This is a genomic window from Pontibacter virosus (assembly GCF_003096355.1).
Taxonomy (GTDB): Bacteria; Bacteroidota; Bacteroidia; order Cytophagales; family Hymenobacteraceae; genus Pontibacter; species Pontibacter virosus.
The window spans coordinates 1-57,671 of sequence record NZ_QEKI01000012.1 but is presented as its reverse complement, the minus strand read 5'-3'; the positions used below and the strand labels follow the sequence as shown (position 1 = coordinate 57,671).

Genomic DNA, 57,671 nt, shown 5'->3' with positions numbered 1-57,671 from the left:
GGTCTTGCCCGAGCCTACATCGCCCTGCAGCAGGCGGTTCATTTGCTTGCCGGCCGTCAGGTCCTTGTGTATTTCCTTGATAACCCGCTTCTGCGCATTGGTCAGGTCGAAGGTCATGTGATTTTTGTAGAACTCCGTGACGGTCGGCACTTGCCTGAATATCTGTCCGGCCAGGTCGGCACGGCGAACCGTTTTCTGACGCAGCAAACGCAGCTGTATGTAAAAGAGCTCTTCGAACTTCAGTCGAAACTTGGCGGCATTGTATTTCTCAACCGACTGCGGAAAGTGGATATTGATGAGTGCATCCCGCTTGCTCATCAGTCGGTAGTGGTCAATCAGTTCCGGCGAAAGCGTTTCGTGTATGTTTGGTTCCGCTACTTTCAGCAACAGCTCCATCATGCGGGCAATCACTTTGCTTTCGACCCGGAAGGCTTTCAGCTTCTCAGTGGTGTGGTATACGGGTTGCAGAAAAGAGGCCGTCTGTTTCTCCTCACCCAGTTCCTCCAGCTCCGGATGCGCCATGCTCCACTTGCCGTTGAACTGCGTCGGTTTGCCAAACACAATGTAGTCGGTGTGGTTTTTCAGTGTCTTCTGCATCCATTTTACCCCTTTGAACCAGACCAGTTCCATTTCGCTGCCATCCTCGTCCACGAGTGTAGCGGCCAGGCGCTGCTTTCGGCCTTCTCCCAACACTTCCTTGCCCCGCACGCGACCACGCACCTGCACATAAGGCATGCTCTCGTCCAGTTCGGCCACCTTATAGAATTGGGTTCGGTCGAGGTACCGGAAGGGGTAGTGTTGGATGAGATCACCGTAGGTATAGATGTTGAGCTCCTTCTGCAGCAGCTCGGCCCGCTGCGGCCCCACGCCTTTCAGAAATTCGATCTTGGTATGGAAGAAGTTGTTCAAGGGTGTACGCTCAGGTTAGGTAAATAAGGTATACCTGACAAAAATAAGCAAAAGCCCCGACAGGTTTAAGTGCTGGCAGGGTTAATGAAGGATATTGGGATGTTATAAATTAATTAGTTAACCGACGGTGAATAATTTCATATATTAACTTAACCAATTGATAGAATCAGAATGGATAAGATTAAAATGTTTAACCGCTATGCCAGAAACTTAAAAATAGTAAGGAGTAAGTTAGAATTTGAGATAAGTGGCAATAGTGAAGACTCAGGTGTTTTTATTTGTCCATTATCACTTAAAGTTTTTACTGAAGATGGCCTTGATTCAAAATATGCGGATCAGCTAACAGTTGAGCATGTTCTTCCAAGATCTCTCGGCGGTCGGGGAATTACTTTGACTAATAAAATATCTAACAGTCAAGCCGGACATACTCTTGATGCTAATCTATTAGCATATTTATTACATCATGATTTTAATTCTGGTAATGGCAGCATACCCGTAAGGTATAAATTTGATGATAAGATTACTATAAATGGCGAAATCAAAAGAGGTAGAAATTTAAGTCTCAACTTTAGGCCAAAGGAAATGCATCAAGGTGCGTTGAGGGTGATAGATTTATTAAAATCTCCAAAAGAGCTTTCAATTAGTTTTAGCTTTGTCAAGCCTAAAGACCCTTCTGTTGCTTTGCTTCGAATAGCCTATTTGCTTGCTTTCAGTACTTTGGGCTATTCATTTTTATTTGGAGCAACTAAATATCTGAACCCAAATAATTGACAAGATTAGGAAACAGATAGATTCACCTGATGAACAAATCTTAACAGAAATGCCTGTTTTAAAATGGCATCTAGCGGATGATTTCTTAGGCGTAAATATCATTTATGAACCGAAAGAAGTAAGGTCGCTACTAGTAGTTTTTGACCTTAAGACAGAGTTCGCTAAACATAGGTTTTGTGTTATTCTACCTGGGCCGGGCGATTTTGGTTTTTCTGCTTTTATTAACTTCAAAGAATTGCTGATTAAGAATAAAACTGTCGATTTTAAAGCTTTTACATTTCCTAAGAAACTAATGTTAGAAAACCCGTTAGACAGCATTGAATATTGGTTTGAATGGGAAAAGTTAAATGGTTTCACTCGTATTGATACATAACATAATAATACAAAAGGCCAAAAAAGCATGGATCGCTTTAATGGCCTTTTATTTTATTGGAATAAAATATCTTATTCCTACTTCTTATCCCTAAACTCCAGTGTGTTTAGCATGTGCACAATATCCTTTTTCACATACTCGATCACAGGAGCCAGCGAGTCGTTTTGGGTGGCGGTTCTGAAGTAGAGAGCTCCCCGGAAAAAATGCGTGGTCGTATCCGTCACATAGAACTGGAACTGGCTTGGGATCTCACCTTCCAGCTCAAATACCGAAGCGATATCTCCCTGTGGAGTCCGAACCTCTGTTTCCTCAATCGAATAAGCCTTTATCTGGTGTTTGCCGGTTAGTTTGCGAGCATCCTCTATCAGGTTGTTCAACATTTTCGGATCGTTGTTGATAGCCTTGTAAGTCAGCTGCACGTTGGCTCCCAGGCTTGGGTAGATGATGTTGATCCAGTGCGGCTGAGCGATCATAGAAGAATCTGGGCGGATCTTGGCATGCTTCGAGTACTCAAAGGTATAAGGGTGCTCGTCCTGCAGTTGCTGGTAGGCGACGGTTGGCAGATCGATGCGATTGTATCCTTTTGGCTTAGGGGTATACTCGGCGTTACAGCTAGCAATGGCCAGGGCCATACCTACCCACAGGGCCATTTGCAGTTTAGCTGACTTTATGATAGTGCTCTTTTTTGCTTGCGACATTAATCTTAACTCGTTTTACACGCTTATTGTCCGCCGACTCCACCGTAAAGTAGTAGCGCCCATACGACACTTCCTCGCCCATGAAAGGAATGCGGCCAAAGAGAGCCAGCATCAGGCCAGCCACTGTTTCATGCTCGCTTTTTACCTCGTTAAAGGCATCAAACGGAATTTCCGTGATCTTGCAAAAGTCGTGCAGTGATGTTTTGCCGTCAAAGATAAAGGTATTTTCGTCGAGTTGTGAGTAAATGATCTCGTCCTCGTCGTCAAACTCATCGTTGATCTCGCCTACAATCTCTTCAATCACATCCTCCATAGTCAGCAGGCCAACCGTCGTGCCATACTCGTTCACCACAATGGCCATGTGCACGTGCTTCTCCCGGAAGTCCTGCAGCAGGTTAGAGATGTGTTTGGTCTCTGGCACAAAAAAGGGCGCTCTGATCAGATTCTGCCATTTAAAGTCAGCTCCTTTATCCAGGTGCGGCAACAGGTCCTTTACATACAGAATACCGTCGATGCTGTCGGTGTTTTCGGTATAAACCGGCACCCGCGAATAGCCCCATTGGATGATCTGCGGGAGAAGTTCCGGCAGTGTGGCGCTCTGCGGAAATGCCACGATATCCATACGCGGGCGCATGATCTGCTTGACCGTAATCGAACCGAAGTTCACGATACCCCGCAATATCTTACGCTCTTCTGGTGAGGTTTCTTCATTGGACATGGCTACATCCAGGCTGTTGTGCAGTTCCTCCAGCGTTTGACTGTAAGAACGGACACGGTAGCGCTTGTCAATATAGGAGCTGATGCCGGTTAGCATCCACGCTAGTGGCTTCAGTACAGGAGCTAAACCGGAAAGCATAGGGGCCATGCGCTGTGCAATGGCGGGTCCGTGCTTGCGAGCATATACCTTGGGCAGCACCTCGCCAAAAAACACGATCAGGAAAGTAACTACCAGTACGCTTATGAGTAGCGTAGAGGCTGTTAAGGATGCAGTACCGGTTACCTGCCACGCAATATAAGCGCAAAGCGTAATGATGCTGACATTGATCGCGTTGTTGATGATCAGAAGTGAGGCCAATAGCTGGCGTGGGGACTGAAGCAGGTGATGCACCAGCTGGAGCTTTTTGTATTTGCTCGTTCTGGCTTTCTCGATCTCCTGGGGAGTGAGAGAGAAAAAAGCTGCCTCCGCCCCCGAAGTGAGGGCAGAGAGCAGCAATAAGATAAAGCAGGCCGAAATGGCTGCGATATATTCAATTTTAAGTAAAGCCGTTGCGCTTTGTAAAAGTTGCAGTAAGCTATAACTTAGGGGGTCTCCGGAATCTAAACTGTCCAAAATCAGATAGTTAGGTTAAACATGGGTTAGAACGGCAGGTCGTCTGGCTCGTCGTTCTGGAAGGCAGATGCATTGCCTTTGCCTGATGCGGCAGAAGTGCCCTGACCTGATGATGATTGCCCCGCGGACTGCGAAGAGGCACCGCCCTGGAAGCTACCTGAGCCACCATTGCCGCCTTCACGCGCGCTCAGCATCGTCATGTTGTCGGCTACGATCTCGGTGCTATAGCGCTGCACGCCTTCTTTGTCCTGGTAGCTGTTGGTGCGGATCTTGCCTTCAATGAAGACTGACTGCCCTTTGCGCAGGTACTTTTCGGCTACTTCAGCCAGACCACGCCACAGCACGATGTTGTGCCACTCGGTGCGTTCCTGCTTTTCGCCGTTTTTGTCTTTGAATGATTCGGAAGTAGCGATCGGGAAACGTGCTACAGCTACGCCGCCTTCGAGGTGGCGAACTTCCGGGTCCTTACCAAGATTTCCGATAAGGATGACTTTGTTTACACTTGCCATGTCTTTTTTTGTTTAATATTAAATTGATTTGGGCTACTCCGACAACCTAGCCGGAGGCAATTATGGCTACTGAACCTCTAGAATGCATTTGCAAACAGAAAAGTTTCAGTTTATAAATTTAGTAAAATCTTCTCATCTTTCAAATAGCTGTCGATAAGAATTGGCTTGGGTAATGCTTCTATTTTTTCAGATGAATAGGGTGCCAGTCGTGCCTCCTGCAAAACTTCCTCTTTTAAACGAAAATCAAGCTGAATCAGATAGAAACGGGCTGTAATTTTCTGATGGCTAAGCACATGCTTATACTCTTTGCGGGGTGGCAGGAGATGCGTTTCACGCACAGGTATACCTGCGCCATTCAGTTCTTTCAATAGCGTGACAGTGTCGAGCACCTTAGAGTCGCTCTCGTGCAGGTAGAAGTCGTACAGCCCTTCCCATATATCACCACCCAGACGCTTGCGCATGTAATACTCCCCCTCGTGCACAAATACGATGTAGTGGAAGAAGCGCGGCCGAGCTGCTTTTGCCTTCGATTTTACCGGCAACTCCTGCACCATACCGTGCATGAAGGCAAAGCAGGACTGTTGGAGCGGGCAAAAAAGGCAGTCGGGCATCACAGGGGTGCATTGTATGGCGCCAAACTCCATAATGGCCTGGTTGAATATGTCTGGCGCGTCGGCAGGTATAAGCTCGTTGGCCAGTTGCTGAAACACCTTGCGCGAGGCTGGAGCGGCAATGTCATCTGACAGACCGAATACCCGGGCCAGTACCCGAAACACATTCCCATCCAGCACGGCTACCTTTTCCCGGAAAGCGAAAGAGGCAATGGCCGCCGCCGTATAGCAGCCCACTCCGCGTAGTTTCAGCAGCTCCTCATACCTATCAGGGAACTCTCCGCCGTACTCCTGCACGATCTGCTGGGCTGTGTGATGCATGTTGCGGGCCCTGGAGTAGTAGCCGAGCCCCTGCCAAAGGCGCAGCACCTCGTCCTGAGGGGCGGTAGCCAGGTGCTGCACGGTAGGATAGGTTTCGGCAAAGCGCTGAAAATAGGGCAATCCCTGGGCCACACGCGTCTGTTGCAGAATCACTTCGGAAAGCCAGATCAGGTATGGATCGGTGGTGTCACGCCAGGGCAGGGCCCTTTTGTGGCGCTGGTACCACTCAATAATTATCTGGGCAAACAAAGGGCTGGGCTTATTTTCCATAGCTGATTTAAGGCAATTGATGTAGGGAATGGAAACAGACAAAGATAAAGCTTTGTTCTGGAAAGGAGTTGAGGTGAATTTGTAAGATAATGGTATGTGCCTAAAATATAAGCACATAGGCCGCGTTAGGGTGTTGACAAGCTGGCACGGGTATTGTAGCAGCGTGTCCGGCGAAGAGGGGCTGAGCCCGACAGGTTTAGGCAGGGCACAATCTGTAATAATTTAATGCTAAAGCTTTTACTTGTCGAAAAGTAGGTATACCTTTGTGCCCCGAAAAATGGAGAACGACAGCGCTGTGGTTCCTCCTGAAAAATAGAAAGTTAACTTATTTCTAATTTATAAAAATCTAAGAAAGTGACTAAAGCAGAAGTAATATCAGAAATTGCTGATAAAACAGGGATTGATAAGGCTGATGTGCAATCTACCATCGAGGCGTTTTTCAAAGTGGTGAAAGACTCAATGGCTGACGGCAACAACATCTACGTGAGAGGTTTTGGAAGCTTTGTAAACAAGAAGCGCGCTAAGAAAGTGGCTCGTAACATTTCGAAGAACACTTCCATCATTATTGATGAGCACTTTATTCCAAGCTTCAAGCCATCGAAGACCTTCATTGCTAAGATTAAGAACAGCAAAAAGATCAAAGAACTGGCTCATTCTTAATTCTTTCGTATATTTGCCGGTTGCTTAAAAGTTTATCATTTAAAACACAGTCACTTAAATAAACAGAAACTCATGTCACGCGCTCAAATACTGATACTGGTTGCGGCTATCGCATTGGCAGCGGCAATGTTTTTTCTGCCTAAGGTGGTTGTAACAAAGGATGATAGCACAGTAGCTGCCGAAACAACCACTGCACTGCCCGAAGGCCATTCTGAAGACGATGGCCATGACCATGGTGCTGCTCCATCCGCTGCGGCAGATGGGGTACACACAATGGCTACGCCCGAGCAAATGATGGAGCTTGCCACCGTGCGAGCACGCTACAACAAAGCATCTGATACCAAAACACGTGGTCTGTTGGCCAATGAATTGGCAGCCGCCTATGCCTCAGCAAGTAAGTTTGACAGTGCCGGTTACTATTACGAGTTGGCCGCCGAAGCCCGTCCGGGTGAAAAGACCTACCGTAAAGCAGGCGACCAGTACTTCGAGGCCTTTACTTACGCGGCAACACAGCAGCGCGCCAGCGAAATGGGCGGCAAGGCCCGTAAAATGTACGAGCAGGTGCTGAAGAATAATCCTTCGGACATGGATGCTAAAACAAACGTAGCCATGACTTACATCGCCAGCGACAACCCCATGCAGGGTATAACGCTGCTGCGAGAAGTAATTTCAACAGATCCGAAAAACCAGAAGGCGCTGTTCAACCTGGGCATCCTGTCAGTTCAGTCAGGGCAGTGGGACAAAGCCGCGGAGCGTTTTGAGGAGCTAGTAGCAGTGAACCCGGAGCACGTAGAAGGTACCTTCTACCTGGCAGTATCACTGGCTGAGACCGGCAAGAAAGAAGAAGCGATCAGGACTTTCAACAAAGTGAAGACGATGAGCAGCGACCCTGCCCTGACAGCCTCTGTTGACGAGTACCTGGCTAAAATGTAATAAAAGAAATAATCATTTAATAAAAATTTCAAGACTATGCCTTGCGGAAAGAAAAGAAAAAGACATAAGATTGCTACTCACAAGAGAAAGAAGCGTCTAAGAAAAAACAGACATAAGAAGAAGTAATTTCTTCTGCGTTTATTGAGGCCCACATTGCTTCTGCAATTGTGGGCTTTGGTCTATACATCCAACTAATCTTTGAGAGAAATTGAGTAACGAGCTTATAATCAATTCTACTCAGGATGGAGAGCGCATCGCCCTATTACAGGACAAGAGACTTGTAGAGTTTCACCACGAGAAGAAAGACACCAACTACATTGTAGGCGACATCTTTCTGGGAACTGTAAAAAAGGTAATGCCAGGCCTAAACGCCGCTTTTATTGACATTGGCTACCACAAGGATGCATTTCTGCATTACCATGACCTGGGAGCCAATGTCAAAACGCTGAACAAGTATGTGAAAGCGGCACAGACACAGAAGAACGCTTCTGCAAAGCTTAACCAGACTAAATTCGAGCCAGAAATTGACAAGCTTGGCAAGATCGCTGATGTTCTCAAAAAGGGGCAGCAACTCTTGGTGCAGATTGTCAAAGAGCCGATTTCCACCAAAGGACCGCGTCTTTCTTGCGAGCTTTCGCTCGCCGGTCGTTACCTGGTGCTCGTGCCGTTTTCCAACACGGTAAGCGTATCCAAAAAGATCGTTAGCAAAGAAGAACGCACGCGGCTCAAACGCCTGATCACGTCGATCAAGCCTGAGAACTTTGGTGTGATTATCCGGACAGTGGCAGAAGGCCGTGAAGTGGCAGAACTCGACAGAGACCTGCGCAACATGGTGGAAAGCTGGGAAGAAGGCTTTAAATCGCTGAAGATAGCCAAACCCAATGACAAGATCATCGGGGAATTGGGACGTTCTTCGTCCATACTGAGAGACTTAATGAACGAGAGCTTTGACAACATAGTAGTGGACGACGAGTCACTCTATGACGAGATCAAAGCATACATCGGTAGCATTGCGCCAGACAAAGTAAAAATTCTGAAGCACTATACCGGTAAGACAAAAACCTTCGAACACTTTAACATTGAGCGGCAACTAAAGGCTGCTTTCGGTAAAACAGTGACTATACCAGGCGGCGGATACCTGGTGATAGAACACACCGAGGCCCTGCACGTAGTCGATGTAAACAGTGGGAACAAATCTAATACCGAAACCGATCAGGAGGCTACCGCGCTGAACGTGAATATGATGGCTGCCAAAGAAGTGGCCCGTCAGCTGCGACTCCGGGATATAGGTGGTATCATTGTAATTGACTTCATCGATATGAAGTCGCCGGAAAACCGCCAGAAAGTATACGAGGTAGTTAAAGAGGAACTGAAGCGGGACCGCTCCAAGTCGACAGTTCTGCCTATCTCGAAGTTCGGCCTGATGCAGATCACGCGTCAGCGTGTAAGGCCAGAGCAGAATATTGTGACCGGCGAGGTATGCCCCACATGCAACGGCACCGGTAAGATAACTGCCAGCATTCTGATTACTGATGAAATAGACGTAGCGGTAGACGACCTGCTCACGCGACACAACCATAAGAGTCTGACATTGTACGTACACCCCTTTCTGTATTCTTATTATACATCAGGGGTGATCTCAAAGCAGATGAAATGGTTCTTCCACTACTTTAAGTGGGTGAAATTTGTAAAAGACACTTCGCTAGGCATTACTGACTTTAAGGTGATGGATGATAAAGGCGAAGAAATAGAGCTGCGCACCGCCCTGACGGAGGTGAACGGGGTGCAGGAACAAGAAAATTTTAATCAGATCTAAAGGCAACAAAAAAGCCGCTCTGTACATTCAGAGCGGCTTTTTTGATTTAAAGGCCAGCGTAGCAGCTGTGCCTTAGAACTTAATGCCCACATCAATAGACACGCCGTTGTTCTTGATGGCTAGATTCTTGTCATTCAACTGCTTTTTGTAATAATTGTCGATATTGCTCAATCCACGCAGGTAAGTAATGCCTCCGAACAGTTTTGTGCTTTGGCCAAGTTGCATTTCTGCACCGGTGCCTAGTACGGCACTAGTCTCAAATACATTAAAACGTTTGGCCGTCTTTTCACCATTGATCACTTTTTTCTGATCTACCTGTCCGGAAACTTTGGTGCCAAGTGCACCGCCTACCTGAAAGTATAACACTATGTCTGGAGCTACTTCGTTCGTGAAAAGCTTGAGCGTGAGCGGTATTTCAAGATACTGAACAGTTAATTCATCAGTTTCTTTAGCAGGTGTTACTACTCCATCTCCACTTTCAACCATATAGGTATAGCTAATCTTGGAACCTTTGCTGCGGTACATCAGCCCTGAGCTAAACGCGTAGTTGTTAGAAAAGAAATAGTCACCTACCACGCCTACACCTAAGCGCAGAGCGCTGTTAGACTGCTCAAAATTGTGCCGATCCTCAGCTATGAAGCGGTTACCTGAAATAGTAGGAGAAAACTGAATGCCGATTTCCATTTGGGCCATGGCAGTAGAAGTAAAGCCCAAAAAGAGCAGCAGGAATGCTAGTTTTTTGAATTGCATATTAATTTGTCGCGTTTATTTCTTCTAATACGGGATAACCCTGTATTTTTGTATTAAATATTCGGCAATGTATCACAGATTATTATTACTCGCAACCATCCTATTGCTTTTTAGCTGTAAGAAGAAGACCGGCTGCGATATACCTGAAGAAATTGAACGCATACCAGTATCGGTAGAGATAGAGCGACTCGAGAAGCCTTTTTTTGCGGCAGACTCCAAGCAGGATATCGCCTCTTTCCTGGACAGCAACCCTGTTTTCGCACAACGGTTCCTGCAGCGTAAAAATTACCCTTCTGACTCAGCCATCGTCAATGCGCTTTATAACCTGGCTACTAACCCGGAGTTGCAAAAGCTGGCACAGGAGGCGGACACAACCTTCGGTGACATGGCCACGGAAAAGCAGCAGCTCGAAACCGCCTTTAAGCATATCAAATATTACTATCCTGAATTCAAAGAGCCGCAGGTAAAAACGTATGTGTCTGGCCTTAACCAGGATCTTTTTGTGTCAGACAGTCTACTGGTTTTCGGCATTGACTTCTTCATCGGCAAAGACGCCAGCTACCGCCCGGATACCTACGATTATATTCTAAAGCGTTATGAGCGCCCGAACATGGTGCCGGCTGCCATGCTACTGCTGTCTAACCGTTACAATAAAACCAAGTTCCTGGAACGTAGTCTCCTTGCCGAGATGGTAAATACTGGTAAGGCCTACTATTTTGTGAAGTCCATCATGCCCTGTGCACCAGACTCTACCATCATCGGATATAGCGGGCAGCAGCTGGCTGATGTGCGTCATAACGAAGGCCGTATCTGGGCACACTTTGTTGAGCAAAAGCTGCTTTATGAGAAGAGCCCGTTCGTAGTGAACAAATACATTGGCGAGCGGCCGAACACGCCAGAAATTGATGCCACATCCCCTGGTCGCCTTGGTACTTGGGTGGGTTGGCAGATCGTGCGCAGGTATATGGAGCGTAATCCGAAGGTAACGTTGCAGGAACTGATGGCCGATGACGATCATCAGAAAATATTTAACGAATCAAAATACAAGCCTGAGAAGCGGTAGTTCCATACTTCGCCTCTATACCTGCGCGCATGCACATAGCTATTTTCAACCAGCACCATCACAATCCGGACTGTCCTGCTACCTGCAGGCACTATACCTTTCTGGAGTACCTGGCCAAACGGCATAAAGTGAGCCTGATAACAAGTAGTGCCTGGAAGCAGCTTCGCATTACGGACAGGTATAAGTGGGCGCCGGAGGGGGTGGAGGTGTACGAGCAGGAGGTACCTTACAGCAACAAGATGGGCGTGCGCAGACGCCTGGTATCTTATGGAGGTTTTGCTGCTTACAGTCTTGCAAAAGGTCTCTCTATACCTAAGCCGGATGTGGTTTGGGGCGTATCTACGCCGCTTACAACGCCTTGGATGGCGGCCCGTGTCGCAAAGATGCGAGGTGTTCCGTGGGTGTTTGAAGTACAGGATTTGTGGCCCAGCTTCCCCATTGAGATGGGCGCCGTAAAACGAGAGTGGTTGAAACGCCGCTTGTTCAGACTGGAAAAGAGCCTTTATCAGAGTGCCAGCCACATCATCACGCTCTCACCAGACATGGAAGACTATGTAGTCGGTTTAGGTATAGCGCGTGAAAAAGTAACCACCATTCTCAACGGCACAGACCTTGACATGGCCGATGCAGCCACTCCTGAGAAGGTAGCAGCGCTGCGCCGGCAATACCAGTTAGAGGGCAAGCAAGTGGTCCTGTATGCAGGTACCTTCGGTCGCGCCAACGATATTCCCACCATCATGCAGGCGGCTGAGGCGATGGCCAATGAGCAGGATATTGTGTTTGTATTGGCTGGAGGAGGTTATTATGATGATGAGCTTCGGAAGCTGTCGTTGCGCCTGCCTAACCTGGTGCTAATGCCACCGCAGCCACGACCAGATGTGTTTACGCTTTTCAAGCTGGCAGACCTGGCGCTCATTACCTTCAACGATCTGCCTGTGCTAGCCTCAAATTCACCGGCCAAGCTTTATGATAGTCTGGCATGTGGTGTGCCCGTACTGGTGACTAACCCAGGGTGGACAAAGACATTTGTGGAGCAGCACGACTGCGGTTGGTATTGCCCGGCTGGTCAGCACAAGTTGCTGGCCCAGACTATAAAAGAAATTCTATCAGATGATGATAAGCGGCAACAGGCCGGGCAAAGGGGGCAGTCCATTGCCCGGCAGCTGTTCGATCGCCAGCAACTTGCCGCTCAGGTAGAGCAGATCTTGTTGCAGGTAGCAGGCAAGGTATAGCTCTTAGTCTTTGATACTCGCCGAAAGGTGCTTGAAGTCCTCTTTTAACTGTGGAGCGTTTGAGGCAAGTGTCCAGCAGATAACTTTGTAAAAGTGTGTTTTTGTCTCGACAGCTGTGATCAGCATAAAAAATTCGCCATCTTCATCTATCCATTTCAGTTCGTTTTGCGCAATCTGATTTCCGTTCGATTCGAAGGCTTTTGTCTTGCTCAGCTTGCGTCTTTTCTCCTCCTTCTTGTAGTCCGCGGCAAAATTGTCCAGGAATTCAACCGCATTCTCAAATCTCATACCTCTTACTTCAAGCTCATCTTTAGAATCCTCGATCACGATAGCATAGGCCTCTTTGTTTTTGTTAAAGTACTGCGAGCTCGCGACATCATTCAGTTCATAGGTTTTGACCATGTAACTCGGTATTTCCATAGAATACGAATGACCTCCTTTGCGCTCAGTGAATTGAGTCTGAGCCTGTACGGCCGAAAGGCTGCCTAAAAGCAGCAGGAAGGATAGAACTAATTTGAAGGGGTAGAAGTTTGCATAAGCTTAAAGTGTATAATTATGAATAGTTAAATATAGGGATAAGCATTTATTTTAGTCCAATAATTTTTCTGATCTAAGGGTATTACGATAGGTATGGCGTTAGCTCAGGTATAGCCTGGTGTTAAGAGTTACTGATGGTGAGTATGTTTATGGCACAGCCTTTGATTAAGTAGGTATAGCGGAGCACATACATTAAGCATGAGCTTTGCTACTGATCAAACCAACCATAAGAATAGAAGGAGAGAAAGATGAAGAAGCTAATTGCAGTCCTTTCGCTAGGTATGTTAGTTGCAGGCAGCAGCGTATACGCCCAGACTACTACTAAGCCCCAAGACCAAAAGCCGCGCAACGAAATGCGGGGAGCCATGAAAAACCGAGTGCAAAAAAGCCCTGAGGCAATAGCTCAGATGAAAACGGATAGATTGGCACAGAAACTAGAGCTGAGTGCGGCACAAAAGAACCAACTTCAGGAACTGAATATGCGTCAGGCGCAGGAAATGAAAGCCATGCGCGAAAGCCACAAAGCGACTGGAGAAAAAACACCGGAGTTGCGAGCACAGATGCAGGAGGCTAGAAAAGCGAACCACGAGAAGTGGCAAACTGAGCTAAAGAGCATTTTGTCTGCAGAGCAGTATGCAAAGTACGAAGCTAACCGTGAGGAGATGAAGCAGAAGCGTGCAGATCGCAAGAAAGGCTTGAAATCAGGTGAACACAAGCAATCCGGAGAACGCCAAAAAAGAGGCGAGTACAAAAAGCAAGAGCAGGGAAAGTAATCCCTTTTCTAAGAAACCCATAGTTGAAGCGGGGGCAGGCCACTTAGTGTCTGCCTCCGCTTTTTTTATTAGGCTATACCTCCGACCTTGTTTTCCGGGTCGTCAGGTATGTTGGGGTAGTATTTCTGAAAGAAAGCGCAGAAATGCGTGAGTGGACATTCCTCACATTTTGGCCTTCGGGCGAGGCAAATGTAGCGCCCGTGCAGAATAAGCCAGTGATGTGCTTTGGCGATCAGCTCCTGCGGCAGGTTGGCTACCAGCTCTTTTTCTACCTCCAGCGGTGTCTTTGCTTTTTTATCAACCAGCCCCAGTCGCTTGCTTACCCGAAATACATGGGTATCCACGGCCATGGCCGGTTGGTTCCAAATTACCGACACGATCACGTTGGCTGTCTTGCGGCCTACACCCGGCAGTTTCACCAGTTCCTCTACTGTGCTGGGCACTTCTGCGTGAAACTGCTCCACCAACATTCTGCCCAGGCCAGCCAGGTGTTTGGCCTTGTTGTTCGGGTATGATATGCTTCTAATAATCGGGAAGATCTCTTCTGGATTGGCCGCAGCCAGGTGCTCAGGGGTAGGGAATGCTTCGAACAGGGCAGGCGTTACCATGTTCACACGCTTATCGGTACACTGGGCGCTGAGTACGACAGCCAGTATCAGTTCGTAGGGATTGGAGTAGGCCAGCTCGGTCTCCGGGTCCGGAAAGTTCTGGGTAAAGTGCTCGATCAGCAGCTTGTAGCGTTCTCGTTTGCGCATAAAAAAAGTTTGCAGTCGGTTAAGACTGCAAACTTAAGCTTTTTGAGTAATTTAAAATGTTGTCGATAGACCGCTTGCTAGGGCTTTTGGCCGCACCGTTTAGCAGTCGCTGGATGAGCATGAGATCAGAGCAGCTTTCGGCTAACTCGTTGTCGTGCATCAATGCTGTTTCCAGTTGCTCGCGGGCAGGGTCTGCCAACTCGTTGTATACATACTGGATCAGCTCATTCTGAGTAGAGGTTTTTATCATAAGCAATGGTGCTGTTTAGCATCTTTTTTCTTAGGTTGATCAATGCGTAGCGCATACGACCTAAAGCTGTGTTGATGCTCACACCGGTTGCTTCAGCTATCTCCTGGAAGCTCATGTCAGCGTAGTGACGCATCATGAGTACTTCCCGCTGCGCTTGTGGCAGCGTCTGGATCAGCTCGCGTAGTCGGGCATGGGTGTCCTCCTTTATTTGCTGCGACTCAGCAGAGTCTTCTGCAAAAGACAAGGCATTGAACACATTACTACCGTCCTCCAGGGTGATCATCGGGCTTCTTTTCTCTTTACGGAAAAAGTCGATTGCCAGGTTATGGGCAATGCGGCATATCCATGAAGAGAACTTACCTTCCTCGTTATACCTGCCGCCTTTCATGGTATGGATCGCCTTTATAAAAGCATCCTGCATGAGGTCCTCAGCGGTATACGTGTCTTTAACAATCAGTAAGATCGTAGTGAATACTTTGTTCTTGTGTCTGTTTACTAGCTGTTCAAACGCATTTTCGTTACCTGCGATGTAGAGCGAGACCAAAGCAGAGTCGCTCAGCTGGGTAGTTGTATTCATCGTAAAGCTACATTAGTTTAACGTAGAGCTTTATATCATATTGTTGCGTTAAGCTGTTAGAACAAATAAATTTTGAAGTGCAGAATCAAATATAGAGAAAGCATTCTGACTGTGCAAACCTAGCCGGGTGTCCTTAATAAAAAATATTAAAGATGCTATATGCCAGTTAAGAATTACTGTTCCCTAATATACGGCAAGATAATGTAAACGTATATGCTTTTAGTTAAATTTATTTTTCAGCATATAGCATTTTAGTATATAGTATTGAAAAGTAGTGAGTTAATGCAATGCAGATGGGAGCAAACAAGGCATTTATTAAAGCAAAACGGCAGTTTCACCGGGTGCTATCCCTGATAAAACTGCCGCTCCAATTTTTTGTAAATCCCTCTAAAAGCTCACTTCTTTACCTATAATGCCTAGTAGGCCCATTTTCATTTGAAATACCTGCGCAATGCTGGTTGCCTTCTGTTTCAATTCCTTTGTCTTATCACCCTCAAACAGCTCATCTGCAGTTTCATTAAACAGCATCACCCAGCGAGCGAAATGCTGTCTGTCTATGGGCAGGCGCATATGCTTGGGGAAGGGCTGCCCTTTGTAAGCCATGGTGCCAAACAGCACTGAGCTCCAGAAACTGTACATGATGGGGAGGTGGTGTTCCCAGTTCACGTTCGCAAAGCCATTGAAAATAGGTCCCAACAGGTCGTCTTCGTTTACTTTGGCGTAAAACGAGTCAACCAGCAGTTTTATATCCTGTTCGTCTTTAATATCTTCCTTCATTTGCTGCAAATCGAAACCTTATAGGTTTACAAAATTACCAGCACTGAAGCACGGGAAAAATGACATTGGTCACTATAGTTATTTATAATGCATAAAAAATCCTTCGTAAGAGCGACTGGTCTGTACGAAGGATGGGTTTTATAATGTTAGCAATGCTGACTACTCGCGGTTGTATCGCTTCAGTCGGTTCAGGATCAGAAGCAGACGGCGGTTTATCTCGCGCTCCTCTACAGGCTTGCACTGTGCGGTGATGTCGGCAGGGCGTTTCAGCTTGGCCTCCACGGCTTTGAGGTGCTCCAGATAGCACTCAATGGTGGTGCAGGATATATTCTGAAACTGCAGGCTATTTCCGTCAGCTACTTTGCTGTTCAGGTTAATGGCCTTTGCTATTTCGGTGTTAATCAGTTGATTAACATCAGAGCTAGAAGTGATTTCCTGCTGGTACACCTTCTTCTCGATGTTCTCCAATAATTTGCGGATGTCCAGTTGTTCCATGATGTTGATATTTTTAAATATTAATAATCGATAAAGTCGGCAGTTCCTTTGCCCAGGATACGGTCCTGAGTTGGCTGCGTTAACCCATAAAAGGATTGTTAATAAAAGAATAATATGGCGTTGTTAGCACCGGAAGCATGCGTGGGCACAGGTCGGATAGGGCTGGCATGCAGGAGGCGGCTGCTAATTGAGGGGGTGGCCGCTCCTTAAAAAATTATACTTCTATATAGGAGTGAGTGTTACAGTTTTAGACCTAAAATTCTAAAAAATTTTATATGGTATAAATACTCAGTCTTTTGCGGTATATCCAGAAGCTGTACACATTCAACTTCTTAGGTGGATTGAGGATAAAGAATCGCCTCTCACAGGATGATCCGAAGATTCCGGCAGGCAAAGCTACCGCCAATTAACGCACAACGGAAAACAGCGGTTTATTTAATAAAGCGTTCTACAGGTATGCGCACTAAGGTGTAGCTTTGTGGTTATGAATACCTATTCGTGGAGGAGAAAGGGAAATGGACGCTAAGTCAGCACGCAGGCATGACCCCTATGCTGTACTTCGACTGCCGGAGTTCAGGCTGTACATATCAGCGCGACTGTGCATCACGCTGGCCATGCAAATCCAGGCCGTCGTCGTGGGTTGGCAAATCTATGCTATCACCGACGACGTCTTCTCTTTGGGCCTGATTGGGCTGGCGGAGGCCATACCTTCTATATTCGTGTCGCTGTACGCCGGCTACCTGGCAGACACGGTGCCACGCAAGCGGATTATTGTGACAGTAGTGGCTGTGCTCCTGCTTTGTTCGCTGGCACTTCTGTATTTTACCTTGGATATGAGTCGTGTGCTGCCCCTGTATGGCGTATTGCCTATTTACGCGGTCATTTTCATCAGTGGCATAGCCCGCGGCTTCATGGGGCCGGCCGTATTTTCGTTTATGCCTCAACTGGTGGCCGACAAACAACTCTACGCCAATGCCATTACCTGGAGCAGTACCACCTGGCAGGCCGCCTCGCTGGTGGGCCCGGCTTTGGGTGGGCTGGTATATGGCTTTTACGGGATCACAGCGGCTTACGCCCTGGATGCCCTGCTGGTGCTGCTGTCGTTCACCGCTTTCGTGCTGATCGGCGGGAAGGCGCTTCCTGAGAATATTAATCCGCAGAATATGATGGAGAGTCTGCGCTCAGGTATACGGTTCGTGTTCGGCAACCAGGTTATCCTGAACGCCATCTCCCTGGACATGTTCGCGGTGCTGTTTGGGGGAGCAGTGGCGCTGTTGCCTGTATTTGCCTCTGACATTCTGTTAGTGGGGCCACAGGGACTCGGCTTCCTGCGGGCGGCGCCTGCCGTTGGCTCGGTGGCGATGGCCGTCTGGATGGCTTACTATCCCATTACCCTGAAAGCCGGGAAAATCATGCTCTGGTGCGTGGCGGGCTTCGGATTAAGTTTGATTTTCTTTGGGCTCTCCACCAGCTTCTGGCTCTCACTGGTGTTGCTGGTGCTGAGCGGTGCCTTCGACAGTATTAGTGTGATTATCCGTTCCACATTGCTTCATACCCTCACGCCGGAGTACATGAAAGGCCGTGTTTCCTCGGTGAACAGCATTTTCATCGGTTCGTCAAATGAGATAGGTGCCTTCCGGGCGGGAACGATGGCCAAGGTGATGGGCGCGGTACCCTCTGTAGTGCTGGGCGGTGTCGTGACGCTACTGGTCGTAGGAGTGACGGCCCTGAAAGCAGACAAGCTGCGCAAGCTGGACCTGACGCCTGAGATGGAGGCCGTCTGAAAAAGGCAGTCCCATGCTCCGCTAGACGAAACATGGGACTGCTGATGTGGTAGGGTGACGAGGCTACTTGGCAGCAGCCTCTTTCTTCTCGGCGACTTTTCTTTTGGTCGCCTGTCTTGGGCGGCTGTTGCCATAAGTGCCTTTCACGATTTTGCCTTTCTTCGATTTTTTATCTCCTTTTCCCATGTTGCGTTAGTTTATTGGTTGTAGATCGTAACCCATACATACGTAAGTAGGGGGCTGCAGTTTAGATCTGGTTTGAAGTTTACGTCTGGTTAGGTTTTGCTATACCTGACTATGTTGCGAATGTGGAGTTAGGGGGGCTTATACCTGTCAATGATCTATACTTGTAAATAGTAAGAGGGAGCTAAACCTTTTTATGGCCGCGGGTGTTTCAAAAGGATGCCGTGTTGTATGCTTTGGCCAATTGCCAGGTATAGCGCCAAGGGGTAAAAAGCCTTCTGAATGCGACAGGGTATTTGTATCTTTACATCTTATTAAAATAAGTTCGTCATGCGTGGGCTTTAACCTGCCTGCGCTATACTCTATGGCTAACACGTCCGAAAATAACCTCGATACACTCGATCCGCGCCAGCACATCATCATCAAAGGCGCTCGCGTGCACAATCTCAAAAATCTCAGTGTGGCTTTGCCGCGCAACAAGTTCATCGTCGTTACCGGCCTTTCCGGCTCCGGTAAGTCATCCTTGGCTTTCGACACCTTGTATGCCGAGGGGCAGCGCATGTATGTGGAGAGCCTGAGCTCCTATGCCCGCCAGTTTCTGGGCCGTATGGACAAGCCTGACGTGGACTACATCAAAGGCATTAGCCCGGCCATTGCCATCGAGCAGAAGGTGAGCATCAAGAACAACCGCTCGACGGTGGGCACTAGCACTGAAATCTACGATTACCTGAAGCTGCTCTACGCGCGCATCGGCAAAACGTACTCACCTGTTTCAGGGGAGGTGGTGCAGAAAGATAGTGTGGCCGATGTGGTGGATTTCATCTTCTCGATGGAGGACGAAGCCCGTGTGATGATCCTGGCGCCGCTGCAACTGCACAAAGATCGCACGCTGGCCAAAGAACTGGACCTATTGCTGCAGAAAGGCTACTCGCGCATCTACGCCGACGGGCAGGTATACTTTATCGAGGAGTTGCTCGAAGAGAAAAAGCCCAAGCTGGGCAAGGAAGTATACATCCTTGTGGACCGCGCCATCATCTATAAATCAGACGAAGACCTGGCTTTCCGGATTGCCGACTCGGTGCAAACCGCATTTTTCGAAGGCCATGGGGAGTGCCGCGTGAAATATGGCGATGGCGAGGAGCGCGTGTTCTCCGACCGTTTTGAGCTGGATGGGATGGTGTTCGAGGAGCCGTCGGTTAACTTCTTCAGCTTCAACAACCCTTACGGCGCCTGCCAGACCTGCGAGGGCTTTGGCAGCGTGCTAGGTATAGATCCCGATCTGGTTATACCTGACAAGAGCCTGACGGTATACGAAGGAGCTGTCGCTCCTTGGCGATCAGAGAAAATGAACGATTGGCTGAAACCGCTTGTGAAGAACGGCATCCGCTTCGACTTCCCGATTCACCGCCCTTACAACGAGCTTTCTGAGAAAGAGCAGGAATTGCTGTGGACTGGCAACAAGTACTTCGAAGGCCTGAACGACTTCTTTAAGCACCTCCAATCGCAGACGCACAAAATCCAGTACCGCGTAATGCTGTCGCGCTACCGTGGCCGCACCACCTGCCCCGACTGCAAAGGCTCCCGACTGCGTAAGGATGCCAGCTACGTGAAGATCAATGACAAAAGCATCACCGATCTGGTGCTGATGCCGATCACTCAGTCGCTTGCATTTTTTGAACAGATGCAACTGACTGAGCACGAGCGCAATGTAGCTGAGCGACTAGTGACCGAAGTGACAAACCGCCTGGGCTACCTGGTGCGGGTGGGCCTGGGTTACCTGACGCTCAACCGACTTTCCAATACTTTGTCAGGTGGTGAAAGCCAGCGTATCAACTTGGCGACTTCGCTGGGGAGTGCCCTGGTAGGCTCCATGTACATCCTGGATGAACCGAGCATCGGTTTGCACCCGAAGGACTCCGAGCAGCTGATCGGTGTGTTACGCACTTTACAAAAAATGGGCAACACCGTGATTGTGGTGGAGCACGAAGAAGAAATGATGCGTGCCGCTGACCAACTAATCGACATTGGTCCGGAAGCTGGCTCGGGTGGAGGCAACCTGATGTTCCAGGGTACGCTTGAAGAAATGACCCAAACAGCTGATACCTATACTGCCAAATACCTGAGCGGCGAGATGGAGGTATCGGTGCCGGCGCAGCGTCGCAAGTGGCGCAATGCCATCGAGATACAGGGCGCCCGCGAGAACAACCTCAAAAACCTGAGCGTGAAAGTTCCGTTGGGCGTGATGACCGTTGTAACAGGCGTGAGCGGCTCCGGCAAGTCTACCCTGATCAAAAAGATACTGGCTCCGGCCATGATGAAGCTGCACGGCAATACAGCCGAAGCCACAGGTAAATTCGACAAACTGGCCGGTGACTACAACAAAATCCGGCACGTGGAGTTTGTGGACCAGAACCCGATCGGTAAGTCGTCGCGCTCCAACCCGGTAACCTATGTGAAGGCCTACGATGCCATCCGTTCGCTTTACGCTGACCAGCCGCTGGCCAAGTCGCGCGGGTTTAAGCCCTCGCATTTCTCCTTCAACATCGAGGGTGGTCGCTGCGAGGTGTGCCAGGGCGAAGGCCAGGTAAAGATCGAGATGCAGTTCATGGCCGACATTTACCTGACTTGCGAGAGCTGCAACGGACATCGCTTTAAGCAGGACGTGCTCGATATCAAGTATAAGGAGAAGAGCATTTCGGAAGTACTAGATATGACCATCGCCGATAGCATCGAGTTCTTTGCCGATCAGTCAAAGATTATAGAGAAACTGAGGCCGCTGAACGATGTGGGCTTGGGCTACATCCGCCTGGGTCAGTCAAGCAACACCTTGTCGGGTGGGGAGGCGCAGCGCGTGAAACTGGCGTCGTTCCTGACTAAGGGCGTGCAGGCACACCAGGAGGACATTCTGTTCATCTTTGATGAGCCGAGTACGGGCCTGCACTTCCACGACATCAACAAACTGCTGCAGTCCATCAACGCGCTGATCGAGAACGGAAACACGGTGGTCATCATAGAGCACAACATGGACATCATCAAATCCGCCGACTGGATCATCGATCTGGGTCCGGAGGGAGGCACCAACGGAGGCTACCTGCTCTTTGAAGGTACGCCGGAGGAGATGGCAAAGCTAGAAGATAACCATACCGCCCGATTCCTGAAGGAAAGGCTTTAAGTGTGAGGCGTGAGAGCCGCAGCAATCGGATTTGCTGCGGCTCTTGTTTTTAAGGTATAGCAAGGCAGGTATACCTTATTTTACTAACTTGCCGTACGGGTATGAATCAACTATAAATCAACAGCTACTATAAAACATGAGAAAACGAATTGTTGCCGGCAACTGGAAAATGAACAAGACCTACGAGGAAGCGCTTACGCTGGTATCGGAGATCGACAACATGGTGAAAGACGAAGTGAACGGTGATGTGACCGTGATCGTGGCACCTCCTTTCCCGTTCCTGCAGAGCGTGGGTAAACTAACGCAGGGCAACGACCGGATGCATCTGGCTGCCCAGAACGTGAGCGAGCACGAAAGCGGCGCCTATACCGGTGAAGTGTCGGCTGCCATGCTGAAGTCGGTAGGCGTGCAGTACGTGATCATTGGCCACAGTGAGCGCCGCATGTACCACCACGAAGATGCCCAGTCACTTTACAAGAAACTGAAAACTGCCATTGCGCAAGGTATAACACCGATCTTCTGCTGCGGCGAGCCGCTCGAGGAGCGCGACGCCGACCGCCACTTCGACTACGTGGACAAGCAACTGCACGACAGCCTTTCCTACCTAAGCAACGAGGAATTTGACAACGTGGTAGTAGCTTACGAGCCGATCTGGGCCATTGGCACAGGTCGAACTGCCAGCAGCCAGCAGGCCCAGGAAATGCACGCTTATATCCGGGAACAGCTTTCGCGCATGTTTGATGCGGAGGCGGCCTTCAAGTGCTCGATCCTGTACGGCGGCAGCTGCAACCCGGGCAACGCAAAAGAGCTGTTCTCTCAACCAGATGTGGACGGTGGCCTAATCGGAGGGGCTTCGCTTAAATCCCGCGACTTTACCGACATAATTAAATCGTTCTAAGAATCAGGTAACACAGGAAAAAGGCTGCTAACTAAAAAAGTTGGCAGCCTTTTTTATTGTAGATATAGTTATATTTGGCTAAATTATCTCCTATGATTCTGATAATATCCTTTTGGTTTTCGCTGCTCCCATACCTGGCAGCGCCTCAGCCAGCAGCCCCCTCGCCTGTAACGGTAGCCAGCAAAGACATTTGCCGCGTTTACGGTACGGTATACCTGGAGCGCGACCCCAGGTATAAGAACACCGCCTCCTACACAGTATACCTGGGCGATGAAGAAGCCTTTGCCTCCATGGTGGTATACCGCGAGAGCAACAAGCTCTTTGCCGATGGCACGGCCATCTGGCACATCACCAACAAGAAAGCCTTTGCCGACCACGTGCTCTACGTGACCGATAACCGGAATTTTGCTGATTTTACTGTACACTTTACCAACGTGCGCTCCTACGCAGCGTGCCGCCCTTAATACAATTACATGGATTTTATAGAAGTAGCCCTGAAAGTAAGTCCCGATTTTGCCGACATCTTCACTGCCGAAATGGGAGAGTTGGGATTCGATGCCTTTGTAGAAACTGAGGAGGGTTTTAACGCTTACATCGACGAGGACAAGTTCGACCAACACGAGCTGAACAACATGATTGCTCGCTACGCCGGGTATACGACCGTGGAGTACCAAGTACAGAAGATCGAGCGCCAGAACTGGAACACCGAATGGGAGCGCAACTTCGAACCGCTTTTCATCGGAGGGCAGGTGTCTGTGAGGGCGTCGTTCCACGAGAAACCGGCCGAAGCAAAGTATGATATCGTGATCAATCCGAAAATGTCATTCGGCACGGGTCATCACGAGACCACCACGCTCATGATCGAAAACCAGCTGACACTGAACCACCAGAGCAAGCGCGTGCTGGACATGGGCTGTGGCACAGGTATACTGGCTATTATGGCGGGCGAGTTAGGCGCAACTGAGATCGTTGCCGTAGAAATAGAAGACTGGACGGTAGAAAATGCCCGTGAAAACGCGGAACTGAATGGCTACGCAGGTATAGACGTGCGACTGGGCGGTGCCGAGACAATTGAGGGAGACCAGCCCTACGACATTATCCTGGCTAACATCAACCGTAACGTGCTGCTCGATGATATGCCCGCCTATGTGGCGGTACTGAAGCCCGAGGCTACGCTGTTGCTGAGCGGTTTCTATACCGAAGACCTGACGGCACTGCAGCAACGTGCCACTGAACTGAGCCTGACCTACGTGTCGCACCGCACCAAAAACAACTGGGTGTCGGCTATTTTTAAGAACAGCTAATGCTAATCCTTCCGACCTATGAAATATAAACTTCTACTCTTTTTATTTTTTCTGGCTGTTTTCGCAGCACAGGCCCAAACCAAGCTAGCGACTGACCCGGCTCAGTACATCATAGATGCCAAAGCTATGCTGGTAACAGGCAAGGCCAAAAATGCCGAGTCACTCGGAGCCGCATTGGAAAGCGTATGGGGCAACCAGCGACTCTCCGAGAAGCAGAAACAGCAGGTGATCGACATTTCGCAACAGATGTACCGCAAGAAGCTGCGCGTCAATCCGCATTACGAGAACTTCTACGAGATGCTGGTGGGTGCTGTGAACCATCAGAACATGCGCGGCGCTCAGATCGACAACATGCTGGAAGTAGTGGCCAAGGCTGTGCAGCAGGATGAAGGCGCAGCCCTCGACCGTTTCTTTAAGACCAGCAGCAGCTACCTGACCACAGGTATACTCTACCAGAACAAGCAGTATACCCTACGCACTGCCGGGGGCGCCGTGAGCTTTGCCTATGAGGGCAAAGCAGCCCCGAAAGACAAGGAAAAGTCAGAGGAGGTAAGCGACTGGGAGAGCTTCTCTTGGGACGATGAGGTAGCGGGCGAAAGTACCGAGGCCACTGCTGACGATTGGGGCGATGCCTGGGACACGCCTAAGCCCGCCGCAAAAAAAGTTGATCCGAAAGTAGCTGAAAAGAAGCGCCGCGACGACTTCAAAAAGATGTTTATACCTGCCCAGCCGAAAGTGAGCGGTCCGGTGCTGAAACTTGATAATGTCAACCTGAGCTTCGCCACCATACACGACTCCACCGCTATCATGAAAACAAGCGGACAGCTGATGCTGGCGAGCAACCTGTTCGTTGGCGAGGGCGGATCGTTTGCATGGGAAGTAGACGGCAAACCGGTTTCAGCAGCTTTCAAGGCTTTCAATTTTGACATCACAGCGGCGGCCTTCAAAGTGCCCGAAGCCACTATTACTTATAATGCTGTGCTTGATGCCCCGATTGAGGGTATTTTTGAGTTCAGAAGCACCAAAGCAGGCACCAATGGCGAGAAATCCTACCCGCGTTTTGCCTCCTATACCAACGATGCGAAGGTGAAAAGCCTGGGCAAGGACATTGTCTACTCTGGTGGCTTTACGCTGGCCGGCAACCTGATTGGCAGTAAGCCGCTCGACGGCAGTATTTCTGCGCTGGCAGTATTGGAAGACGGAAAGAAGAAGTTCCGCTCTATGGCGCACAACTACAACCTGAACGACTCTATCATATTTGCCAACAGAGCCTACGTCGCCGTTTACCAGAACCAGCGCCGGGACTCGCTTACGCATCCGGCCATGCAGTTGCGCTACTCCAAGCCAACCCGCGAACTGGTGCTAACCCGCGACAAAGGCGTGTACAGCAAAACCCCGTTCTACGACAGCTACCACAAATTCGAGATCACGGCCGAGCGCCTTGCCTGGAACCTGGGTACGCCATATGTCAATTTCTCGATCCTGAATACCAAGACCCTTATACCTGTGCAGCTGGAGTCAGCACAGTACTTCTCTAACATGCGTTTTCAGCAGTTAGTCGGTGTGGCTAGTTTCCACCCGCTGCAGGTGCTGGTGTCGTATGCAGCCAAAGCCAAAACCAACGACTTCTACGCATTCGATGTGGCAAAGGCATCCAAGCTGAACGAGAAAGCGGTGCGGGAAGCAGCCATCAGCCTGGCCCGCGAAGGCTACCTGACTTACGACGGACAATCCAATTTTATTTCCCTGAAGCCAAAAGCCTGGCACTATGTAGGCTCAGCGCAAAACCTGAGTGACTACGACCACCTGGTGATCAAATCAGTAGTGCCTTCTGGCCGCAATGCGACGCTTAACCTGAACAGCAACCGCCTGACCGTACGTGGGGTAGAGAAAATGGCATTCAATAACGACTCCTCTACCGTATATGCCGTGCCTGACAGCAACATTGTGCACCTGCTCGACAACCGCAACATGGAATTTGGTGGCAGGCTGTACGCCGGTCGCCTGAACTTCAGAGGCTCTCAGTTTAAATTCGATTATAGTGAGTTCATGATCGACATGCAAAAACTGGACACAGTGGCTTTTGTAACAAAGAAGCGCCATGCAGTAGGCAGAAAGAAAGAACTGGAGCAGGTAATGACCAGCCGATCAGGCAAGATGTCCGGTAAGCTTTATATCAACAAGCCGAACAACAAGTCGGGTCGCAAGCACTACCCGGAATACCCGAAATTTGACTCGCCGATGGGTGGACAGGTGGCCTTTGCCAGACCCGATGTATTGGCTGGCGCCTACGACAGCACCGTCTACTTCGACATTCCTTCCTACAAACTCGACAGCTTGAGCAAAGGCAAAAGCATGATTGGCTTCAGTGGCACTTTCCACTCAGGCAACATCTTCCCCCCAATTAAGACTAAGCTGACCATGATGCCGGACGAAACGCTCGGTTTCTATTACCAGCCGGGTCCCAACGGTCTGCCGGCATTCGGCGGCAAAGGGATAGCCTACGACACCATCATGATGAGCTCGGAAGGCATACAAAGCCGTGGCAAGCTCAAGTACCTGACCTCAACCTTTGAGGCGCCGGAATATACCTACTATCTCGATAAAGTGGTGACCCAAAAGGGTGCCAGCGCGAAGATGGAAGCAGGGGGTGGCGAAGCCAACTTCCCGATGGCAAGCTTAGGCCACTATGAGATGATCTGGGTGCCGAAGCAGGACACTATGTACCTGATGGCAGCTGCCGAAGATCCGATGAAGATTTACAAAGAGGAGTTCAAGTTTACGGGTACAGCCAAACTGTCACCTGGCGGCTTGTATGGCGATGGCGAACTCGACAATGCGGATGCGAACATCGTGTCACAGAAGCTTTCGTTTAAAGGGCGTAACCTATCAGGCAACAATGCGCAGATGATCGTGAAGTCGGATGTGGAGGGTAAGCCAGCCATGAAAGCGACGGACATGGCCATTAGCTATGATCTGGATAAGCGTTTTGTGGAGTTTGGCAGTGAGCAAAAAGGTATAGCGAGTATTGAGTTCCCGAAAGCGCAGTACAAGACGTCGATGAGCCGCGCCACTTGGGACATGAAGCAGCAAAAGGTAAGCCTGGCAGCCGATGACGCAAGCGGTAAAAACTATTTCTACTCACAGCACCCGCAGCAGGATGGCCTGTACTTTAGCGCTGTTACGGGAGAGTATGACCTGAAAGTAAATTCTATTCTGGCAGGTGGCGTGCCTTACATACCTGTAGGCGACGTGCACATTGTGCCGGACAGCGGCAAAGTAGCCGTGGCGGCAGGTGCCACTATCACCACCTTGCGCAATGCACGTGTTATGGCTGACTCCTTGCAGCAGTTCCACAAACTGTATTCGGGCAACATTAATGTGCTATCACGCAACGCTTTCAGTGGTACGGCAATGCACGATTATCAGAATGCCGCTTCCGATTCGTTTAAGCTACAGTTTACGGACTTCATGTTTAAGCAGCATCAACTGAAGAAGAAGTCAAACATCAACACCACGTATGCGCAGTCACTGGTGCGTGAGACAGACAACTTCTACATTTTCCCGCACATCCGCTACAGAGGTAACGTGACGATGTACTCATACCGTCCGCACATGGACTTTGATGGCGACCTGAAGTTGAATTTCACCGGAAACGAAGAAGACTCCGACTGGTTCCCGTTCAAGCGTGACTCCCTGAATCCGGACAACGTGCGCATTCCGATCATGAAGCAGAAGGCCCCAGACGGTAACCAACTGTACACGGGTCTGCACCTGTCACGTGGAACATTTAAGCCATACAACACTTTCGTTTCGAAGAAGCAGTACGAAGATGACCTGGACATCTTTACCGTAAGCGGCGACTTGTCTTACGATAAGGAGAATAGCGAATTTAAAATTACGGATGCTGCCCGTTCAGTAGCCGGATCTTACGAGGGCAACGAGCTGCGTTATAATGAGGGCTCTAAAACGGTATCTTTTGAGGGCAAGCTGAATCTGGTTAACTCTTTGAAAGACTTCGGGATAGAGTCGGCCGGTACAGGTATAGCCAAAACCGACAGTGGCTACTACGCGATCGATGCACTGATGGCCTTTGACATGAACCTGAACTCCCAAGTAATTGGAGCATTAGGCAAAAAGCTGAACGAAACAGCTATACGTGGCGGCGGCGATCAGGGCGATGTGGAAACGATGCTTTACAAACTGGGCAACATCATTGGCAACCGCGATGCGCAGCGCTACCGTGAGCAAGGCAGTGCGATCACCTTGCCGAAATTGTCAAGTAAGTTGGTGCGCAGCATGGTGTTCCATAACGTGGACCTGCGCTGGTCCAACAAAACCAATGCCTGGTACAGCGTAGGCAAACTGGGGCTGTCTAATGTGCTGAAGGAGGAGATAAATGCGAACATGGATGGCTTTATGGAAATAAAGCAGGACCTGAACGGCGAACCGGTGGTGAACCTGTACCTGCAGGCAGACCCTTATACCTGGGTATTCCTGAGTTATCTGGAAAACGGGCTGGTAATCGTGTCGTCTGATGCTGACCTCAACAAAACCATTCGCTCCAAGGCCAGTGGAGGCCGCTCCCGTAAATATGGAATGTATATGGGAGAGAACATTGACAAAAACCGCTTCGTGGACCAGTTCAAGCACGACTACCTGAACGGTAAGGATCCCTTTAAAATGGCGACACAGGCTCCTATAGCGGAGCAGGGGGGCTTTAATGTTGCGGAAGACGAAGTAGAGGACACGAAGAAGAAAAAGAAGAAGAAAAAAGGAAATGCGGAAGAGGAAGAAGGTTGGCAATAACCGATAACTGCATGACGGACGTATAGGGAAAGATATCTCATTTTTGGATATTAAATTAACAAGTCCCTATATTTGGGTTCTTTTCAAATAAAAATACACGAGCAAACTGCACTTAATTCTGTTAAGTGCAGTTAATGCAAACAAAAGCTGACACACGCGTCATGAACATACTTTTAATTGCCGCTTTATTTATAATAGCGTACCTGATTGGATCTATTTCTACTGCCGTCTGGATTGGCAAGGCTTACTACGGGGTTGATATTCGCCAGCACGGAAGTGGAAACTCCGGCGCAACCAATACCTTTCGCGTACTGGGCAAAAAACCCGGTACCATCGTAATGCTGATCGACATTTTTAAGGGCTGGGTGGCTACATCCCTGGCAGCCTTGTTGGTGATATTTAACGCAGTACCTGCCGATGATCTGATTTTCTATCAGTTAGCAATGGGTGCACTGGCAGTAGTAGGACATATCTTTCCGGTATACGAGCGCTTTAAGGGCGGAAAAGGAGTGGCAACGTTGCTAGGCATGATGCTGGCCATACACCTGGAAGTAGCCCTGATGTGCATGATCATTTTCGTGATCGTACTCTTTACCTCCAGGTATGTGTCGCTTGGATCCATGATCGCAGCACTGGCGTTCCCGATACTCTTGTTACTGCCGCGTTTCCACCCGGACAACCCGATCCTGATCATCTTCGGATTTGTGGTGTTTGCCGTGGTGGTGTTAACGCACCGTAAGAATATCAACCGCCTGATAAACGGCGAAGAAAGTAAAGCAAACATCAAACTGGGGCTCCGCAAGTAGGTATAGCTGCCAGTAGGTATAAGCAATCTAAGAGCCACTCTTTTCGAAGGGTGGCTTTTTTCGTACCTTTAGGGCAGGACATTTATCTAGACTATGAATCAATATATCGCTGACAACAAAGACCGATTTATAAACGAACTGCTGGACATGCTGCGCATACCTTCTGTAAGCGCCGACCCGAAGTTTAAGCAGGACGTGATGCGCACAGCCGATTTTGTGGCCCAGAAACTGCGTGAAGCTGGCGCCGATAACGTGGAGCTTTGCGAAACCGCAGGCTATCCGATCGTATATGGCGAGAAAGTAGTAGACCCAAGCCTGCCAACGGTGCTGGTGTACGGCCACTACGATGTGCAGCCTGCCGACCCTTACGAACTGTGGCACTCGCCTCCTTTTGAGCCCGTAATTAAAGATGGCAAGATCTACGCCCGCGGTGCCTGCGACGACAAGGGCCAGATGTACATGCACGTAAAGGCCTTTGAAGTAATGATGCAGAACAACGCATTAACTTGTAATGTGAAGTTCATGATAGAGGGCGAAGAGGAAGTGGGTTCTGCTAACTTGGCTACCTTCGTCAAAAACAACAAAGAGAAATTAAATGCCGATGTAATCCTGATCTCAGACACGGGTATGCTGGGCAACGACACGCCGTCCATCACCACCGGCTTGCGTGGTATGAGCTACGTGGAGGTAGAGGTAACTGGCCCGAACCGTGACCTGCACTCTGGTCTGTACGGTGGCGCTGTGGCGAACCCGATCAACATCCTGTGCCAGATGATTGCCTCGATGCACGACGAGAACAACCACATCACCATACCTGGCTTCTACGACAATGTGCAGGAACTAAGCCAGGAGGAGCGCGCTGAGATGGCCCGTGCCCCATTCAGCCTGGACAAGTACAAGCAGGCGCTCGACTTGCCAGATGTGCATGGCGAGGAAGGCTACGTAACCATGGAGCGCAACTCCATACGCCCAACACTGGATGTGAACGGCATCTGGGGCGGCTACACCGGAGAAGGAGCCAAAACGGTTATACCTTCTCAGGCTTTCGCTAAGATCTCGATGCGCCTGGTGCCGAATCAGACTTCTGAGGAGATCACCGAGAAATTCAAGAAGCACTTTGAGAGCATCGCGCCAAAAAGCGTGAAAGTAGTAGTAAAGCCACACCACGGTGGTGAGCCTGTTGTGACGCCAACCGATTCTATCGCTTACCAGGCAGCTGCCAAAGCCTACGAAGAAACGTTTGGCGTGAAGCCGGTGCCGGTGCGTAGTGGTGGTTCTATTCCGATCGTAGCTATGTTCAAGTCAGAGCTCGGCCTGGACTCGGTGCTCATGGGCTTCGGTCTGGATACGGATGCGATCCACTCACCTAACGAGCACTTCGGTGTGTTTAACTTCATGAAAGGTATAGAGACGATCCCACAATTCTATAAGTACTATGCGGAGATGAGCAAATAAGCATCTTCTTTAAAACAAAACAGCCCCGTTACTTTTGTAGAGTAGCGGGGCTGTTCTGTTTTAGGTATAGAAATAAGCTTTTACCAGTTGCCGGGCCGACGTGCAGGCAGCATATAGCCTATGGAAAGTTGCCAGACAAGGTTGCGCTGGCTCAAGTCTTGTTTCGGAAAAGGACGAAGGCTGCCCGTATGGCGCACATTCAGAAAGAAACCGCTTTCTAGCATTAGCCCACCCCCTACAGCATAGCCGGCGTCAAAGCTGTTGAAGTTATCCCGACTAAAATCTTCACGGCCGATAACGATTGGAGGATCCGGAGTAGGGTCGGTACTCACAATATTGACTTCATTGCCGACATTGAGCAGGTAGCCCATATAAGGTCCCGCCTCTACAAACAAGGCGGCTTTTTGCAGTTTGATCATCAGAGGCAGCTCGATATAATCGAGGCGCAGGTCACCGGTGAGAGCAGTTCCGTCAGTTCTGTCTAAGGTATAGTTGTCGTAGGTAAAGCCCTTGCGGCTGAAGTGTAGCTCAGGCTGCACCGACAAACGGGAGGCGAACTCATAGGCAAATACGAATGCGCCGTGTATACCTGCCAAGTGGTTAATTTGGTCGGAGGGAGCATCGGAGCCAACTGCTTTGGAGAAGCCTCCACCGGCTTTTACACCGTAGCGGTAATACTGGGCGTCAGCTCTAAAAGAGATGACGAATAACAGTCCCATCAACAGGATGATCTTTTTCATAGTTTCGGGCTTTAGTACATGGTTGGGCGCCTGCCTCTCCTTTATTGTACTCTTGGGAGTAGGTTTTAGTTAGACACTGGCTAGTAGGTATAGCCACAAATAAGAAAGCCGCCGGATGCTGGGCACCCGGCGGCTTTCTTATTTGTACGTGTAATTAGCGGTTCGTTGGCAGTGCAAAACCTACCGTTACCATAAAGGTAGAGTGGCGGGCATTAGTCAGGTCGCCGTCGAAATTCACGTCTTCTTTCACGAAGTCGCTGAAGGCGCCATTGTAGCGCACGCCGAAGCTGATCGCATTGTTAGCCGACGTGAAGCCAATACCAGCCACATAGCCTACTTCGAACTCAGCAAGTCCTGCTTTGCTCTTTTCGTCGGTGTTAGTAGACTGAAGGCTGCCATTAATGTAGGTCTTTGTCTCATTGTTCACGCTCAACAGGTATGAGGCCTGCGGACCAGCTTCGAAGTACAGCGGCCCGGCTTTGATTCTGGCGAGTACCGGCAAATCAAGATAATTGTAGTTTACCTTGCCTTCACGACGTCTGTTGTACAGAGGAAGTGACACTTCAGAGTCTTCGTTCTTGAAACCCTTTACAGAGTAAAGCAATTCCGGCTGTATAGAGAAGAAGTTGTCGACGATGCCGAAGTTTGCTGTAATACCGGCATGGAATCCTACTTTGTTCTCAAAGCGGTCTTCATCACGCAGATCGCCAGACAGGTTAGAGATATTAGCGCCGCCTCTTACGCCGAAGCTTGCGTTTTGCGCCTGAGCACTAAATGCAGTAGCCACTGCAAACACGAACATAAATAATAGCTTTTTCATAATTGGGTATTGGTTATTTTGGTATGATCTGAGCAATATACGTGCAAAACTATATTTTTATTGAGTATATAAGCCATGTGTTTTTGTAGGTAATGTGTTATCTGTTTGACTATCAGGCTTAAAATTTTTGTGAAATTGTACTTTAATTTAACTGTTTACAAGCACCAGGTACTCAAAACTTCTGGTTTCTGTAGTAGAGGTAAGCTATACTTTAGTACAACCAGTAAGACGCTTTGTTGCAGCTTCTTAGTGAGAGGTGTCGATAGGATAGTCGGCAGAGAGGGAGCGCAGGTATAACAGTGCTATCTAAAAAAAGCCCCGGCGCGAACCGGGGCTTCAATCTTATAGTTTTATTCTGTACTAATGGAGGCGGTTATCTGGCGCCAAACGAATAGCCCAGCGTCAGCATGAATACATCATTACGGTAGTTTCCAAAATTGGTGTTGTCATAAAGCTTAGAAATGTCACCGTTGTAACGCACACCAACGCTTAGCCCAAGTGGAGTAGACTGCAAACCTATACCTGCGGCATAGCCCAGGCTGGTTCTCTTAAATTCATCGGCCATAAAAGGCGCTCCTCCCTCCAGGTCATCGCTGATCTTTACAGACACCTGTGGGCCGCCTTCAAAATAGAGTGGACCGGCGTTAACACGGCCAAGTACTGGCACGTCGATATAGTTTACTTTCATCTTCCAGGTATCAGCACTGTTTTCGGCACCTTTCATAGAGAACAGCACCTCCGGCTGAATTGAAAAGAAATTATCGGCTGAAAGCGGGAAGTTGGCTGTCAAACCACCATGTCCGCCCCATATTCTGTCTAGATTGTCTGCTGCAGAACCGGCAAAGCCAGAATAGTTTACACCAGCTCTGATACCGATGCGCGGACCTTGCGCATGTGCCGCAACCACTGTGGTCATGGCTAATACAAGCATTAAGATTCTCTTCTTCATAGTAGTAAATGGTTAATTGGATTAAGTGTGTAACCGTCAGGAGTAGTCTTCTTCACTTCAGGCTCCTGACGCCCCATAATACGCAGTCCCCCAAGAAAAGTCTAAAAAAGTTTAATCTTTCGCTTTAAAGGTAGTGCAATCGCAATGGCAGATTAAAGCGGTATTAAAAAGAAAAGTTCAATACCATTTTGTGGTATTGAACTTCGTAATTACTTAATATATAGGTTCTTGTATTTTTTATAGCTTAGCCGGCCCATCCGTCCCTATCCAGGCTGCGGTACTGAATAGCTTCTGCTAAATGTTCAATTTTAATTTCGTTGCTATCGGCCAGATCAGCGATGGTGCGGCTTACTTTCAGGATGCGGTCATAAGCACGGGCTGAGAGCCCAAGACGCTCCATGGCAGTCTTCAACAAGGTGCGCCCGGCATCTGAAATCTGGCAGATCTCTTTTACCATCTGCGAGGGCATCATGGCGTTGGAGTGAATGTCGTCAAATTCGTTGAATCGATCCCGCTGTAAGTCGCGCGCCCGCACTACGCGTTCACGTATGGTCCCACTGTCTTCTGCCTTTCGGGTAGCGGTCATTTCGTCAAAAGTAACAGGTGTTACTTCCACGTGCAGGTCGATGCGGTCGAGGAGCGGACCGCTAACCTTGTTGAGGTAGCGCTGCACCAGGCCGGGAGCGCAGACACATTCTTTCTCGGGGTGGTTGTAAAATCCACAGGGGCACGGGTTCATGCTGGCAATGAGCATAAAGTTCGCCGGAAAATCCAGCGTAGTTTTAGCTCTCGAAATGGTAACTCGGCGCTCTTCTAATGGCTGTCGCATTACCTCCAAGGCAGTACGCTTAAACTCGGGTAGTTCGTCCAGGAACAGCACGCCATTGTGTGCCAGTGAAATCTCGCCCGGTTGAGGTATACCCCCACCGCCCACCAGCGCCACATCCGATATGGTATGGTGGGGGGCCCGGTATGGTCGGGTAGCAAGCAGCGATGAAATCTCGCCTAATTTGCCGGCAACAGAATGTATCTTGGTCGTTTCCAGCGCTTCATGCATCGAGAGTGGCGGAAGGATAGAAGGCAGTCGTTTGGCCAGCATGGTTTTGCCCGCTCCCGGAGGACCGATCATGATGACGTTATGGCCGCCAGCCGCAGCAATCTCCAAAGCCCGTTTGATGTTTTCCTGTCCCTGCACATCCGAAAAGTCGGCGGCATATTGGTTGGCTGTGTTCTGAAACACATCGCGGGTATCTATTTTGACAGGCTGTATTTCTAGCTCATCGTTCAGAAAATCAATGGCTTCTTTGATATTCTCTACCCCGATTACATCCAGGTTATTCACAATCGCTGCTTCACGGGCATTACTGGCAGGAAGTATGATGCCTCTAAACCCTTCTTTGCGGGCCTGAATGGCAATCGGAAGCACACCTTTGATCGGACGGAGAGAACCGTCAAGCGAAAGCTCCCCCATGATCATATAGTGCGAAAGCTTATCAGCAACCATTTGTCCGCCGGCCGCCAGCATGCCCATTGCGATGGTGAGGTCGTAAGCGGCACCTTCTTTGCGGATGTCGGCAGGAGCCATGTTGATGATGGTTTTCTGTCGCTTGAGTTTGTAGCCATACTGCGCCAGTGCCGATTCTATACGCTGCTCGCCCTCTTTAATGGCGTTGTCGGGTAGACCCACCAGAAAGTACTTTGCGCCAGCGCTCACGCTCACTTCCACGGTTACGGTATAGGCGTTCACGCCCTGTACGGCGCTGCCAAACGTCTTGATAAGCATAAGGGTTAGATGTTGATCTATAAATGCAATTTTAATAAGTCAGATTCGCAACACTGCTTGCCGGTAATTGATTCCGGGGAGCGATGGTAAATGTAGGAAAAAGAAATTTAATGAGGGTATGAGGGGTAGTATTGCTATTGATGGTATAGCGTTGCTGTGTTGTGGATGTATGTTATACAGGATTATACAGCAAGTTTAACGTTGGGTATAATGGCATGTTTACTACTAGCGTAGATGCAGCTGTTGCAGGTACGGCAACTTGCATTGTTCTATAGCTTGCCCTGGCCGGGCGGGCCTCACTTTTTTCCTTGATGAAAATCGAGGCCCCCTACCCCCAAAGTAAGCAAAAAAATCAAGAAGATTTTAAATCGAGGGCCCCTACCCCCACTCGCTGACCGCTCTTGACAGGGGGATCCCTTCACCCCCAACACAAAATCGTCGCTGGTGCACCAAATCGTCGCTGGTGCACCGGGCAAAGCTATATGCTGCGTTGCTTCGGTGCAAGTTAGCCTTGCTATACCTGCTAGTGGTTATTTGCTACAGGGCCTATACCTGATACTGGTAATGGCTGAAGTCCCCCTTTGAAGGGGGCAGGTGGATGACAATCGTGTACACGAAAACTGAAGCGACAATACCTTTATCCCCTCAAATCGGTAGTTACGGACTCCCCTCCTTGGATAAGGAGGTATAGGGGTGGTTTGACCCGGCAAAGCCCAGGAACTGCTACAACTACGAAGCTTATACCAGAGAAATAGTAGCGGTAGAAATTCCCCTCTTAAGAGGGGCAGGAGTGTATTATAATAGCTGCAAGTTCCTTCCAGGATTACAGACAGAAAAGCAGTAGCCGTATGGTTCCCTTATGGGTAGGGGCACCTAGACAAGAAAGGAGGCAGGGGGCTAACAATCTCGCACGACTCCTCCTGTGCCCAAGAGTATAGGACGGGAAATTCTTGCATAAATATCCCGAGAATCCTTGGAAAAATGTCCTTAATGGACGTTTGCTCTACACCTTACCCACAAATCCGCTTCTCAATCAGCAGAATCAGAATATGGATGACTTTGATGTGGATTTCCTGCACGCGGTCGGCGTAGTCCTGGTGTGGAACGCGCACTTCCACGTCGCAGAAGGCAGCCAGTTTGCCACCGTCTTTACCGGTGAGGCCAACAACGGTCATGCCTTTGGCTTTAGCAGCCGCGGCAGCTTTGAGCACGTTGGTGGAGTTGCCACTGGTACTGATGGCCAGTAATACGTCGCCCTTATTGCCTAATGCTTCGATGTAACGGGAAAAAACGTGATCGTAGCCATAGTCGTTGCCCACGCAGCTCATGTGGCTCACGTCGGAGATGGAGATAGCAGGTATAGCCTGTCGGTTGTCGCGGTAACGGCCGGTCAGTTCTTCTGCAAAATGCATGGCATCGCACATGGAGCCGCCGTTGCCACACGACAATATCTTGCTACCGGCAGCTACTGCATCGGCCATGGCATTAGCCGCTTTTTCGATGGCGGCAATATTGTTAGGGTCAGCTATAAAGTTGTTGAGCGTCTGTTGCGCTTCCTGCAGCTCCTGAAGTACGATTTGGGTCATGTATAATATTAGTTGCTCGCCACAGCCATTTCCATACGGATAGACTCTTTGTAGCTGTTGCTTCTGTATTCCTGTTTGCGCTCATATAGATCGGCTTTCAGCTCGTTTATTTTCACCTGAGCCATGTGCCTGTCGTATTTGAGCGAGGTAATGTAAAGTTTGCCGATCAGTAGTTTAACCAGCATCAGCCCGGCGCCAACTGCTCCGAGTGTTTTGTAAAGTGTGAGCGCCTGCTCTTCAGTCGCGATCTCGAATATGGCTTTGTGGTCTAGCAAGTTTGTTAGCAAAAGTGCTATAAACATAGCGTAGCAAAAAACGACAACATCAGAGAGAGTCTTAAGTTCTTTCATGCTTTCAAGTTGGATTTTGGTGCAAAACTGTTTCGGGCTAAGCTATAAAAAAATATGAATATACCGAAACGTTGAGGCCAAAATTTAATTGGAAGCGGTGGTTAGTAACACAAAAGTGCCAAATGCTCTTAAGACACCAGTTGCATTTGTGTAAGTTTTGCGTACAATCCGCCGTGCTGCAGCAGGTCTTCGTGCGTGCCACGCTCCACGATACTGCCCTGTTGTAATACTACAATCTCGTCGGCATGCTGTATGGTGCTCAGTCTGTGCGCAATCACGATGGATGTTCTGTTCTTCATCAAATTGGTCAGCGCTTCCTGCACCAGTTTTTCTGATTCAGTGTCCAATGCCGAAGTCGCTTCGTCCAGAATCAGAATAGGCGGGTTCTGCAGAATGGCTCTGGCAATGCTCAGGCGCTGGCGCTGTCCGCCAGACAAGCGACTACCCCGGTCACCGATCAGAGTCTGGTAACCCTCAGGCGTCTTCTCAATGAACTCGTGCGCGTTCGCAATCCTGGCTGCCGCAATCACTTCTTCCTCCGTTGCGTCAGTTTTGTTGAAAGCAATGTTGTTGAAGATGGTATCGTTGAAAAGAATAGATTCCTGTGTTACCACGCCTATCTTGTCGCGCACCGACTCCGTGGTATAGTCCCGTATGTCGTGGCCGTCGATCAGGATGCTGCCTGCCGTTGGGTCGTAGAAGCGCGGGATCAGGTCGGCCAGCGTGGACTTGCCCCCACCAGATGGACCTACTAACGCCACTGTTTTCCCTTTCTGGATGTGTAGGTTGATGTCTTGCAGCACCGTGTGGTCGCCGTAGCCAAAACTCACATCCCGGAACTCGATCTCGTGGCGGAATTCCGGTAATACTTTCGCATTCGGCTTGTCTATTACCTGAGGCTTGGTATCGATCACTTTTAAAATACGGTCGCCTGACACCAGCCCGCGCTGTATGTTGCTGAAAGCCGACGACATGGCCTTGGCCGGTACGAGCACTTGCGAGAAGAGCACAATGTAGGTAATGAACTCTTCTGCTTTCAGTTCGGATTGTTGATTGAGGACCAGGTTACCGCCAAACCAAAGCAGGCCAGCCACCACAGTTACCCCCATAAACTCCGAGAAAGGAGAGGCGAGGTCGCGCTTATTGGCAATAGAGCGCTGCAGGTGGGCATAGCGGTCGTTTTGCTGGTTGAACTTGTCCAGGATGTAGGGCTCCGCATTAAAAGCTTTGATCACCCGTATCCCGCTCAGTGTCTCGTCGATGATAGTCAGAATAAAGCTTAGCGATTCTTGTCCTTGCTGCGCGGCCCGCTTCAGGCGCTTGGCTATACCTGCAATGAGTATACCTGAGAGTGGAAGAAGAATCAGTGTGAAAAGCGTAAGCTTAACTGACATGGTAAACAGCACCACAAAGAAGGCAATGATGGAGATGGGCTCACGGATAACGACAGTCATCGTGTTCACCACAGAGTTTTCCACTTCCTGAATATCTACCGTCATGCGGGTCATCAGGTCGCCTTTGCGCTCATTGCTGAAATAACCCATGTGCAGTTGCGTCACACGCTCATAAGTTGCATGGCGGATTTTCTTCACGACATGCGCGCGCAGTGCTCCTACTACTCTCAGCGCCAGGTACTTGAAGAGGTTGGAGAGAAAGACCGAGCATACAATGATGACACACACGAAAAGCAAAGCACCCTGTCTGCCTTTCTCCAATATCACCTGTCCGAAATGGTAGTTGAAGAAATCCTTGAAATACTCAATAGAGAGCCTGAACTCGGGCTTGGTGGTCACCATGGCGGCTGCATCGTCTGCGCCTACCGTGCCGAAAAGAACGCTGAGCAGCGGAATGAGGAGCGTAAAGTTGAGCAGGCCGAAAATAATGCCCAGCACGGTGTAGATAGTATAAAGCGGCACAAAGCGACTATAGGGCTTTGCAAACTGCAGTATCCGGAGATAAGTCTTCATGTTGTGTAGGCCTTCCTTACCTCTCGCAGGTATAGGCGGCTGTCCCGACTGCTTCCCGTGACACACGAGCCGCTTACCGGAAGTTTTTAAGTATGAATGAATTATAATATTACAGACCGGGCTATACCTGTCGCACGCTTGGCCGCTGCAAAGATAACTAAAATGGAACAGGTATGTATAGCGTGCTTTCAAAACGAAAACGGGGAGCCTTTATTTCTAAAGACTCCCCGTTCAAGCTATAGCTATACCTACTGATTAAAACTCATGCAGTCGCTGAGCGATGTTCCAGCGCAATGCTACGGAGGTAAACACAGTATTTTTGCTCAGTGCGCTCACATCGGCCTCTGTGCGGCGGATGATTCCTTTTAGGTCCACGAACAGGTTGTGCTTGAACTGGTAAGTGGCGGTTAGGTCAAGGTGAAGCTGGTTGGTGCGTATACCCTGTGCGATTTCGTGGCCATAGTTACGGGGTCTTGAGTTGTAGTCCAGGTTCACATTGTTGCCCCAATTGATGGTGTCGCCTTCTGCCGTGATCTCGTCCTGACCGAAGCGTGTCGCAATGGCCTTGCCCACCAAGTGCAGACGTGGCAGCGGCTGGTAACGGGCTATACCTACAAACTCGTACAGGTTGGCACCCATTGGGTGGGCTAGCGGTTGGCGGTTGTGCTGGTAATTGGAGCTGCCATCGCGGTGCTGGTAGGTATACGGACGGATGATGTTCACCTCGCCCTGCAGGTCTAGATTCGACAAACCAAAAACATCGATATACTTCGCGCCGATCTGACCTGCCTGCTTGTTTGCCCACCAGCCTTCTCCTGATTTCACCTCGTTCAGCACAAACTCGTCGAGCACCAACTGGCCGTAAAGCTGCGCTGTGTTGAACAGGTTCCAGCGGAAGTCAAGGCCCAGCATGGCATTGTCCTGGCTGCCCAGGTTGTGCTCCACACTACGGTAGAAAATAATAGGGTTAAGGTACTGCAGTTCGAACTTACCTTTCTCGCGACCGAAGATGATCTGCTCAAACAAGCCCACATTGAAATTGTCGGTAATGTTCACGCCCAGGCGGTGCAGGGCCATGTACTTTTTAGGCAGGACCCTGTCGCCGCCACCACGTCGGCGGTAGTCAGCGGTGAGTTCTTGGAACAGATTCATGTAGTGCAGCTTCCAAACACGGGTGTTCAGTTTTAGGAAGAAAGCCGGCGGAGCGTAGTCGGAGTAAACGAGTGAACGGTAACCGTCGCCGATGAAATGGCGGTCGTGGCCCAGCTGAATTTCCACGTGCTTCGAGAGCGAGTAGTTCATGTAGCCGCGTGCCGTCAAGAAATCGTAGCCATCGCCTTTAAAATCTTTCCAAAGCCCTTCATTCGGGACCACGCCATCGCGCTGGATACGATCTACCACATAATCAGCAAATTTCGCCTGGTTCTCCCCGATAAAGGTATAAAAGCCGAAACGATCGTCGATGCTGCCCTCTACCTGGATGCCTCTGGTGTTCACGTAGCGCATACCGTCGCTCTGGTTGTCGTGTCCCAGCTCCAGGTGCAGTACCGGGTTCACGCGCACCGTAAAATCCTCGGAGTCGTAATGGTACAAATCAGTCTTGTTGCGGTACAGGGCGTTGAAAATAGGGCGCTCGCTGATGTTGTCGTTTGCTTGGGTGGTGTAGTTCCAGTTGTCGTTGAGGAGGTACTGGATGTTGAACATGTCGGCATTGGAACGCGGCTCCCCTATGGCTGATTCGGCTAAGGCGGCTACGTCGCGGCGGCCGATGGGGCGGACGTTTGTCTGAAGCTGCGGCACCTTTGTGCCCAATTTGATCTGGTAGCGGTCAATCAGATGGTAGGTGTCGCGGTCGTAGGGCACGTACACATCCTGCGCCTGCACGGCAGGTATAGCCAGCAGACTAAGTGCCATAGCGGCAAGTATATTTCTCATAGGGAAGAAAGTTCTAATCAGGGGAAAGCGATTTGTAAGGTACTTATTTAGAATTCACAATATTAACAAAAACACATGAAATTGCATGATGCCGACCGGCGAAAGCAGGTATAGCTCAGCCTTATACAGGTATAGGGCGTGTCCGGTTTAACGTTTTTGATAGCAGGAGATTGCCTTAAGCACGAAAGGCCGTATCTTTAGCCTACCAAATCAGCCATGTCCATGCAAAAAGATAACCTGCATATCCTCACCGCAACCCCATCGCTTGCCAACCATTTTGTAGCCGAACTGCGCGACGTTTCAGTGCAGCACGACAGCCTTCGCTTCCGCCGCAACTTGGAGCGACTGGGCGAGCTGCTGGCCTACGAGATATCCAAAACGTTGCCTTACGAAACCCACGAAATCGTCACGCCGCTGGCTACTACGCAAACTGAGTTGCTTACTGCCCAGCCAGTGCTGGCGACCATACTTCGGGCCGGCCTGCCTATGTACAACGGTATGCTCAACTATTTTGACAAGGCCTACAGTACGTTTGTAGGGGCTTACCGGGTAGAGGAGCAGAATACGGAGCTGCAGATCAATATGGAGTACCTGGCCTCGACGGACCTGCACGACAAGATATTGATTCTGGCGGACCCGATGCTGGCTACTGGTCGCTCGCTGGTGAAGTCTTATAAAGGGATGTTGCGCCACGGTAAACCCGTGCAGGTGCATTTCGCTGCAGCCATTGCCTCGCCGGAAGGTATAGCCTATGTACAGCAGGAGGTGCCGGAGGCACATATCTGGCTTGGGGCTATGGACGAGCGACTGAACGAAAACTTCTACATCGTACCTGGTCTAGGCGATGCCGGCGACCTGGCTTTCGGTCCGAAGGTATAGCCCTTTATGATCAGGCCTTATACCCCAGCCGACCAGGAAGCGCTTCTTCAGATATTGCGACTCAATACGCCAGCTTATTTTGCGCCCGAGGAGGAAGCCGACTTTGTGCTATACCTGCGGGAGCGCCGCGAAGACTACTTTGTGGTAGAGCGGGAGGGGCAGGTGGCAGGTGCTGGCGGAATCAATTACTTTGATGGCTATACCTGGGCCAGGCTTTCCTGGGATCTGATTCATCCTGCGTTTCAGGGCAAAGGTATAGGCCGTGAGCTAACTCTGTTTCGGATCGCTAAATTGAAAGGAAAGCCAAACATGAAATGGCTGCAGGTACGAACGAGCCAGTTTGTGTACCTGTTCTACCAAAGGCTGGGCTTTGATTTGGAGAAGGTGGAGCAGAATTTCTGGGCTGAGGGGATTGATCTGTATCAAATGAAAATGAATCTGGGCGCTTAGAGCCTGCATACTAAACTCGCGTCAGCGTTCCATAAGGGCTTGGAGGAACTTCTCAAATACGCATCGGTATACCTGGCTAGCATGGTGAAGTTCATCGGCGGCCCCCTAGTGGGTATATCGCTGGGGCTTTCATACTTTGAAACCGTTATTCTGACGATTTTAGGGATGATGACCAGTGTGCTGGTGTTTTCCTATATAGGCCGGCAAGCCGCCAGGTGGTATTCCGCTTACCGGCGTGAGCGTCAGAGACCTGTTTTTAGCCGCAGAAGCCGCCGGGTAGTGCGCATCTGGCTCAACTTTGGTATTGTAGGTGTCGCCTTCTTCACGCCGCTTTTTCTTACGCCGGTTTTTGGTACCGTGGTAGCTGCCGTGTTCGGCGTGCCCCGCCGGCAGATCTTTCTGCATATGTTTTGGAGCGCCATTATGTGGGGCTTCATGTTGACGGGGCTGATCTACCGCTTTGAGAAAATAGCGCTGCAGTATCTGTAAACAAAAACACCCCGTCCTACCTGACAGGGTGCTCTCACTTATTTTTTCTTCTTTTTTGTCTTTTGCCAGAACGAGGCTCTCGGGTCGCGTTTGCTCTCCGGGCGCTTTTTAGGGATGGCTTTCTTTTCGTGGAAGGCACCTTTAAAGTCTGGGTTCTCGCTGCGCTTCTGGTGGTCAATGTCGCGGGCAATGGCCTGCTGCTCCTCGAACGTGATGTCATGAATTTTCACTTCCGCTGGCATCGGTTCCTCAGGTATCTGCATCCTGATCAGTTTCTCGATCTTGCGGATGTGGTACATCTCGGCTGGATTGGCAAAAGTGATGGCGGCCCCCACGTTCTCGGCACGCCCCGTGCGACCAATGCGGTGTACGTAATCTTCATACACAAAAGGCACATCGAAGTTGATCACATGGCTCACCATGGTCACGTCTATACCTCTGGAGGCGACGTCGGTAGCTACCAGAAATCTAACTTCGCCCCCTTTAAAAGCTTCCATGGAGTTGATGCGCGTATTTTGGCCCTTGTTGCCGTGGATGGCCCGCACTTCGCCGTACTCGCGTCGCTCTAAAAACTTGGCTACGTTCTCTGCGTTTTTCTTGCTGCGCGTGAAAATGATCACGCGGTTGAAAATTTCTTCGTCTCGGATGAGATGCTCGAGCATGGCAATTTTGGTGCGCAGGTTCGGCACCTGGTACAGCACCTGGCTTACCGTTTCCACAGGAGTGGCCTGCGGCGTTACCTCAATGCGGGTCGGGAATTCTAGGAACTCCTCTGATAACTCCACCACCTTGGGGTGCATGGTAGCTGAGAAGAGCAGGTTCTGACGCTTGCGTGGCAAAACTTCCAGCAACTGACGTATCTGCGGCATAAAGCCCATGTCCATCATCTTGTCGGCTTCGTCCAGTACCAGCGTTTTGATCTCCTTTAATATGAGCTCGCCCTTCAGGTATAGCTCCATCAGGCGCTTGGGCGTGGCAACAAGTATGTCGATGCCTTTATTGATTGTTTCAATCTGAGTCTTTGGCCCTAGTCCGCCATAAATAACCGTGTGTCGCAGGTCGGTGTACTTACCCAGCAGCGTGATGTTTTCCTCAATCTGCATGGCTAGTTCGCGGGTAGGCGCCAGGATAATGGCACGTGGGTTATTGCCTTGCGCATACTTCACTTTCATCAGGATCGGCAGCAGGAAAGCAGCGGTTTTGCCGGTGCCGGTCTGGGCGATGCCCATCACATCGTGCCCGCCCATGATTACAGGTATAGCTTTGAGCTGGATGGGCGTCGGCTTCTCGTAACCGGCCTCTTCAATGGCGTTGAGCAGCTGCCGGTTCAGCTTAAAATCCTCGAACGTGCTTATTTCTTTCTCCGCTTCTTCTGCCATGGTTGTGGTACTTGTGTTTGGTATTAATATGCAAAGGTACGGGAAATTTGCGGGAGGGGAATGAAAGAGAGTATAAAGGATATGTTTACTGCGCATGCAACCATTCTACTCTCTATAGGGTCTTTCAGGTATAGACCTTTACCTTGCCCCGATATATCCCATGATCAAAAGTATATTTCTGTCAGGTATTGCCCTTGTGGCGATGAGTGTGTTTTCCGGTTGTAAAAAAGAGATGGTAGACGAGGGACCGAATACGCCCAACATTCGTCCGTTGACGGTACAGGAGCAGAAAACGGTGAGCAGTTCCAATGACTTTGCGTTCCGCTCTTTTGCTGAGCTGAGCCGTGAGGCGCAAGAGGACAATATCTTTATCTCGCCGCTCAGCATCAGCATGGCCCTGACCATGACCTACAACGGAGCCGACGTCGAAACAAAGGAGGCGATCCGGCAGGCGCTTGGGCTGGAGCTTAGTTCAGACGAAGAGATCAATAAATCCTTCAAAGACCTGGCCGTCCTACTGCAAGGGATAGACAAGAAAGTGATCTTTACCTCGGCCAACTCGCTATGGCATAGCAATATGGTGCGACTGCAGGGGCCTTTCGTGCAGACCAACAAAACCTACTTCGACGCCACCGTGCAGGGGCTCGATTTCGCATCTCCGGCTGCAGTCGACCAGATCAACAACTGGGTGAAGAACAAGACCAACGATAAGATTGACAAGATCATCGAGGAGATCAGACGGGATCAAGTGTTGTTCCTGATCAACGCTATCTATTTTAAAGGGACCTGGACTTATCCGTTTGACAAGAGCCTGACAAAGCCGGGGCAGTTTCAACTCGAGAACGGCAGCAGTATCACCCACGATTTCATGAGTATGAAGAAAGGCGAATACCTGCACTACCGCGACAATAGTGTTGATATGATCGACTTGCCTTACGGCAACGAGCAGTACAGTATGACGATCGTAATGCCGAGCGGGGATAATAAAGTACAGGATATTATACCTCTGCTAAACCCGACGAGCCTGAATACCTGGCTGGCGCAAGGTCAAAAGATAGGCAAGGAGCTGCAGATGCCTAAATTTAAAATGGAGTATGAAAAGCAGCTGAATGCCATGCTGATCAAGCTGGGGATGGGGGTTGCTTTTACTGGGGGAGCCAACTTCAGCCGCATGATAGAAGGGCACAGCAACCTCGCCATATCTGAAGTAAAGCATAAAACCTTTGTGGAAGTGAACGAAGAGGGAACAGAGGCCGCTGCTGTTACTTCTGTAGGTATAGAGCTAACTTCTATGCCATCGGCTTATCGTGTCGATCGCCCCTTTGTCTTCATGATCCGGGAAAAGTCCTCGGGTGCTATCCTCTTCATCGGCAAACTGATGCAGCCAAAGTAGAAGCAGGTATAGTTTTGCTTTTTCAGGTATAGCAATCCGGCGCAAATGTGCGGGAATCTACGCTAATGTGTGTTAACTTTGTTGAGCACATACCTTAGCAGCATGAAATCTATCCTGATAAAGAACGCACAGCTTGTAAACGAGGGGAAAACCACCACCGCTGATGTACTGGTAAAAGACGGCCGCATCGCACAGATCGGACAAGGTATAGAAGCCGAAGCCGACGAGACGATTGACGCTACCGGTCTGCACCTGTTGCCTGGCGCCATCGACGACCAGGTACACTTCCGGGAGCCAGGCCTGACGCACAAAGCCAGAATTGAGACAGAGGCGAGAGCGGCTGTGGCAGGCGGCACGACTTCGTTTATGGAGATGCCCAACACGGTGCCCAACACCGTGACGCAGGAGCTGCTCGAGGATAAATATAAGATTGCAGCCGAGACTTCACTGGCCAACTACTCTTTCTATATGGGGGCCACCAACGACAACCTGGCTGAGGTGCTGCTCACCAATCCCAATACCGTTTGCGGTATCAAGATCTTCATGGGTTCTTCCACGGGGAACATGCTCGTGGACAATGAGGGGACGCTGGAGCAGATCTTCGCCAAGGCAAGGTTGCCGATAGCCGTGCACTGCGAGGACGAGCAGACCATCCGCGACAACATGGCTATCTATGAAGAGAAGTATGGCGAGGATATACCTATTAAGTGCCACCCCGAGATTCGCAACGAAACAGCCTGTTTCAAGTCATCTTTCCTGGCAGTGAAGCTGGCTGAAAAGCACAACACGCGTCTGCACATCCTGCATATTTCCACTGAAGAAGAACTGAAACTGTTCCGCAACGACATTCCGCTGGAGCAGAAGCGCATCACCGCCGAGGTCTGCGTGCACCACCTCTGGTTCGACAAGGAGGATTACGATACATACGGCACCCTGATCAAGTGCAACCCGGCCGTAAAAGAGCACCGTCACAAAGAAGGCTTGCTGCAAGGTTTGCTCGAAGACAAGCTTGATGTGATCGCTACCGACCACGCTCCACATACCTGGGAAGAGAAGCAGGGCAAGTACAAGCAGGCGCCAAGCGGTGTGCCGCTGGTGCAGCACTCGGTGCAGATGATACTGGAGTTCGTGAAGCAGGGCAAGCTGCCGATTGAGAAAGTGGTGGAAAAAATGGCCCATGCGCCGGCCATCCTCTTCAACGTGCGCGAGCGTGGCTACATCCGCGAAGGTTATTGGGCTGACCTGGTGCTGGTGGACTTGAACAAGCCCTATACCGTTTCCAAAGACAATACTTATTATTTGTGCAATTGGTCGCCCTTCGAGGGCCATACCTTTAGCAGCACGATCACCCATACCTTCGTTTCCGGTCACCTTGCTTTTGCCAACGGGGAATTTGATGAAAGCAAGAAAGGCGAGCGGCTGTTGTTTGATAGATAGTTGCGCGGTAGAATCAGAAAGGTATAGGTATGGAAAGTGTCATGTCTTTGCAGTATAGTTGGGTAAGGGGATCCAGAGAGGTGCTTCTGCGATACTGTGATTCCCTGTCTGCGGCAGATTTTTGCAAAGAAAACAGCTCGTTTGGGAGAGGAAGCATCCGGAACTTGCTGGTGCACATTGCCAATACTTACGAGTTCTGGATCGGGCAGCAGGCGCTACAAAAGGAGATGGTTTTTACTTCCTATGATGCCGTCAGAAACGTTGAAGAAACCCGGAAGCTATTCTATGAGGTGGATAAGTTAGTGGAGGAATTCATAGCTCACTTTAGTCGCAGTTACCTGACTAATCTGAAAGTGAGTATCAATCAGGAAAGCGCGAAAGCTAACCCTCTCAAACTATTTACACATGTGATCACGCACGAGTATCACCACAAAGGGCAGGTGCTTTCGCTGAGCAGGCACCTTGGCTATACTCCAGTCAATACTGATATTATGCGGTGAGCTGAAATGGGAATGATGATAAAAGAAGTTGAATGTTTAGCAGGTAAAAGCAAGAAGGAATGGAACTAGAGCAATTCAAAGAACTGCACGCCCGCTTTTTTGGGAGGGACTTGCCGGAGGATGTGCTGCAATCCAAGGCGTATGAGGCTTATGAAGAAGCCATTCACGAAGATGAGGCGTGCTACAACTGGGCTATCACAGACAAACTGAAAAGTAAAGGCTTCGACTACCAGAATTACTGTTGCCTGATGATGGCCGACAAGGTATACGAAAGCCTGGATGAGGACGGTGAGATCAGGTATGACGACCCGGAAGTCGTGATCAATCAGTGGGACGAAGGACTCTACGGTATACCTGTGCACAATGGCAGCGCTACGATGGTCGTGATCAATTACTGCCCTTGGTGCGGCACAAAGTTGAGCAAGTGAGTACTATATTTGGAAGTAAGTGCCTATACCTCGCAAGGGATAAAATGTAAGTCTAAAGGGCACAGTGAGATACGAATTTTATCTAAAAAATTGCTTCTCACGTATTGTAAATAAGAAAACGACACGTATATTTGCATTCTCTAAACGAGACACGGTGGTTGTAGCTCAGTTGGTTAGAGCACCAGATTGTGATTCTGGGGGTCGTGGGTTCGAGACCCATCTTCCACCCCAAGCCCTTGAAGCAAACCTTCAGGGGCTTTTTTTATTTGTGGCGAATTGCTAAATGGTTGAGAGGTTAAATTGTTGATAATAAGTACTTTCGTGAGACAACGCTCTAACCATTAAACAATTTAACAATCATCAATTAAGTTAACAATCAACAATTAAAAATATGAGCTTAGTAGTAGTAGGTTCGATGGCGTTTGATGCGCTGGAAACTCCCTTCGGGAAAACAGATAAGATCGTGGGCGGTGCCGCCACTTATATTTCACTGTCGGCTTCTTATTTTGTGAAGCCTGTGAATGTGGTATCGGTAGTGGGTGGCGACTTCGACCAGGACCACATCAGCCTGATGCACCAACGCAACATCAGCACCGAAGGCGTGCAGGTAAAGGAGAACGAGAAGTCTTTCTTCTGGTCTGGCCGCTACTTCAACGACATGAACAGCCGCGAAACACTGGTAACGGAGCTGAACGTGCTGGGTGATTTCGACCCGATCATCCCGGGAACTTATCAGAACTGCGAGTACCTGATGCTGGGTAACCTGGCTCCACAGGTGCAGCGCACGGTGCTGGAGCGCCTCACTAACCGTCCGAAGCTGATCGTGATGGACACCATGAACTTCTGGATGGACATTGCCATGGACGAACTGCAGAAGACCATCGCCTTGGTGGACGTGCTGTCGATCAACGATGAGGAGGCACGCCAGCTGAGCGGAGAGTACTCTTTGGTGAAGGCTGCCCGCAAAATCATGGCGATGGGACCGAAATTCCTGATCATCAAGAAAGGAGAGCACGGCGCCCTGTTGTTCCACGAAGACAAAGTATTTTTTGCGCCGGCACTGCCACTCGAGGAGGTGTTCGATCCGACCGGAGCGGGCGATACGTTTGCCGGTGGTTTCATCGGTTACATCGCTGCCACAGGCGACATCAGCTTCGAAAATATGAAGCGTGCGATCATCCACGGCTCGGCAATGGCTTCGTTTTGCGTAGAAAAATTTGGTACTGAAAGATTGAAGAACTTAGACCAGCAGGAGATTGACGGCCGCGTGCAGCAGTTTGTGAACCTGGTGGCTTTTGATACGGTATTGTCTTAATTATAAAGATTTTATAGGTATAGAAAAGGGGGGCTTTGCCTTCCCTTTTTTAGTTTTTGCGCATAGGCAGTTCGGTCGGAATTGCATTAAAATGCAACAAAGTGAGGGCTTGGTAGGTAAAACAAAGGTATACGATTACCTAATCTGAAAACAATGAGCTTAAAGAACGAAAATAAAAAGACGCTGGACGAGTTGAAGAAGAATAACCCGAAAGGAGAAGATCGAAATAAACCAATGGGTAATATTGACTCTCAGCCGAACCAGAATGCGTTGAACGCAGACGATACAAAAGTGCAAAACCCGAACCGTAACCTGGCAAAGGGCGGTAACAATACGCCTTACGACAAAAAATAAACGTAACGCAAATAAACCTAACCTGGCAAAAGGTAGCGAAAGCACCCCTTACTGATAGTAAGCGCGTCAGGAATGCAAAATAAGACTATGAAATAATGAGAGGAAGGCCTACGGGCTTTCCTTTTTTTATGTGCTTTTTTGAGCAGGTATAGCGTTCGACTGAAGATTGCTCTTTATTTTTAGCCTCCCTCAACTGAAGCAACGCATGCAGCAACACGACATTTGTATACTGGGCGCCGGACCGGGCGGTGCTACCGCAGCCTTGCACCTGGCCAACAAGGGTTTACCTTGCGTGCTCATCGACAAGGCCGTTTTCCCCAGAGACAAGGTATGCGGCGACGCCCTGAGTGGTAAAGTGGTGAACGAATTGAAGCGGATCGCTCCCGAACTGCCCACTCTATTGGGCGAGCAGAAAGAGCAGCTGCCTTCGTGGGGGATTCATTTCATCTCGCCGGCCGGGCACAAATTAAGTGTGCCTTTCAAACCGAATTACGATGCTGCACAGGATGTCCCCTCGGGTTACATCTCCAAACGGATCGACTTCGACAATTTCCTGATCGAGCAAGTGAAGCAGCGGCCCGAAATCACTTTACTCGAAGGTATAGATATTGCGAAAGTAGAGCGTAACGCACAGGGCTATACCTTAACAGACAAAAGCGGCAAACATCAGATCAATACCCGTTTGCTGATTGCCGCCAATGGGGCACACTCTGCCTTTGCGCGGCAGGAGGCAGGTATAAAGCAGGAACCGCAACACTACTGCGCCGGGCTTCGGGCCTATTACAAGAATGTAGCGGGACTCGACAAGGATAATTTCATCGAACTGCACTTTCTCAAAGATTTTCTGCCGGGCTATTTCTGGATCTTTCCGCTGCCGGGTGGTTATGCCAATGTGGGCGTGGGTATGCTGAGCGAAACAGTAAGCCAGAAGAAAGTGAACCTGAAAAAGGAGATGCTCTGCATGATCGAAACACATCCCGAGTTTAAACAGCGCTTCGCTGGTGCTGAACTGATGGGTGATATCAAAGGGTATGGCCTGCCACTGGGCTCCAAAAAGCGCATGATCTCGGGCGACAACTACATGTTGGTGGGCGACGCGGCCTCTCTGATCGACCCCTTTACCGGCGAAGGCATCAGCAACGCCATGATCAGCGGGCGTTGGGCAGCCGCACAGGCCGAACTCTGCCTGCAGCAGCAAAACTTCTCCGCTGACTTCATGCAAGGGTATGACAAAGCAGTCTATAACCGACTCTGGAAAGAACTCAAACTTAGCCGACGCATGCAGCAGTTACTCGACTACCCCTGGTTGTTTAACCAAGTGGCAAGCAAGGCATCCAAAAACCAGGCGCTTGCCGAGACCATCTCCTGCATGTTCACCGACCTGGACCTGCGCGAGCGACTCAAGCAACCGTCTTTCTATCTCAAACTGCTATTCAATTAAAACTCCTGTTTCAGCCACAGCTTGAAGTTTTGCTTTTCGGCGTCTGTTGCATCCGGCCTTTTTGCAATGCTATACCTGGTGTAGTAGGTCTGCTGGCTCGGTTGCAGCCTGACTTGACGCAGTTGCTTGATTCTGAAAAGCGTGAGTTCTATACCTTGTGCAAGATCTGTGTCAGCCAGCAGTGGCTGTAGGTTCTGTTCAATCTTTCGTCCATTCACTGCAACCAACTCGTCTTCTACACTTAATGCCGTGCTGGCAGGGGAGTCCGGAGCGATAGCAGTTACTTTAGTTGCTTGTGCATCAGCAACAATCTTAAATCCGAAGAGTCCTTCGTAAAGCATGGCATTCTCTTCTGCCTTTAGTGTGCAGCCCACGTAGCGCAATGCTTCATCTAAGGCATCTTCGATCGGAGCAGTGCCATTTATATACTGCTCAAAATAACGATCAAAATCCTCACCTCCGACACGGAGCACCAGTCGCCTGTAGTCCTCTTCAGTATACCCAATGCCGCGCTTCCCGAAGTCTTCCCAAAGGTGTCGCATCACAGTGTCAAGGTTAGCCTTATTTCCCGTAGCACGGCGTAACTGCAGATCCAATAGCAGGGCAGTTAACGCACCTTTGATGTAGATGGATACTTTGCGATCTGGTATACCGGGTTTGTAGCCATCCAGCCAGAGGTCGAACGATGAGTCAGCCACCGACATGTGGTAGCGGCTGTGGTCCGCAAAATAGCGTTGCAGGGTAGTGTTAAGCTCCTCAAAATACTGTGCCGCCGTAAACACCCCTGAGCGAGTCAGCATGTAGTCGCCGTAGTAAGTCGTTATACCTTCCGCCACATAGCCCGTCCGGAAATAATTCTCCCCGGTAAAGTCGTAGGGCAGCATTTCCTTCGGCCGAATCTGTTTGACGTTCCACGTGTGGAAAAGCTCATGCGAACTCACACCCAGAAACTCTTTATATAAAGCAGGTGTCATCAGCAACTCCCCCGGCCCGAGTGTGATGACAGTTGAGTTGACATGCTCTACCCCGTGGTAAAAGCGATAGGGGAGGATCTCGTTCAGGTAATGGTAGTCCTGCACCGGGAAATCACCAAATACCTCCAGCTGCTCTTTAGTAAAGGCTTCAAAGTCTTTTTTAATCCGCTCCCAGTCTGGCCGGCAATCGCCCTGTATCCAGATGTGGAAAGGTATATCAGACACCGTATAGGTTTCCTTTTTAAGGGAGGCGCTGGCAATGAGTGGGCTGTCCACCAATTGATCGTAGTTCTCAGCCAGCAAGGTATGGCGCTCTGTTTCGGGCAATCCACAGGCGATCTGCCAGTTGTCAGGTATAGCGATCTGCAACTGTTGTGGCTCATGCGCACGATCTTCTACGGCCATTAGGCAGTTGATGCCGTTCAGGTATAGCTGCTCTTCGTCGAGCCAGGAGCCGCCGCCATCCATCTGTCGTGCATAAAAGCTATAGCGAATCTCAATATTCTCCGCGCCACCAGCTTCCACCAGCCAACGGTCTTTGGTTACCTTGCGCACAGGTATGGCTACCCCATTAGCACTGGCCATAACACCGCGTAGCTTTTGGGCGAAGTGTTGCAATTCGTAGCGTCCCGGTCGCCAGGCAGGCAATTGCAGGTATAGCTCCTGTTGGCTGTTGTCAGGTATAGTGATGGTGATATTTAGGAAGTGCGTTAGCGGATTGACGTAAGATATATGGTGTCGGATCATAGCACGTGAAGGTATAGCGTTCGGGGTAAAATTAAGATAATCTGTGTTTAACGCAGGTATACGGGGTATAAGTATGGGCCAAAGCAAGGTATAGCTACGCGCTACAATCAATTTAAAATGATGTACGGGCCCTTTTTTCTGTATTTTTTAAAATAATATAGGACGTGGAATTGCTATTTTAGAAAAGCTTCCCTAATTTTGCAGGCCATAATAAAACCATTGGCATCCGATGAAAAGAACATTCCAGCCTTCGCAGAGAAAAAGAAGAAATAAGCACGGTTTCAGATCAAGAATGGAAACCGCTAACGGAAGAAGAGTACTAGCTAGCAGAAGAGCTAAAGGCAGAAAGAAACTTTCTGTTTCTGACGAAAGAAGACACAAAGCTTAGTAATCTGGTTGTGCTTTGCTCAGCCCGGAGCCGTCATGCGTATGGATCCAGCTAAAGACAAACCAGCAGAGCAGCCGATTTCTTATACATATTCGAAAGAAGAACGCTTGTGCAGTAAGCGCCTTATCACGCTGCTGTTTAGCAAGGGTTCTTCTTTTAATTTGTATCCGCTCAGGTTCGTGTACCACACGCCCGAAGCACCTCTTTCCGAAGGTACGCAGCTAGTTATTTCCGTTTCGAAGCGCAACTTCAAGCGTGCCGTCGACCGGAACCGCCTGAAGCGCCAGATACGTGAGGCTTACCGCCTTAACAAGCACCTGCTTACTCAAAATCAAGGACGGGCACCCCGCCTCCTGGCCATTATTTACATCGGCAAGGAAAAAAAATCCTTTGATACAATCCAAAAAAAACTAATTTCCGGTTTGGAACGTTGTTTGACTAGATAGTCTTACCCCGCCCCTAAACCTGGAATTCTATGTATAAGAAGTTAATAGCTGGCGTTCTTGCCGGCAGCTTAGCACTGACTCTCTTCTCCTTTAAGAGTGAATCAGAGCGCTATTTCGAAATTGCCAAAAATCTTGATGTTTTTGCCACGCTTTTCAAAGAAGTAAACACCTATTATGTAGATGAGGTGCCGCCCTCTAAACTGGTGCGCACAGGTATAGACGCGATGCTCAAGTCGCTCGACCCCTATACCAACTACATTCCCGAAGACGATATTGAAGATTTCCGCACCATGACCACCGGACAGTACGGCGGCATAGGCGCACTCATTGGCAGCCGCGACAATAAGATTGTGGTGCAGATGCCTTACGAGAATTCCCCGGCGCACAAGGCGGGCCTGGTTATCGGCGATGAGATCACTAAAATAGACGGGGTAAACGTTTCCAGCAAGACTACATCAGAAGTGAGCAAGCTGTTGAAAGGGCAGGCTAACTCTGTTGTAAAACTTGAAGTGCGCAGCTACGGGCAGTCGAAGCCAAGAACTGTAGAGCTTACCCGTGCCAACATTATGGTTGATAACGTGCCTTATTATGGCATGATCGACAACGAAATCGGTTACTTCCAACTGTCAGGCTTTACAGTGGATGCTTCTAAAGAAGTGAGAACGGCTGTTCAGAAACTAAAAGAGCAGGGGGCTAAGAAGATTATTTTCGATTTGCGCGACAATCCGGGCGGTTTGCTGCACGAAGCGGTGAACATCTCCAATCTGTTTGTTGACAAGGGAAGCGACATTGTAAGTACCAAAGGCAAAGTAAAGGAGTGGAACAAAACCTACAAGGCGCTGGACGAACCACTGGATAAGGAAGTTCCGATGGTAATTTTGACCAGTTCGCGCAGTGCCTCGGCCTCTGAGATCGTGGCCGGTGTGATGCAGGACTATGACCGGGCTGTGCTGGTAGGGGAGCGCACTTTCGGCAAAGGCCTTGTACAAGCTACACGTCCGCTTTCCTATAACTCGCAGCTTAAAGTAACAACAGCTAAATATTACATCCCGAGTGGCCGCAGTATACAGGCCATCGACTACAAGCACCGCAACGAAGACGGCAGCGCCGGCAAAATTCCAGATTCACTTAAAGTAGCTCATAAAACAGCTGGAGGTCGCATCGTGTACGATGGCGGTGGCGTTAGCCCGGATGTGGAAGTTACCCGCAAAGCTTATTCCGAAATTGCCAGAACAATCGCGATGAAAGGCTACTTCTTTGAGTACGCCAATAAGTACAGAGCAGAGAACCCGACCATACCTTCAGCCAAACAATTTAAGCTGACGGATGCCGACTACCAGAAATTTATCGCTTTCCTGGATAATAAAGATGTCAACTACACCACCAAGGTAGAACGTGAGCTGGAAGAACTGACCGAGCAGGCGAAGGATGGAAAGCATCTGGATGACATTAAAATAGAGCTTGACGCCATTAAGAAAAAGGTATCGCATAACAAGTCGAATGACCTGATGCGCTTCCGTGCCGAGATACAGGAAATGCTGGAGGCAGAAATTGCTTCCCGTTACTACCTGCAGAAAGGCTACATCGAATCTTCATTTGATGATGATCCGGATATTCTGATGGCCAAGCGTGTGCTCAGCAATCAGCAGGAGTATGCATCATACCTGAAAGTGAAGTAAGAAAACAAGGTATAAGCAAAAGGGTGATGCCGGTCCGGTGTCACCCTTTTTGTTTCTTGGTCTTTCGGGCGTACTTTTGTCATATCATTTATTATAAGTTTAAAGTATGCCTTTACTGCTCGCGCTCGAAACTTCGTCTAACGTATGTTCTGTTGCCTTATATAAAGGAGCGGATTTACTGGGTGCATCGGAGCTGCAGATCGAAAAGTCTCATTCTTCCCATATCACGGTCATGATTTCGCAACTGGTCGAGAACTGTGGCTATACCTTGCATGACTTGAGCGCTGTGGCTGTTTCAGGAGGGCCCGGTTCCTATACCGGTTTGCGCATAGGGAGCTCTACTGCCAAAGGCCTTTGCTACTCACTAGATATTCCGCTGCTGGAGGTGTCTACTTTATACGGTTTGGCAAAGCAAGCAATAGACGGAGTACCCAATGCTCAGGACTACCTGTTCTGCCCCATGGTTGACGCCCGGCGTATGGAAGTCTATACCTGCCTGCTCGATGCTAACCTGGAGGAACAAATGCCTGTAGCCCCAATGGTACTAGATGAGCAGAGCTTTCAGGAACAATTAGCCAGTCAGCCGATCGTTTTCTTTGGTAACGGTGCTGCTAAGTTCAAAAAGCTGCAGGAGGGAAATGCGAATGCGCTCTTTATAGAAAGTATACAGCCATCAGCTAAACCTATTGGACAACTGGCGCTGCTGAAGTACGAGCAGCAGGCATTTGAAGATGTGGCCTATTATGAACCCTTCTACTTGAAGGATGTTTATATAACAAGTCCTACTAAGAACACGATTAAATAAGCTATAAACATGTCAGATATAATAAACAAGGTAGCGCAAAGCGCACTCGTGACCCTTAACCTGGAAGAGTTGCTTCACCCGGGTGAGCGTGTGGTATATGATATAAAGGATAATCTGTTTCAGGGCCTGATTCTCCGCGAAAAGGATTTCAGGGCTTTTGTGAAAGAACATGACTGGTCGGCTTATGCTGGGAAAAACGTTGCGATCATTTGCTCCGTGGATGCCATCGTGCCGACCTGGGCTTATATGCTTTTGGCTACAAAGTTGCAGGGGCACGCCAACTATTATGTGTTCGGCGATCTGGAAGCACTGGAGCAAGCCCTGATGCAGGAAGCAATTGCCAAAATAGACCCGGAAGAATACCGGGATGGGAAAGTGGTCATCAAAGGTTGCGGCAGTATACCTGTGCCAACTTATGCTTATGTGGAAATTATGCGAAAGCTGTCGCCTGTAGTAAGCAGTTTGATGTATGGCGAACCATGCAGCACGGTGCCATTATATAAGAGGCCTAAAACAGCATAGACGATCAATAGTCAGGTTAACGCAAAAGCCCTTTCTAAATAGAGAGGGCTTTTGCGTTAAAAATAAAGAGTAGCAAGCATAAGCAGAGACAGTACCACGCAACAGGAAGAGGATACCTAAAAGAAATCGAAAAAAAATAATCATAGTAGGAACTATAAGAGTTAAAAATACTGTTACTCTCTAGCGCACGGGAAACTGAAGCGCGATGCATAGGGAATTCCCACAGATTGTACAAGCAGTCTCCTTATGTTGATGCTGATAAAACAACCTAAATTTTGGAGTGATCAAGAGCTCTGAAAACAAACAGGCTCTTAGCAATGCAGGTAACAATGGCTTGTGTTGTTAAGAGACGACAAAACCCGGAATTATTTTGCAAACTATTCCCCGTGCGCTTCAGGCACTTAGGCGGAACCGCCGGGAAGTAAGGTAGAAAGATAACACAGGGTGCTTGCGGGTTCGGGAAATTTGTGGACCTTTGCACTCCCGACACGGACACAGGGTTCGCAGAAAGGGGGAGTGAGAGGGCCACCGGCAGGGCGGCCGTCGGATGCAGGAAGGAAAGCTCGAAGCATCTGAACAGTTACTGAAAAAAAACTTTTGCCTGGGGTGTTGCAGGTTTCAAAAAGGTTCCTACCTTTGCAGCCCGCTTCAGCAGGAGGCGTTCCGGAAAAGGCCGCTAACACAGCCCGGAGGGAAAGAAAAAAATTTTAGCGAGGTTATTGCGGATTTAAAAACTCTGCTTACCTTTGCAACCCGCTCCGAAACGAGCGCTTCACGAGCCGAACGGGCTGAAAAGAGAAAAAAAAGATTGAAAAAAAGCTTGCGGAGTCGGAAAGATTTCCGACCTTTGCACACCGAAAACGACGAAGCGGTTCAGCCGGAGAGTCGTCACGGGAAGCACAAGCAAGCACCCGCCTTCAGATGGAAGGCGCTAACCTGAGGGGGTAGCCCGACGGAAAAGTTCTTTGAGAGATTGTTGAGACAGAAAAAAGAAAAAATAAGATAGGTACATCCGCGCGGGTGTGGAGCAATCCACCCACCGCGTCAATTCAAGCACGTGACTTGTTCACGGGAATTAAAAGGAAAAGGCCACG

At 49.4% G+C, this 57,671-nt stretch carries 54 protein-coding genes and 1 tRNA gene (1 of these 55 running past the window's edge); 32 read left to right on the top strand and 23 right to left on the bottom strand.

Annotated elements, in window-relative coordinates; all coding sequences use genetic code 11:
• Positions 1-909 carry the start of an ATP-dependent DNA helicase RecG gene (gene recG / locus C8E01_RS15870; protein ID WP_116544441.1) on the bottom strand. It extends 1,188 nt beyond the left edge of the window, so 909 of the gene's 2,097 nt are visible here — the first part of the coding sequence; the start codon lies at positions 907-909; its stop codon lies off the left edge, out of view.
• 171 nt (positions 910-1,080) lie between these two features.
• Here recG and C8E01_RS15865 point away from each other — a divergent pair, with 171 nt between their 5' ends.
• Positions 1,081-1,680, top strand: a complete 600-nt coding sequence (locus C8E01_RS15865) for a hypothetical protein (RefSeq protein WP_116544440.1) — start codon at positions 1,081-1,083, stop codon at positions 1,678-1,680.
• Positions 1,681-1,729: 49 nt separating this feature from the next.
• Complete coding sequence (locus tag C8E01_RS15860) at positions 1,730-2,053, top strand: hypothetical protein (RefSeq protein ID WP_116544439.1); 324 nt, start codon at positions 1,730-1,732, stop codon at positions 2,051-2,053.
• Between the two features lie 77 nt (positions 2,054-2,130).
• Here C8E01_RS15860 and gldD read toward each other — a convergent pair whose 3' ends face one another.
• The 4 genes from gldD to mutY form a co-directional block, all read right to left on the bottom strand.
• Positions 2,131-2,703 carry a gliding motility lipoprotein GldD gene (gene gldD / locus C8E01_RS15855; RefSeq protein ID WP_449421191.1) on the bottom strand — a complete coding sequence of 191 codons (573 nt, stop codon included), beginning with the start codon at positions 2,701-2,703 and terminating at the stop codon, positions 2,131-2,133.
• A 7-nt stretch (positions 2,704-2,710) separates the two neighbouring features.
• A complete protein-coding gene (gene gldE, locus C8E01_RS15850) occupies positions 2,711-3,964 on the bottom strand; it encodes a gliding motility-associated protein GldE (protein WP_116544438.1) in 1,254 nt (417 codons plus the stop codon).
• 143 nt (positions 3,965-4,107) lie between these two features.
• On the bottom strand, positions 4,108-4,590 hold the full coding sequence (locus tag C8E01_RS15845; RefSeq protein WP_116544437.1) for a single-stranded DNA-binding protein: 483 nt from the start codon (positions 4,588-4,590) through the stop codon (positions 4,108-4,110).
• A gap of 110 nt (positions 4,591-4,700) precedes the next feature.
• Positions 4,701-5,792, bottom strand: a complete 1,092-nt coding sequence (mutY, locus tag C8E01_RS15840) for an A/G-specific adenine glycosylase (RefSeq protein ID WP_116544436.1) — start codon at positions 5,790-5,792, stop codon at positions 4,701-4,703.
• 354 nt (positions 5,793-6,146) lie between these two features.
• On the opposite strand from mutY, the gene C8E01_RS15835 reads away from it, so the two are divergent.
• From C8E01_RS15835 to C8E01_RS15825, 3 genes are all read left to right on the top strand, one after another.
• Positions 6,147-6,452 (top strand): HU family DNA-binding protein, encoded by a 306-nt coding sequence (locus C8E01_RS15835; protein WP_007655567.1) that lies wholly within the window; start codon positions 6,147-6,149, stop codon positions 6,450-6,452.
• A 72-nt stretch (positions 6,453-6,524) separates the two neighbouring features.
• Complete coding sequence (locus C8E01_RS15830) at positions 6,525-7,385, top strand: tetratricopeptide repeat protein (protein ID WP_116544435.1); 861 nt, start codon at positions 6,525-6,527, stop codon at positions 7,383-7,385.
• A 208-nt stretch (positions 7,386-7,593) separates the two neighbouring features.
• The gene (locus C8E01_RS15825; RefSeq protein ID WP_116544434.1) at positions 7,594-9,201 is read left to right on the top strand and encodes an Rne/Rng family ribonuclease; all 1,608 of its coding nucleotides are present in this window, start codon (positions 7,594-7,596) and stop codon (positions 9,199-9,201) included.
• A gap of 72 nt (positions 9,202-9,273) precedes the next feature.
• On the opposite strand, the gene C8E01_RS15820 is transcribed toward C8E01_RS15825, so the two are convergent.
• Positions 9,274-9,951, bottom strand: coding sequence for a porin family protein (locus C8E01_RS15820; RefSeq protein ID WP_116544433.1), 678 nt, complete (start codon positions 9,949-9,951; stop codon positions 9,274-9,276).
• A gap of 67 nt (positions 9,952-10,018) precedes the next feature.
• Between C8E01_RS15820 and gldB the strand changes: the two genes are divergently transcribed.
• A complete protein-coding gene (gene gldB / locus C8E01_RS15815) occupies positions 10,019-11,014 on the top strand; it encodes a gliding motility lipoprotein GldB (RefSeq protein WP_243409624.1) in 996 nt (331 codons plus the stop codon).
• A 29-nt stretch (positions 11,015-11,043) separates the two neighbouring features.
• Positions 11,044-12,246, top strand: coding sequence for a glycosyltransferase family 4 protein (locus C8E01_RS15810; RefSeq protein ID WP_116544431.1), 1,203 nt, complete (start codon positions 11,044-11,046; stop codon positions 12,244-12,246).
• A gap of 3 nt (positions 12,247-12,249) precedes the next feature.
• Here C8E01_RS15810 and C8E01_RS15805 read toward each other — a convergent pair whose 3' ends face one another.
• Positions 12,250-12,648 carry a hypothetical protein gene (locus C8E01_RS15805; protein ID WP_243409622.1) on the bottom strand — a complete coding sequence of 133 codons (399 nt, stop codon included), beginning with the start codon at positions 12,646-12,648 and terminating at the stop codon, positions 12,250-12,252.
• Positions 12,649-13,031: 383 nt separating this feature from the next.
• On the opposite strand from C8E01_RS15805, the gene C8E01_RS15800 reads away from it, so the two are divergent.
• A complete protein-coding gene (locus tag C8E01_RS15800) occupies positions 13,032-13,556 on the top strand; it encodes a DUF4890 domain-containing protein (RefSeq protein ID WP_116544429.1) in 525 nt (174 codons plus the stop codon).
• 68 nt (positions 13,557-13,624) lie between these two features.
• Here the strand turns inward: C8E01_RS15800 and nth are convergent, their stop codons facing one another.
• From nth to C8E01_RS15775, 5 genes are all read right to left on the bottom strand, one after another.
• Positions 13,625-14,311, bottom strand: a complete 687-nt coding sequence (gene nth / locus C8E01_RS15795; RefSeq protein ID WP_116544428.1) for an endonuclease III — start codon at positions 14,309-14,311, stop codon at positions 13,625-13,627.
• Between the two features lie 19 nt (positions 14,312-14,330).
• Positions 14,331-14,561 (bottom strand): hypothetical protein, encoded by a 231-nt coding sequence (locus C8E01_RS15790; RefSeq protein WP_116544427.1) that lies wholly within the window; start codon positions 14,559-14,561, stop codon positions 14,331-14,333.
• Positions 14,536-15,138 carry an RNA polymerase sigma factor gene (locus C8E01_RS15785; RefSeq protein ID WP_007655595.1) on the bottom strand — a complete coding sequence of 201 codons (603 nt, stop codon included), beginning with the start codon at positions 15,136-15,138 and terminating at the stop codon, positions 14,536-14,538. Before C8E01_RS15785 ends, C8E01_RS15790 begins: the two co-directional genes overlap by 26 nt.
• A 387-nt stretch (positions 15,139-15,525) precedes the next feature.
• On the bottom strand, positions 15,526-15,915 hold the full coding sequence (locus C8E01_RS15780) for a group III truncated hemoglobin (RefSeq protein WP_116544426.1): 390 nt from the start codon (positions 15,913-15,915) through the stop codon (positions 15,526-15,528).
• A 159-nt stretch (positions 15,916-16,074) separates the two neighbouring features.
• Positions 16,075-16,410: a hypothetical protein gene (locus C8E01_RS15775; protein ID WP_116544425.1), complete on the bottom strand. Its 336-nt coding sequence runs from the start codon at positions 16,408-16,410 to the stop codon at positions 16,075-16,077.
• Positions 16,411-16,925: 515 nt separating this feature from the next.
• Here C8E01_RS15775 and C8E01_RS15770 point away from each other — a divergent pair.
• Positions 16,926-18,194 carry an MFS transporter gene (locus C8E01_RS15770; RefSeq protein ID WP_116544424.1) on the top strand — a complete coding sequence of 423 codons (1,269 nt, stop codon included), beginning with the start codon at positions 16,926-16,928 and terminating at the stop codon, positions 18,192-18,194.
• Positions 18,195-18,257: 63 nt separating this feature from the next.
• Here the strand turns inward: C8E01_RS15770 and C8E01_RS15765 are convergent, their stop codons facing one another.
• Entirely contained in the window at positions 18,258-18,380 is a 123-nt protein-coding gene (locus C8E01_RS15765; protein ID WP_116544423.1) for a 30S ribosomal protein THX, read from the bottom strand.
• A gap of 361 nt (positions 18,381-18,741) precedes the next feature.
• On the opposite strand from C8E01_RS15765, the gene uvrA reads away from it, so the two are divergent.
• The 7 genes from uvrA to C8E01_RS15730 all read left to right on the top strand — a co-directional run bounded on the left by uvrA (position 18,742) and on the right by C8E01_RS15730 (position 30,821).
• Positions 18,742-21,549, top strand: coding sequence for an excinuclease ABC subunit UvrA (gene uvrA / locus C8E01_RS15760; RefSeq protein ID WP_116544422.1), 2,808 nt, complete (start codon positions 18,742-18,744; stop codon positions 21,547-21,549).
• 136 nt (positions 21,550-21,685) lie between these two features.
• Positions 21,686-22,447, top strand: a complete 762-nt coding sequence (gene tpiA / locus C8E01_RS15755; protein WP_116544421.1) for a triose-phosphate isomerase — start codon at positions 21,686-21,688, stop codon at positions 22,445-22,447.
• A 92-nt stretch (positions 22,448-22,539) separates the two neighbouring features.
• Positions 22,540-22,911 carry a hypothetical protein gene (locus tag C8E01_RS15750; RefSeq protein ID WP_165820667.1) on the top strand — a complete coding sequence of 124 codons (372 nt, stop codon included), beginning with the start codon at positions 22,540-22,542 and terminating at the stop codon, positions 22,909-22,911.
• Between the two features lie 9 nt (positions 22,912-22,920).
• The gene (gene prmA, locus C8E01_RS15745) at positions 22,921-23,751 is read left to right on the top strand and encodes a 50S ribosomal protein L11 methyltransferase (protein ID WP_116544420.1); all 831 of its coding nucleotides are present in this window, start codon (positions 22,921-22,923) and stop codon (positions 23,749-23,751) included.
• An 18-nt stretch (positions 23,752-23,769) separates the two neighbouring features.
• A complete protein-coding gene (locus C8E01_RS15740) occupies positions 23,770-28,560 on the top strand; it encodes a hypothetical protein (RefSeq protein WP_116544419.1) in 4,791 nt (1,596 codons plus the stop codon).
• 161 nt (positions 28,561-28,721) lie between these two features.
• Entirely contained in the window at positions 28,722-29,366 is a 645-nt protein-coding gene (plsY, locus tag C8E01_RS15735) for a glycerol-3-phosphate 1-O-acyltransferase PlsY (RefSeq protein ID WP_116544418.1), read from the top strand.
• Positions 29,367-29,459: 93 nt separating this feature from the next.
• A complete protein-coding gene (locus C8E01_RS15730; protein ID WP_116544417.1) occupies positions 29,460-30,821 on the top strand; it encodes a dipeptidase in 1,362 nt (453 codons plus the stop codon).
• 80 nt (positions 30,822-30,901) lie between these two features.
• Here C8E01_RS15730 and C8E01_RS15725 read toward each other — a convergent pair whose 3' ends face one another.
• From C8E01_RS15725 to C8E01_RS15690, 8 genes are all read right to left on the bottom strand, one after another.
• The gene (locus tag C8E01_RS15725) at positions 30,902-31,561 is read right to left on the bottom strand and encodes a porin family protein (RefSeq protein ID WP_116544416.1); all 660 of its coding nucleotides are present in this window, start codon (positions 31,559-31,561) and stop codon (positions 30,902-30,904) included.
• 154 nt (positions 31,562-31,715) lie between these two features.
• Positions 31,716-32,381 (bottom strand): porin family protein, encoded by a 666-nt coding sequence (locus C8E01_RS15720; RefSeq protein ID WP_243409620.1) that lies wholly within the window; start codon positions 32,379-32,381, stop codon positions 31,716-31,718.
• A gap of 373 nt (positions 32,382-32,754) precedes the next feature.
• A complete protein-coding gene (locus C8E01_RS15715; RefSeq protein ID WP_243409619.1) occupies positions 32,755-33,330 on the bottom strand; it encodes a porin family protein in 576 nt (191 codons plus the stop codon).
• 244 nt (positions 33,331-33,574) lie between these two features.
• Positions 33,575-35,113 (bottom strand): YifB family Mg chelatase-like AAA ATPase, encoded by a 1,539-nt coding sequence (locus tag C8E01_RS15710; protein WP_116544414.1) that lies wholly within the window; start codon positions 35,111-35,113, stop codon positions 33,575-33,577.
• Positions 35,114-36,123: 1,010 nt separating this feature from the next.
• Entirely contained in the window at positions 36,124-36,699 is a 576-nt protein-coding gene (gene lpcA / locus C8E01_RS15705) for a D-sedoheptulose 7-phosphate isomerase (RefSeq protein WP_116544413.1), read from the bottom strand.
• Positions 36,700-36,707: 8 nt separating this feature from the next.
• A complete protein-coding gene (locus tag C8E01_RS15700; RefSeq protein WP_243409618.1) occupies positions 36,708-36,974 on the bottom strand; it encodes a hypothetical protein in 267 nt (88 codons plus the stop codon).
• Between the two features lie 203 nt (positions 36,975-37,177).
• Complete coding sequence (locus C8E01_RS15695) at positions 37,178-39,016, bottom strand: ABC transporter ATP-binding protein (protein WP_116544411.1); 1,839 nt, start codon at positions 39,014-39,016, stop codon at positions 37,178-37,180.
• 255 nt (positions 39,017-39,271) lie between these two features.
• Positions 39,272-40,951, bottom strand: coding sequence for a hypothetical protein (locus C8E01_RS15690; RefSeq protein WP_116544410.1), 1,680 nt, complete (start codon positions 40,949-40,951; stop codon positions 39,272-39,274).
• Positions 40,952-41,167: 216 nt separating this feature from the next.
• Between C8E01_RS15690 and upp the strand changes: the two genes are divergently transcribed.
• From upp to C8E01_RS15675, 3 genes are read left to right on the top strand one after another with little or no spacing between them, the layout of a single operon-like run.
• A complete protein-coding gene (gene upp, locus C8E01_RS15685; RefSeq protein ID WP_116544409.1) occupies positions 41,168-41,830 on the top strand; it encodes a uracil phosphoribosyltransferase in 663 nt (220 codons plus the stop codon).
• A 6-nt stretch (positions 41,831-41,836) separates the two neighbouring features.
• On the top strand, positions 41,837-42,280 hold the full coding sequence (locus C8E01_RS15680) for a GNAT family N-acetyltransferase (protein ID WP_116544408.1): 444 nt from the start codon (positions 41,837-41,839) through the stop codon (positions 42,278-42,280).
• Positions 42,281-42,319: 39 nt separating this feature from the next.
• The gene (locus C8E01_RS15675) at positions 42,320-42,769 is read left to right on the top strand and encodes a hypothetical protein (RefSeq protein WP_116544407.1); all 450 of its coding nucleotides are present in this window, start codon (positions 42,320-42,322) and stop codon (positions 42,767-42,769) included.
• Positions 42,770-42,807: 38 nt separating this feature from the next.
• Here C8E01_RS15675 and C8E01_RS15670 read toward each other — a convergent pair whose 3' ends face one another.
• A complete protein-coding gene (locus C8E01_RS15670; protein ID WP_116544406.1) occupies positions 42,808-44,148 on the bottom strand; it encodes a DEAD/DEAH box helicase in 1,341 nt (446 codons plus the stop codon).
• Between the two features lie 160 nt (positions 44,149-44,308).
• On the opposite strand from C8E01_RS15670, the gene C8E01_RS15665 reads away from it, so the two are divergent.
• The 8 genes from C8E01_RS15665 to C8E01_RS15630 all read left to right on the top strand — a co-directional run bounded on the left by C8E01_RS15665 (position 44,309) and on the right by C8E01_RS15630 (position 51,016).
• A complete protein-coding gene (locus C8E01_RS15665; RefSeq protein ID WP_116544405.1) occupies positions 44,309-45,541 on the top strand; it encodes a serpin family protein in 1,233 nt (410 codons plus the stop codon).
• A 102-nt stretch (positions 45,542-45,643) separates the two neighbouring features.
• Positions 45,644-46,978 (top strand): dihydroorotase, encoded by a 1,335-nt coding sequence (locus tag C8E01_RS15660; RefSeq protein WP_116544404.1) that lies wholly within the window; start codon positions 45,644-45,646, stop codon positions 46,976-46,978.
• Between the two features lie 29 nt (positions 46,979-47,007).
• Positions 47,008-47,478, top strand: coding sequence for a DinB family protein (locus tag C8E01_RS15655; RefSeq protein WP_243409617.1), 471 nt, complete (start codon positions 47,008-47,010; stop codon positions 47,476-47,478).
• A gap of 59 nt (positions 47,479-47,537) precedes the next feature.
• On the top strand, positions 47,538-47,906 hold the full coding sequence (locus tag C8E01_RS15650; protein WP_116544403.1) for a DUF6980 family protein: 369 nt from the start codon (positions 47,538-47,540) through the stop codon (positions 47,904-47,906).
• 154 nt (positions 47,907-48,060) lie between these two features.
• A tRNA-His gene (locus tag C8E01_RS15645) sits at positions 48,061-48,137 on the top strand.
• 160 nt (positions 48,138-48,297) lie between these two features.
• Complete coding sequence (locus C8E01_RS15640) at positions 48,298-49,221, top strand: PfkB family carbohydrate kinase (protein ID WP_116544402.1); 924 nt, start codon at positions 48,298-48,300, stop codon at positions 49,219-49,221.
• 153 nt (positions 49,222-49,374) lie between these two features.
• Positions 49,375-49,575, top strand: coding sequence for a hypothetical protein (locus C8E01_RS15635; protein WP_116544401.1), 201 nt, complete (start codon positions 49,375-49,377; stop codon positions 49,573-49,575).
• Between the two features lie 205 nt (positions 49,576-49,780).
• Complete coding sequence (locus tag C8E01_RS15630) at positions 49,781-51,016, top strand: NAD(P)/FAD-dependent oxidoreductase (RefSeq protein ID WP_116544400.1); 1,236 nt, start codon at positions 49,781-49,783, stop codon at positions 51,014-51,016.
• On the opposite strand, the gene C8E01_RS15625 is transcribed toward C8E01_RS15630, so the two are convergent.
• Positions 51,013-52,737 (bottom strand): M61 family metallopeptidase, encoded by a 1,725-nt coding sequence (locus C8E01_RS15625; protein WP_116544399.1) that lies wholly within the window; start codon positions 52,735-52,737, stop codon positions 51,013-51,015. The two genes, C8E01_RS15630 and C8E01_RS15625, sit on opposite strands and share 4 nt — an antisense overlap.
• A gap of 229 nt (positions 52,738-52,966) precedes the next feature.
• Between C8E01_RS15625 and rpmH the strand changes: the two genes are divergently transcribed.
• From rpmH to C8E01_RS15600, 5 genes are all read left to right on the top strand, one after another.
• Complete coding sequence (gene rpmH / locus C8E01_RS15620) at positions 52,967-53,125, top strand: 50S ribosomal protein L34 (RefSeq protein WP_071594924.1); 159 nt, start codon at positions 52,967-52,969, stop codon at positions 53,123-53,125.
• 41 nt (positions 53,126-53,166) lie between these two features.
• Positions 53,167-53,571 (top strand): ribonuclease P protein component, encoded by a 405-nt coding sequence (rnpA, locus tag C8E01_RS15615; protein WP_243409615.1) that lies wholly within the window; start codon positions 53,167-53,169, stop codon positions 53,569-53,571.
• 29 nt (positions 53,572-53,600) lie between these two features.
• Complete coding sequence (locus C8E01_RS15610; RefSeq protein ID WP_116544398.1) at positions 53,601-55,250, top strand: S41 family peptidase; 1,650 nt, start codon at positions 53,601-53,603, stop codon at positions 55,248-55,250.
• Positions 55,251-55,356: 106 nt separating this feature from the next.
• Positions 55,357-56,055 carry a tRNA (adenosine(37)-N6)-threonylcarbamoyltransferase complex dimerization subunit type 1 TsaB gene (gene tsaB / locus C8E01_RS15605; RefSeq protein ID WP_116544397.1) on the top strand — a complete coding sequence of 233 codons (699 nt, stop codon included), beginning with the start codon at positions 55,357-55,359 and terminating at the stop codon, positions 56,053-56,055.
• 9 nt (positions 56,056-56,064) lie between these two features.
• Positions 56,065-56,577, top strand: coding sequence for a DUF2480 family protein (locus C8E01_RS15600; protein ID WP_116544396.1), 513 nt, complete (start codon positions 56,065-56,067; stop codon positions 56,575-56,577).
• Positions 56,578-57,671: the final 1,094 nt, after the last annotated feature.

Coding starts and splice junctions, on each gene's coding strand:
- C8E01_RS15785 (WP_007655595.1), bottom strand. CDS start 15,138: ATGAATACAACTACCCAGCTGAGCGACTCTGCTTTGGTCTCGCTCTAC.
- plsY (WP_116544418.1), top strand. CDS start 28,722: ATGAACATACTTTTAATTGCCGCTTTATTTATAATAGCGTACCTGATT.
- C8E01_RS15630 (WP_116544400.1), top strand. CDS start 49,781: ATGCAGCAACACGACATTTGTATACTGGGCGCCGGACCGGGCGGTGCT.
- tpiA (WP_116544421.1), top strand. CDS start 21,686: ATGAGAAAACGAATTGTTGCCGGCAACTGGAAAATGAACAAGACCTAC.
- uvrA (WP_116544422.1), top strand. CDS start 18,742: ATGGCTAACACGTCCGAAAATAACCTCGATACACTCGATCCGCGCCAG.
- C8E01_RS15650 (WP_116544403.1), top strand. CDS start 47,538: ATGGAACTAGAGCAATTCAAAGAACTGCACGCCCGCTTTTTTGGGAGG.
- lpcA (WP_116544413.1), bottom strand. CDS start 36,699: ATGACCCAAATCGTACTTCAGGAGCTGCAGGAAGCGCAACAGACGCTC.
- C8E01_RS15770 (WP_116544424.1), top strand. CDS start 16,926: ATGGACGCTAAGTCAGCACGCAGGCATGACCCCTATGCTGTACTTCGA.
- mutY (WP_116544436.1), bottom strand. CDS start 5,792: ATGGAAAATAAGCCCAGCCCTTTGTTTGCCCAGATAATTATTGAGTGG.
- C8E01_RS15740 (WP_116544419.1), top strand. CDS start 23,770: ATGAAATATAAACTTCTACTCTTTTTATTTTTTCTGGCTGTTTTCGCA.
- C8E01_RS15845 (WP_116544437.1), bottom strand. CDS start 4,590: ATGGCAAGTGTAAACAAAGTCATCCTTATCGGAAATCTTGGTAAGGAC.
- C8E01_RS15775 (WP_116544425.1), bottom strand. CDS start 16,410: ATGGAACAACTGGACATCCGCAAATTATTGGAGAACATCGAGAAGAAG.
- C8E01_RS15765 (WP_116544423.1), bottom strand. CDS start 18,380: ATGGGAAAAGGAGATAAAAAATCGAAGAAAGGCAAAATCGTGAAAGGC.
- C8E01_RS15610 (WP_116544398.1), top strand. CDS start 53,601: ATGTATAAGAAGTTAATAGCTGGCGTTCTTGCCGGCAGCTTAGCACTG.
- gldB (WP_243409624.1), top strand. CDS start 10,019: ATGTATCACAGATTATTATTACTCGCAACCATCCTATTGCTTTTTAGC.
- C8E01_RS15670 (WP_116544406.1), bottom strand. CDS start 44,148: ATGGCAGAAGAAGCGGAGAAAGAAATAAGCACGTTCGAGGATTTTAAG.
- C8E01_RS15730 (WP_116544417.1), top strand. CDS start 29,460: ATGAATCAATATATCGCTGACAACAAAGACCGATTTATAAACGAACTG.
- C8E01_RS15690 (WP_116544410.1), bottom strand. CDS start 40,951: ATGAGAAATATACTTGCCGCTATGGCACTTAGTCTGCTGGCTATACCT.
- C8E01_RS15800 (WP_116544429.1), top strand. CDS start 13,032: ATGAAGAAGCTAATTGCAGTCCTTTCGCTAGGTATGTTAGTTGCAGGC.
- C8E01_RS15655 (WP_243409617.1), top strand. CDS start 47,008: ATGGAAAGTGTCATGTCTTTGCAGTATAGTTGGGTAAGGGGATCCAGA.
- C8E01_RS15805 (WP_243409622.1), bottom strand. CDS start 12,648: ATGGTCAAAACCTATGAACTGAATGATGTCGCGAGCTCGCAGTACTTT.
- C8E01_RS15680 (WP_116544408.1), top strand. CDS start 41,837: ATGATCAGGCCTTATACCCCAGCCGACCAGGAAGCGCTTCTTCAGATA.
- C8E01_RS15660 (WP_116544404.1), top strand. CDS start 45,644: ATGAAATCTATCCTGATAAAGAACGCACAGCTTGTAAACGAGGGGAAA.
- C8E01_RS15720 (WP_243409620.1), bottom strand. CDS start 32,381: ATGAAAAAGCTATTATTTATGTTCGTGTTTGCAGTGGCTACTGCATTT.
- gldD (WP_449421191.1), bottom strand. CDS start 2,703: ATGGCCCTGTGGGTAGGTATGGCCCTGGCCATTGCTAGCTGTAACGCC.
- C8E01_RS15790 (WP_116544427.1), bottom strand. CDS start 14,561: ATGATAAAAACCTCTACTCAGAATGAGCTGATCCAGTATGTATACAAC.
- C8E01_RS15865 (WP_116544440.1), top strand. CDS start 1,081: ATGGATAAGATTAAAATGTTTAACCGCTATGCCAGAAACTTAAAAATA.
- C8E01_RS15750 (WP_165820667.1), top strand. CDS start 22,540: ATGATTCTGATAATATCCTTTTGGTTTTCGCTGCTCCCATACCTGGCA.
- prmA (WP_116544420.1), top strand. CDS start 22,921: ATGGATTTTATAGAAGTAGCCCTGAAAGTAAGTCCCGATTTTGCCGAC.
- C8E01_RS15640 (WP_116544402.1), top strand. CDS start 48,298: ATGAGCTTAGTAGTAGTAGGTTCGATGGCGTTTGATGCGCTGGAAACT.
- nth (WP_116544428.1), bottom strand. CDS start 14,311: ATGCGCAAACGAGAACGCTACAAGCTGCTGATCGAGCACTTTACCCAG.
- C8E01_RS15830 (WP_116544435.1), top strand. CDS start 6,525: ATGTCACGCGCTCAAATACTGATACTGGTTGCGGCTATCGCATTGGCA.
- C8E01_RS15665 (WP_116544405.1), top strand. CDS start 44,309: ATGATCAAAAGTATATTTCTGTCAGGTATTGCCCTTGTGGCGATGAGT.
- C8E01_RS15600 (WP_116544396.1), top strand. CDS start 56,065: ATGTCAGATATAATAAACAAGGTAGCGCAAAGCGCACTCGTGACCCTT.
- C8E01_RS15710 (WP_116544414.1), bottom strand. CDS start 35,113: ATGCTTATCAAGACGTTTGGCAGCGCCGTACAGGGCGTGAACGCCTAT.
- tsaB (WP_116544397.1), top strand. CDS start 55,357: ATGCCTTTACTGCTCGCGCTCGAAACTTCGTCTAACGTATGTTCTGTT.
- C8E01_RS15780 (WP_116544426.1), bottom strand. CDS start 15,915: ATGAAGGAAGATATTAAAGACGAACAGGATATAAAACTGCTGGTTGAC.
- rpmH (WP_071594924.1), top strand. CDS start 52,967: ATGAAAAGAACATTCCAGCCTTCGCAGAGAAAAAGAAGAAATAAGCAC.
- rnpA (WP_243409615.1), top strand. CDS start 53,167: ATGGATCCAGCTAAAGACAAACCAGCAGAGCAGCCGATTTCTTATACA.
- C8E01_RS15820 (WP_116544433.1), bottom strand. CDS start 9,951: ATGCAATTCAAAAAACTAGCATTCCTGCTGCTCTTTTTGGGCTTTACT.
- C8E01_RS15725 (WP_116544416.1), bottom strand. CDS start 31,561: ATGAAAAAGATCATCCTGTTGATGGGACTGTTATTCGTCATCTCTTTT.
- C8E01_RS15860 (WP_116544439.1), top strand. CDS start 1,730: ATGCCTGTTTTAAAATGGCATCTAGCGGATGATTTCTTAGGCGTAAAT.
- C8E01_RS15635 (WP_116544401.1), top strand. CDS start 49,375: ATGAGCTTAAAGAACGAAAATAAAAAGACGCTGGACGAGTTGAAGAAG.
- upp (WP_116544409.1), top strand. CDS start 41,168: ATGTCCATGCAAAAAGATAACCTGCATATCCTCACCGCAACCCCATCG.
- C8E01_RS15625 (WP_116544399.1), bottom strand. CDS start 52,737: ATGATCCGACACCATATATCTTACGTCAATCCGCTAACGCACTTCCTA.
- C8E01_RS15715 (WP_243409619.1), bottom strand. CDS start 33,330: ATGAAGAAGAGAATCTTAATGCTTGTATTAGCCATGACCACAGTGGTT.
- C8E01_RS15695 (WP_116544411.1), bottom strand. CDS start 39,016: ATGAAGACTTATCTCCGGATACTGCAGTTTGCAAAGCCCTATAGTCGC.
- C8E01_RS15810 (WP_116544431.1), top strand. CDS start 11,044: ATGCACATAGCTATTTTCAACCAGCACCATCACAATCCGGACTGTCCT.